Below are 57671 nucleotides of genomic sequence, written 5' to 3' on the forward strand. Positions count from 1 at the left end.
CTAAAAGGGTGACGGATTCTTCAACTACAAGAATCCGTCCTTCTCATTATCTTCTATACCTTTTCAGGTGACCGCTCAATTCTTTGGTCTGATGATAGACTTGCTGATAAAGAGGAAAAATTCCTTTGTAAATATCTACCTTTTCCTCATGGGGTTCAAACGTCCTTTCAACACTCAAGAACTGATCCGCACATTCTTTCAGGGTTTCAAACCAGCCTACTCCATATGCGGCAAGCATAGCAGCCCCTAAGCCAGGGCCCTGCTCACTTGATAGTTTGACGATGGTTGCGCCGAACACATCGGCCTGCATCTGCAGCCAATGATCACTTTTCGTTCCACCGCCTGTAGAAACAATGGTATCCATACTTTTTCCCTGTTCCCGGAAGATAGAAAGTGATTCTAAGAGTGAGAAAGTAATGCCCTCCATAACCGCATGGACGAAATCAACCCGTTGATGCGAGCTGTCCATCCCGATAAAACTCCCTCGTATGTCTGCATCCGCGTGAGGCGTTCTCTCCCCTGAAACATAGGGAGTGAACAAAAGTCCGTGTGACCCGGGAGGAACTTCTTCGACTCCTTCCATCAACGATTCGAATGATTCCGCTTCTGCGAAGACATCCTTGAGCCAGCTCAAACTGTGCCCGGCGGCAAGTGTAACGCCCATCGTATAATAAGCGTCCGGTGCCCCGTGGTTAAAATAATGGACCTTGCCACCGAATTCCTTATCATTGGTCGACTCATAAGACAAAACAACTCCAGAGGTCCCGATACTGCATAATGCCCGGCCTTCTTCCAGAATCCCAGAACCAATGGCTCCACAGGCATTATCCGCTCCGCCTGCAAACACTTTTGTTTCTGGAAGGATTCCTGTTTCTTCGAAAACTTGCGGACGGATCGTCCCGGTCCCGGCATAGGAAGGGATAAGTGGCGGGCACAAAGAGTTGTCGATACCAAGCTTGTCACAGATCTCCCCGCTCCATTCGTTCCTATTCAAATCCAGCAGCAACGTACCGGCAGCATCAGAATAATCCATGGCAATTTCCCCTGTCAGCCGGTAGCGTACATAGTCCTTAGGCAGGAGAAACACAGCCGCCTGATCAAAGACCTCTGGTTCATGGTCCTTCACCCACAACAATTTCGGTAAGGTAAACCCTTCAAGGGCAGGATTTTTTGTGATGGTGTGAAGACGTTCTTTGCCAATAGATTGTTCGATTTTCACACACTGTTCCGTTGTTCTCGTATCATTCCATAGAATGGCCGGCCGAAGGACGTTCTGATGTCCATCCAAAAGAACGAGCCCGTGCATCTGACCTGAAAAGCTCAGTCCTTCAATTTGGCTGGGCTCACAAGGACCTTGCGATACGATATCTTTTAAACCGGCCATCGTCTGTTTGACCCACCATTCAGGGTCTTGTTCGCTATATCCCGTCTTTTCCTGAATCAATGGGTATTCTTTGGATACCTCAAACGCAACGTTTCCTTTTTTGTCCACCAGCAGCAGCTTCACAGCACTTGTACCAAGGTCGACACCGATGACGTAACTCATCATTACTCACCCGCAAACATCGTCAAAAGGTATTGGTTGATGGTCGCTTTGATTTGTTCAAGACGCCCGGATTCATGCTTGATCGTTCCAAGGCCGAGCGCATGCTCCTCGAGCTTATGGAAGTCCATGTTTCCATCCACGACATCTTTTCCGATGCCTTCCTTGAAGCTTCGGTAACGGTCATCTACCAGCCCGTCCAATACCCGGTCTTCAATCAACTTCTGTGCAACTTTATAACCGACGGCAAAACTGTCCATTCCTGCGATATGCGCATGGAAAAGGTCTTCAGGAGCGAATGAACCACGGCGGACCTTGGCATCGAAATTCAGCCCCCCTGAACCAAGACCTCCGTTTTTGATGATTTCATACATCGCCAATGTATTCGCATAGAGGTCGGACGGGAATTCATCCGTATCCCAGCCAAGCAGCGGGTGACCCTGGTTCGCATCGACAGACCCGAGCACTCCGTTGATCCGCGCATACCTTAATTCATGCTCGAACGTATGCCCCGCCAACGTGGCATGGTTTGCTTCAATGTTGAATTTGAAGTGATCCTCCAAGCCATATTTCTGAATGAAGGCATAGCCGGATGCGACATCGTAATCATATTGATGAGTCGTCGGTTCTTTCGGCTTCGGTTCGATCAGGAACTGGGCGTCAAAGCCGATTTCTTTGGCATAATCGACCGCCATATGGAAGAAACGCCCCAGATTATCGAGCTCCAATTTCAAGTCTGTATTCAATAACGTTTCATATCCTTCTCTTCCACCCCAGAATACGTAGTTTTCTCCCCCAAGCTCTTTCCCGATTTCCAACCCTTTTTTTACTTTTGCAGCTGCATAGGCAAAAACGTCCGCATTATTGGCCGATGCTGCGCCATGAATGAAGCGGGGATGGGTGAAGTTGTTCGCCGTGTTCCATAAAAGCTTCGTTTTGCTGTCTTTCATATAGCTCTTGATCATTCCGGTAATTTCATCGAGATTCTGATTCGTTTCTCTTAAACTATCTCCTTCTGGAGCAATATCCACATCATGGAAACAAAAGTAAGGAACATTCAATTTTTCAAAGAACTCAAAGGCCGCTTCTACCCGTGCTTTAGCAAGATCCATTCCCTTAAAATGATCCCATGGACGGACAGCAGTTCCTGCACCGAACGGATCGGACAAATCTTCTGTAAACGTATGCCAGTAAGCCACGCCGAACCTAAGAAACTCTTCCATTGTTTGATCTCCGATTTTTTCATCAGGGTTATAGAATTTGAATGCGAAAGGATTGGTAGATTTGCTACCTTCATATTTAATTTTGTCGATATTATTGAAATAAGCCATGATTTGGCCTCCTCGTTATTTTTAGTGTTAGGAAAAAATTTTTACATAGGTAAAAATATGTGTATATAATAGTTCATGCGATAGACCAACAGGATGGAGGACTATGTATGAACTTGTTCAGCAGTCAATTATACAGGGGCATGGAATGGATCACCCGGTTTGCACTATTACATATTTTATGGGCAGTCACGACGGTGTCCGGGCTTGTGGTCTTCGGATTGTTTCCTTCTACGACCGCTTTGTTCAGCGTTATCCGTGACTGGTTAACAGGGAAAAGACAGGATCGTCTGCCTCAACACTACTGGTCCCATTTTAAGGCGGGCTTTTGGCAGAGCACCAAGCTGGGAATGTCTATCCTGCTTTTATTGCTACTGATGACACTTAATGTCATGTATATCCGCTCAGGATCCGGTCCATCCTTCACTTGGACATCGGTTCCGCTGTTTGCCTTTCTTCTGATCGCGGGTCTTTTCCTGTTATACCTTTTCCCTGTGTTCGTCCACTATGATCTGAAACTTAGTCAGACATGGAAGCAAACCTTTCTCATCATGCTGATCAGTCCGATGCAGAGCTTCTTTCTCATACTGAGTATCTTTTCCACCGTTATGATCTTCCGCATGCTGCCTGCGCTCGGCTTCATTTTCGGATCGAGTCTGACCGCCTTTTTGACGATGTGGGCCGCTCTACACGCTTTCCGTAAAATTGAGGTGAAGAAACAGTGACGGTCAGCCCTTGACCGCACTTGAAGAAATACCTTCCACGACTTTGTTGCTAAAGAAGATGAACGCGATCAGAATAGGCAGCAGACTAATGACGAGCGTAGCCCCGATCGCCCCCCAATCCGTCATATACTGGCCGATAAAGTTTTGAATTCCGACCGTCAGTGTCTTGTACTGATCGGAACTGATGAATGTATTGACGAAGACGAATTCATTCCAGTTGTAAATCATATTGATGATGACGATCGTCGAAAGGACTGGTGTCGTCATCGGAAGAATGATTCTGAAGAACATACGGTGAATCGAACAACCGTCAATGATGGCAGCCTCCTCTATTTCTCTAGGAAGTGTGTAATAAAACCCTAAAAGGATCATCATCGTAATCGGCAGGTTGTAAGCCGTATACGTTAAGACAATCGACCACGGGTTGTCGATCAGATTGACATTCAGGAACATGCTGAACAACGGAATAATCGCCGAATGAATCGGAATCATAAGACCGACCATAAATAATCCAAGAACGAACTTATTCAACTTCCAGTTCATCCGTGTAATGGCAAACGTCGCCATGCTGGCAAACAGGGAGGTCAGTACAATAGCGACGACAGTGATCCATACGCTGTTGAAAAAGTACCCTCCGATGCCACCTTCCCATACCTTCAAATAATTTTCCCAATGCCATTCCTGAGGCAGGGCAAATGGCGAGCCTGCAAAAATTTCCTGATTGCTTTTTAAAGAAAACAACACCAGCCAGATGATCGGTAAAATCTGAAAGACCGCCACCAGACCAAGACATACATATAACAGAACGTAGCCTATCTTATTCAACGAAAATCCTCCCTCCACAGAAGCCTGTTAGTATTGAAGTTCTTCATCGTCTGCCGTCAACTTACGGATGATCACGGTGACAATTAATGTGATGATCAACAGTAAGAACCCGATAGCGCTTCCGTAACCGAAATCGTTCGTACTGAACGCTAATTTATACATATAGGAAGCCATTACCTCACTGGCTCCATTCGGACCGCCGTTGGTCATGACGTAAATCAAATCAAAGTACTTCAGAGAGCCTACAATCGCGAGCACGACCGTTACTTTCACCACACCTTTGATTAAAGGGAGTTTGATTTTGTAGGCGATTTGAAAAGGGGATGCTCCGTCAATTTTGGCTGCTTCGATGAGAGACTCCGGGATATTTTTGAGAGCCGCATAATAAATCAAGATGTAGAAACCAGCATACTGCCATAGAATCGGGATGAAGATGGCATAAAGCACTATGTCCGGTTCCGCAAGCCATGCGGGTGGGTTCTCAATGCCTATGGCCAACAGCATTTTATTGAGTATCCCGTTCGTCGGATTGAACACTTTGATCCAAAGCTGTGCGATCGCTACGGAAGACAGAAGCATTGGAATCAAATAGATTTTTCTAAGGAGATCGGCTCCTTTAATTTTTGAAGCGAGAATCATAGAAATCGCTAAGTAGACGACTAGACTGAGCGTTGAAAAGATCGCCAGTAAAAAAGAATGAAGCGCACTGTCCCAGAAAGCGCCGTCCACGAGAGCGGCCTGGTAATTTTCCAAGCCGATGAACTGCATGGCACCGATTCCATTCCAATCCATAAGTCCGTAATACGCAGATAACAGGAGTGGGATGAAGATCAAAATCCCTACCAATATCAACGCGGGCAGCGTATAAAAAGCAATCATCCATTTATTTGACATAACTTTGTTCAATTCTCATCCCCCCTAAGGGAGGAAAAGGATAACCATCATCGATTATCCTTTTCCTTTATGGTTTTATTCTTCCTTGGATAATGCTTCTTCGTGAGCTGCTGCAAAATCTTCAGGTGTGACTTCCCCTCCGAAGAGTGCCTGAATTTGATTCAAGTGCACTTCAGCAGCATCCGGGCTCATTTGTACATCCGCAAATAATGTTAAATTGCTAGCGCTGTTCAGATCATCCAACACATCCACATACATTTGAGGAAGCTCCAAAGAACCTGCATCTACCTTTGTAGCCGGGATGACCCCCGCTTCGGTTACTGATTTCTCGCCCCATTGCTCGACGAAATAGGCAGCAAAATCCTTCGCTTCTTCCTTCACCTCGGAATTTTCAGAGACAAACAACCCGACGCCAGGACCACCGACGAAACTGTCCTGATCCCCCTGTCCATTAACGGTAGGGAATTTGAAATAGCCGACTGAATCCCTGAATTCCTGTGGCACATCTTCATTCGTCGTATAGTTCGGAAGGTCCCATGTGGCAATCAAATACATCGCTGCCTGACTGTTCATAAACATACTTTTTGCTTCCTGATCGGAAACTCCATTGAATCCACGGATGAACGCATCCATATCCGTCAGTTCCTGCACTTTATCCGCAGCTTCCACTAAAGAGGGGTCTGTAAAAGGTTTCTCTCCATTGATTGCTTCAGTCAATAAGTTCGGACCACCTATACGATCGGCCAGGTACATGTACCATAGTGAACCTGTCCAGCGATCTTTGTTACCAAGAGCAATCGGAGCTACATTGTTATCTTTAAGTGTTGTAACAACGTTCTTGAAGTCTTCGTAAGTTTGTGGAGCTTCTAAACCGTATTCATCGAAAATCGCCTGGTTATAAAAAACGGTCGCTACGTTCAACTCAAGCGGCAGTCCATAAGTTTCCCCATCCACGCTGTAAGCATCTGTTGTTCCCGATACGAAAGAATCCTGCAATCCGCCCTCGAGCACATCATTCAAAGATGCAAATTGTCCTGCTTCCACATATGGATCCAGGTATCCACCGCCCCACGTCATTCCAACGTCAGGCAATTCATCTGAAGTCGCGAGTACCTTTACTTTATCCTTGTATTGTTCATTACTAAGGACTTCCAGTTCTACCTTCACCCCTTCATTCTGGCTTTCATAATCATCAATGATATCGCTTACAATTTTGTTGTGCTTAGATGAACTTCCTTCCGGCCACAGGTGCATGAATTCTATCGTCTGATCCCCATCTGAATTGGCGCTTGTATCGTCAGAACCTCCGCTGCAACCGACAAGAAGAAAAGATAAGAATCCAACCAACAGTAATGTAAACGCTTTCTTAGACATGCCACTAACCTCCCGTTTTTTAGTACATTCGTACGCTTTCGAATGCTTACTAAAAGATTACCAAAGCTATCTTAGTTTGTCCAGTGGATAAACTAAGTTTAGGATGCTATACTGTTTTTAACTTCACCAAGGATTGGATGATAGCTATGGAAACAAAAACTTGGAACCAATATACAATTAAAACCGGGAACAAATCGGTGGTACTGGAGACGATTCTTTCCTCCTCCCCCATCTCCCGGGCTGAAATCGCCAGTCAGACCGGGCTGAATAAAGGTACCGTGTCTTCACAAGTGAGCGAACTTTTGAAAGAAGAGCTGATCTATGAACAGGGCCCAGGAAAATCCAGTGGCGGGCGCCGGCCCGTCATGCTTTTGTTCAACGAAAACGCCGGATACTCGATCGGCATTGATATCGGCGTCAATTATATCCTCGGGATTCGTACAGATTTGAAAGGAAATATCAGCGACGAACACTATGTAAACTTGACAAATCATGACTATAACCATGTGATGGAGCAGCTGCAAGAGATGATTCAGAAACTTCGTGGATCTGCACCCGCCAGTAAATATGGAATGGTAGGCATAGGGATCGGTGTTCCAGGCGCTGTCAGTAAAGAAGGAAAGATTCTACTCGCCCCAAACCTCGGTTGGAAAAACGTTGATTTGAAATCAGACCTTATCCAGAAATATGACTGCCCGATTCTGATTGAGAACGAAGCAAACGCCGGAGCATATGGCGTAAAAAAATTCAAAGAAGATGCTGACGGAGACGACCTCGTCTATATTAGTGTCGGTGTCGGAATCGGTGTTGGATTGATCTTAAATGGAACGCTATACCGCGGAAACAATGGGTTCTCCGGTGAAATGGGACACATGACGATTGAGGTGAACGGAGCCGAATGTCGCTGCGGAAACAAAGGATGCTGGGAACTGTACGCCTCTGAGCAGGCCCTTTATCGAAGTGCCGAGGAACTGCAGATCAGCAGGGACGAAGATATTTTGGAAACGATGATCCAGCGGGCAGAAAAGGAAGACCAAACGGCTATTGATACGTTCCAGACCATCGGAGAATATTTGGGGGTCGGGTTAATCAATATCATCAATTCTTTCAACCCGCAGCAGGTGATTATCGGAAACCGTATGGGAGCAGCAAAAAAATGGATCCAGCAGCCTTTACTGAAACGGGCCAAAACCAATGCCCTCTGGTTCCAGCGGGACGACCTGCGCATCCGCTTTTCTGATGTATCGGAGTCAACGGCCCTTGGTGTGGCGGCCTTTTCAGCGGAAAACTTTTTAAAAGTCGATATGGATCCCGCTGCCCCATCACCTACCAACTAATTCACTAAAGGAGATGATTTCATGTCCATGATTCAAAACCCTGTCCTGAAAGGTTTCAACCCTGACCCGTCCATTTGCCGTACAGGAGAAGACTATTACATTGCCGTCTCCACGTTCGAATGGTTTCCTGGTGTCGGCATCTACCATTCGAAGGATTTGAAAAACTGGCGCTTAATTTCAAGACCTCTTAACCGTCTCAGTCAACTGAACATGAAAGGCAATCCTGATTCTGGCGGTATTTGGGCGCCTGCCCTCTCGTATGCCGACGGCCACTTCTGGCTCATTTATACCGATGTGAAAGTTGTAGATGGCCAGTGGAAGGATGCCCATAACTATCTAGTCACCTGCGATAAGATCGATGGAGAATGGTCCGAGCCCATCCCTCTGAACAGCTCAGGGTTTGATCCATCCTTGTTTCATGACGAAGACGGCAAAAAATACTTAGTGAACATGGTGTGGGACCACAGAGTACGCAATCACAACTTTTACGGCATTGTCCTTCAGGAATACAACCATGAAGAGCGATCGCTCACCGGTCGTCCGGAAGTCATTTTCAAAGGGACGGATGTTAAACTGACAGAAGCTCCTCACCTCTATAAAGTCGGGGAATATTATTATCTTCTCACTGCCGAAGGAGGAACGAAATATGACCACCAGGCGACCCTTGCCCGCTCGAAGAACTTAAGGGGTCCCTATGAAGTCCATCCGGACAACCCGTTGATCACGACGTGGCCGTATCCGAGAAATCCTTTACAAAAAGCCGGCCATGCATCGATGGTCCATACCCACACCGGTGAATGGTATCTCGCCCACTTGACGGGACGTCCGCTACCGAAAGAAAGCGATGCTTTACTTGATCCACGCGGGTATTGTCCTCTTGGAAGAGAAACAGCCATTCAACGATTGGAGTGGAAGGATGACTGGCCATATGTCACCGGAGGAAACCAGCCATCTGTCGAGGTCCAGGCTCCCGCTATAGATGAAAATCCCTGGCCTGCCGAATTTGAAAATAAAGATGATTTTGATCAGGATGAACTGAACCCCCACTTCCAGTCTTTACGCATCCCACTGACGAATGACATCCTGTCGTTGACCGATCGGCCAGGACATTTGCGTCTGTATGGAAAAGAATCACTGACATCAAAATTCACGCAGGCATTTGTAGCCAGACGCTGGCAAAGCTTCACCTTTACGGCTGAAACGAAAGTGACGTTTGATCCAGAAACCTTTCAACAGGCTGCCGGTCTCGTAAACTATTACAATACGAGAAACTGGACTGCTCTACAAATTACTTGGAACGAAGAAAAAGGAAGAGTCCTCGACCTGACGATCTGTGACAACTTCGTTTTTGACCAGCCAATTGAACCTGTCGCCATTCCAGACGAAGTCAAGGACATTTACCTGCGTGTCAACGTCCAAACCCATACGTACACCTACGCTTACTCCTTCGACGGCAAAGAGTGGAGCGACATCACCATCCCCCTTCAATCTTATAAACTATCGGATGATTACATTGATGGCGGTGGATTTTTCACAGGAGCCTTTGTCGGGATGCAGTGTCAGGATACGTCCGGACGTGCACTACCCGCCGATTTCGACTATTTCGTTTATGAAGAACATGATTGATGATGAAAAGACCCGCCTTGGACGGGTCTTTTTTCTTTCGATTCAAACGAAACAATTTCCCCTTAAAAACGTAAACATAGCATGGGCTAAAGACTGGCCGATTTCATATAAGAGGAGCTTGCCGATGAACGAACTGATCATTGTCGTGATAGGATCTGCCGCTGCCTTACTAGCTATCATACTAATTAGAAAACGACCACCGATCGACCCATCCTTCATCATCAAATTTGCTGAAAAAAGAAAAGAAAAAGGGGATGTAGCGTTGATGATCCGTCGGAATGGCGAAACTTTCACTTCCATCAACCCCCATGTCTCTCTTCCGCTAGCCAGTACCATGAAAATTATTTTGGCCATTGCTTTTGCAAAACAGGTGAGCGATAACAAGGTGAAGGAACAGACACAGATTTCCAAAGAAGAACTAGCTAAATTCTATGTAGAAGGCACAGATGGTGGTGCTCATAAAGCTTGGATTCAGGCTTTTTCAAACAAAGAGTCGTACAGCCTGAAAGAAATCGCTATTGGCATGATCACTTACAGTTCGAATGCGAATACAGAACTTTTGATGAATCATTTAGGGTTGGATACGATCAACGACATCATTTCTTCCCTTGAATTAACGGATCACAGCCCTATTTTCCCGGTGGTTTCTGCTCTTTACATTCCCTCTTTCATAAAAATGAAGGAAGAAATTTCGAGTGGAAACGCACTTCTCCAAAGACTTGAATCAATGTCTACGGAAGAATATCACCAATACGCCCTCGACATTCATCATCAGCTGGCTGCGAATAAAAAAGAGAAGGATTGGGAGGACGTAAAATTAAACGTGGACCTCCAGAAGATATGGTCTGATCGTCTGCCTGCCGGATCGGCACGCGACTATATGAGGTTGATGCAGTTGATCAATCAAAGACAAACATTTGACCCCGAGATGCAGTGCTGCCTGGAAGAAATTCTCGGGTACGGTCTATACCTGAACGAAGCTAACAGGAATTGGATTGACCATGGGGGCATGAAAGGCGGGTCGACATTGTTTGTATTCACCCACGCTTCCTATACAACGGATCAGGAAGGGAACCAAACGGAAATCGTATTCTTATCCAACCAGGAAAATATTCTGACGACGCGGAAGCTTCAAAGAAACTTCAATGCCTTTTCCCTTCAAGTATTGAAAAATGAAGCATTTAGGAACATGCTCCGTTCGGGATGAATAGAAAATCTTTTAAGAAAAGGCTCTGTTAAAGTTTAGTGTTGATATTACTGCAAAAAGGAACTCCCAATTTTATGGAAGTTCCTCATCTTTATATTTGGCTTATTTAACTAAAGCTCCCTTTTCTTGAAGACTCTATTTCGAGATGTTCCAGGGATTCATTGCCTGGTTGAGCGTCAGGGGTGGCTGGGAAGCCACTCATTTCCTGTGGGGGAGTGGCGAGCTTCCTCGGGCTACCGCCGATCTCCTTTCTCCCACGGGAATCTTGCAGCTTCCCTCCCCATTCAATCATTCATTTTCACTTCAATCCGTTGATGCAAATATCAACACTGAACTTTAACAGAGCCTAAGAAAAAAGCGTCTGCCCTGCTCACTTCAGGACAGACGCTTTTTTCACATGAAAATCAATGTTAACCCTGGCGCCACGATGGACACGATGACGGCACTCAATACCATTGCAATGGTACTGACAGACCCTTCAAGCTGATCCCGTTCCATCGATGTCGCTGTCCCAATGGCATGTGAGGCACTCCCCATACCGACTCCTTTTCCGAGAGGATGGGTCAGACGGGCATAGCGCATCACGAAGGGGTGGATCAACACTCCGCCGATGCCTGCAATCATGACAAAAACAGCAGCCAGAGGCATTGCTCCTCCGCTTGATTCGGCAATCGACATCGCTACAGGTGTCGTCACTGATTTCGGAACGATCGAATGGATGATCAACTCACTAAACCCTGCCCACTTGCTTAAAAGAAGGCCGGAGGTCACTCCAATGAACGCCCCGATTAAGGTTCCTGTTACGATCGGAAGGAGCATTTTTTTCAAAAGTCCCCGGTACTGATACAGTGGATACGCTAAGGAAACGACTGCAGGACCAAGCAGGTGATCGATCCACCATCCCCCTGTCATATACGTTTCATAAGACAAGCCGAATAATAGCAGCAAAAGAATGATAGTCACGGTCGACAAGATGATTGGGGCAGTATAAATACGGCGATAGTTTCGATAAACAATCAGCGCCCCCTGGTAGATGAGAATGGTCAAAATGATAATGGCAGCAGCCTGAAGAAAACTACTCATGAGCAGCCTCCCTCCTTCTCGTCATCCACTGAGCAACAAAGCCTGAAATTCCCATGACCATAGCCGTACTCAGAAGACCAATTAAGATCAACAGCACCCCTCTGCCTTTGAAAACATATCCATAACTCATGACCCCGACTGTCGCCGGAATGAAAAAGAAAGGCAGGTGTTTGATCATAAACCCTACCCCCTGTTTGAACCAATGTTCGGGGACTAATTTAATAGATAGGAGTGCGAATAAGAGAATCAGGCCGATGACGCTGCCCGGAATAAACAGGTGAAACGTGTGCTGGATAAGTGTTCCAAGTTGATAAATGGCGTACAATCCTGCAATTTGCAGAATGATAATGATTGCTTTTGGCACGTGTGATCCTTCTTTCTAGGTTTGAGTTAGTTTTTTCCTCCGTTTATTATATAGGACTTTACAAGAGAGATAAAAACTCCCGCATTATAACTTCTCCACTTTACACAAAAGGCTTTGTGCCTCCGCCTCTAAATTTTATATTTCCTTTTCAATTTGCTTACAAGGGACAGTGGCCGGAAAATATATGTTAGGATTTTCTATATTGTACCTTTGTAACCATTCTTTATCTATAAAAGGAAGTGAAGCACCATGAGAAAACTTCTGCAGCTACTACTTGCTGCCTTTCTCCTTTTCGTTATCGGAGCCTGCTCAGCACAGACTTCACAAGAAGCAGAGGAAGCTCCTAAAAAAGAAAACGAACCCGAACAAAAAAAGGACCCGGGCCCTCCCTATCAAGCTTTAGAGCCATCTGATGAAGCCGTAGCTCTCGAAGAATCGTTATCGGAGGAAGAGCTCACCAACATGCCGGAGCACGAAGCCGCTCTAGGTGGAGATCCCAAACGTTCCGTACCAGCCGGAGAAACACTAGCTGAAGGCATGGAGGATCCATCAAGTGGTCCGCTTAAGAATCATAGACTTGTCGCTTACTACGGCACCCCGCGATCAGAAAATATGGGAATCCTCGGAACAATGGAACCGGAAGAACTTATGAAAAAACTAAAAAAACAGGCCCAGGCCTATTCAGAGGCTGACCCCGAACGACCGGCCATACCGACGATTGAATTGATTACAACGATGGCCCAACGTGATCCAGGTCCAGAGGGTACATACGTCCGTAAACTTTCCGATGAAAAAATCCAGCAATATGTAAAACTTGCAGAAAAGCATGATGCCCTCGTCCTGCTCGACATCCAGCTCGGCACAGATACCGTCATGAATCAGGTGGAAAGCCTTAAGAAATGGCTGAAACACCCGAATGTCCATCTCGCCATCGACACCGAATTCCAAGTCGAAGAAGGCGAAGTACCAGGGGAGGACCTCGGTCAGGTCGATGGTAAAGAAATTCAAAAAGCGGTCGACTATCTTTCAAACCTTACAGAAGAACAAAGCCTCCCGGATAAGTTCGTACTCGTCCATCAATTCACAGAGCATGTCTTAACGAACAAGGATGCCATTAAGCCTACAGATAACGTCGAAGTCGCTCTGAACTTCGATGGCTGGGGATCATCGATTGACAAAATGGCCCTCTACAAAAGATACGTGCGTGATAAGCCTGCACAGTACGGCGGGTTCAAAGTGTTCTATGATAAAGATAAACCGGTGATGACTCCGGAACAGGTCGTGAAACTCGACCCGAGTCCTGCGATTGTGAACTATCAATAAAATTCAAAGACTTAAGACCCTCTTACATTAATGGAGCCATTCTTAAAATTGCGCCTAACGGGGGTTATGTTTAACTTACGTTTCAAAGACACATGAGAGATGAAAATCAGAAGAAAGCTGCAGCATTTCACCCTGCAGCTTTCTTCTGCTCTATACTGATTTATTAATCAAAACGGCGTTTCTTAAATATAAAGATGGTGACTATTACACTGACTACTGCCCATATGGATAATACGAAGAAATGGCTCCCCACCGGCTGTCCATCCTTCAACTGTAAAAGCAGCTGGCCGAATTGCTGATCAGGTAAGTAGCTTAGGAGTTTAAGAAGCCACTCCGATTCAATCATGGTACGGAAAATATCCCCCATACCAAAAATAAACAATACAGGAATCCCCATCACCGACGTTTCCATAACTGTGCGAGAGATTAATCCTAGAATGGTTCCGAAACTGATAAATATAACGAGGCTAATGAAAATTGCTGCACCGGTGATCAGAATCTGGTCGGGCATGGGGAGGTCACCTATTAAAACGACAGCAACAATCATAATGATGCTGGAGACAGCCGAAAGTAAACTTTTTCCGATGAAAATTTCTGCCGTGTTCAATGGAGAAAGGAGTAACCCTCGTAAGGTGTTCTTTTCTTTTTCTTCTGCGATGACGGCCGCCTGGATAAATGAACCGACAATTACCATAGAGAGGAGAATCGGCATATAGACCGTTGCCGTCTGGATCTCTTCCTGGCTGAATATGAAAGCAAAAAACAGGGGCACTACAGCCGTAGATAGCATATACGCATTTTTCAGTAGATCTTGATAATCCTTCATGACCACCGCTTGAATTCGTTGAATGGAAATCATTAGAACAGCTCCTTTCCTGTAACACGAGCAAAAATATCACCTAAGGTCGGCTCATTGGAATGGACAGAAGCCAGCTGTTGACTGGCGATCAATTCACGAATTCGTTCTGCCCCTTCGTGATTGTGTCCGACGAGCTGTTCTCTTCCATCTTTCAGTAAGAGATTTATTGAAGAATCCGAATGGCTGACCCGCAACTCCCGCGGCGGGCCCTGCAATTGGATGTGCCCTTTATTTAAAAAAGCCACACGATCACAGATCCTCTCCGCTTCATACATGTCATGGGTCGTTAAAAAAATCGTTGTCCCTTCTTCATTTAAGGTTCTTAATATACGGTGAATCCGCTCAGTACTGACAGGGTCCAGGGCAGACGTTGGTTCATCAAGAAATAACAATTCCGGCTTATGCAGAATGGTCCGCGCCAGGGTTACCCGCTGCCTCATCCCCTTCGACAGTTTGCTAACCACCTTGGATTCTTCTCCTGTCAATCCCACTTCATGCAGCACCTCATCTATACGCCTAAAGGATACATCGTATAATTTACAAAATAATTTCAAATTAGCCTCTACCGTTAACCGTTCATATAAGCCGGTATTATCCGTTAACACACCAATCCGTTTCATTTGCTTTGGATCTCTTAGACCTTCTACTGACCTTCCAAACACTTGAATGCTTCCTGACTGAAAACTCTCTTGAGCTGTCAGCAGCTTAATTGTTGTTGTCTTACCAGACCCGCTTGGTCCTAAAAAGCCAAACGTTTCGCCAGTTTGAATGGAGAACGACAAGTCATCCAATGCCCGCTTCCCATCAAAGTCTTTATGGACATTCGAAACCTCAATAATCTCACTCATTACCATTTCCCCTTTCCTGCTTTCGCAAGTGACTACCATAAGTTTAAATGGATCTTATACATCACAGCACTAAATCAAGCATGAAAGGAGTGAATAACAAGGTGAATGGAGCTATAGCACTTTAAATGGAACACCACAACGGATGAAAGGAGAAGTTAAACGGTCCATATAATGACTTGGGCCGACAATTTCCAGGGAAATAATCACTTACATGCGCAATACATTCTTTAAATCCTGCAGTTTCCCTTTTGATAATGGAATATTGCTTTTATGATGATCATCGAGAATTAAACTGTAGCTGTTTCTCGTCCATGTCATCACCTCTCGAACCTTCTGCAGATTCACAATATAGGAACGATGGCAGCGGAAGAACCCAAACGGCTCAAGCCGTTCCGATAACTGCTGCAAAGTAATCGTACACGGAAAATCCCCGCCTTTTACATGCAGTTGAACTGTGCCATCAACACTTTCCACGTAATCAATCTCCATAGGGTCAAATAAAATGATTTTTTCTTTTACCTTTGCAGGAATTCTTTCCAAATGAACATGAGTACTAGTTCCCGTTTCCTGTCGTCCATTTTCAAACTCTTCTTCATCCTCTTTTTCGTCCGGATCCTGCACCTCCATTTTCTTTAATCCATCTTCATTCAAGCGATAGACTTCATTCGTTATAATGACCGCACTTTCCATATTGCTCGTAATAATTAAAGCCGCTCCACCCTCAGCTTTATGCTCATTAATTAATCTACGCAGGATTACCCTGCTTTCTAAATCAATGTTCTGATCAGGCTCTTCCAGGATCATTAGCTCCGGCTTGTGAATAAGCGCCTTGGCAAAGGATAGACGTTTCCTTTCCGAAAAATTGAGCTTTTTGATACGTTGAGATTTCTTACTCGATAAATTCACTTTATGTAACAGCTCATCAATGTCCTTTTTCCTATCATAAAGACGCTGATAAAACTTTAAATACTCATGTGGAGTTAAACGTTCATAAACCTCTTCCTCATGGAACACCAGCCCAATCCGGTGACCGTGCTGCTTCCAGCCAGAAGGAAGAGAATCACTTTCCTCAAAGTAAGCAATCCTCCCAGTTCCCGCTTCCTGCCCAGTCAAGATGTGAAATAACACCTTACCCACCACGTGATCGCATTGGATCGCTGCTACTTGGCTTTGATGAAGACGAAAATTAAAAGGGGGAAACCACACTTTATCTCCTTCGACTTTGCTGACCTCTTCGATTTGTACAATAAGTTTCTGAGACATAGAAGGATCACTCCACAGTAATAATGAATGTTTGTATAAGCACAGAGAAAATAATAGTTTTTATAATAGGAGAAGAGGGACGGCCTGCGATTCATAATACTTTTATTATAAACTATTTATCCTATTTATCTTGGTTAAAAGTAAGGGTATGAGAAATAGTTTCATCAAACAAATTTGAAATCAGATAAGGAGGTACAAGGTTGCGGGAATCTATTTATGGTACGGTTCATTCCTTATAATTTTAAAAGCACGATAGACCTGCTCCACCAACATCAAACGCATCAACTGGTGCGGAAACGTCATATTTGAAAATGAAAGACCAAATTCACTCCGCTTCAACACCTCATCACTTAACCCGAGTGAACCTCCAATCACAAAGGCGACTTTACTCTTTCCATAAGTCGCAAGTTCGTCCATCTTTTTCGCAAGTTTTTCGGAAGTAAGCTGCTTTCCTTCAATTTCAAGTGTGATGACATACGTGTCCTGTGAAATTTTCGAAAGAATACGGTCTCCTTCCTTCTGCTTCACTTCAACCATCTGGGCTTCACTTAGGTTTTCCGGTGCTTTTTCATCCGGCACTTCCACGATATCCACCTTTGCATAAGGGCCGAGACGCTTCACATACTCACCAATTCCCTGCTTCAAATATTTTTCCTTCAACTTACCTACACTAACAATCGTAATCTTCACGATGCATTTCCTCCGTAAACCTTCATAATATGACCCTAGTGTACCATGAACCGAGCTTCCATAATCAGGTGTACCAGGTCATACAATTATTGGGAAATATTCATAAACACACTCGACATGCATAGACATGGAATGTAAGCCATTAATTCCTACGGAGGAGATGACGACATGAGTGAATTCAACAAACCTAACGACTCTAAGGAAAATGAGGCGAGCAGCAAAAAGGACGACGGTTTTGTAAAAGGCGTATCCAAGGAAGCTAATGACTTCATTCATAATACAGTCGATACTTCAGGGAAAATCATCAAATCGATCACAGGAGAAGGCGGCCTGATCGGAAAAACCGTGGATTCGTCTGGTAACATTGTTAAAAAAGCGTCAGAAAAAGGGGCGGATGTGATAGGTAAAACCGCTGATACGTCATCCAAAGCCTTTAAATCAATCAAGGATAAAACATTCAATCGGAAGAAATAAATATTAAAAAGCACACGCTTGGCTCCCCACCAAGCGTGTGCTTTCGTTTTAGAGAAGAGGAGCTTCCGATTCGCATGAAGAAGACCTGGTCATCCAATATTTGGATGACCAGGTCTTACATAAAATGGAATTAACAGCATTACAGGATTTCTATGGTGTTTAATAGGATGACAAAGATGACGGAAATGACAGGGATAAGAACAGCTACTACAAATATATCCTTATAACTGTCTTTGTGTGTCATTCCTGTGATGGCAAACAGCGTAAGAACCGCTCCGTTGTGGGGAAGCGCATCGAGTCCTCCTGAGGATAGGGATGCGATTCGGTGGAAAGCCTCCGGGCTGATGCCGGTGTTCATGGAGATTTCATAATATTTGGATCCCAGTGCTTCAAGAGCGATTCCCATACCGCCGGATGCGGAACCAGTTGCACCCGCGAGCACGTTAACAGCGATCGCTTCTGAGATTAATGGATTTCCTTTGACCCCCATCAAAAGCTGCGTCAAATTGGCAAAACCCGGAACTTCACGCACGACTGTACCAAATCCGACGGCAGCACTCGTATTGATAATCGCAATGACCGATCCACCAGCTCCACTGTTCATGGATGGAATGAACTTTTTATACAACGTAACGTTTAGAAGCATGATAAGCACGATTCCTGAAATTAGTGCCGTAACAACGTCCCATTCTAATAAATTCAATGTAAGAAGTACCGTTAATAATGGCAAAAGGGACAGGAAGAAATTCGGTGTTTGGTCGGGTTGATCGTTTCCTTTCTTTTCTTTCGGTTCTGTGAACACTTCTCCTTGAGCGACGAGTTTTTTCTCACGCCATCTCAAATAAAAGTAACCTCCACCACCCATGATGATGGCGGCAATGATCCCCATGACAGGTGCTGCCATAGCATTCGTCTGGAAGTATTCCATTGGAATCAAGTTCTGAATCTGTGGAGAACCAGGCAGGGCCGTCATCGTAAATGTAAAAGCTCCTAAAGCGACCGTTGCAGGGATCAGTTTACGACTGATGTTAGCTTCACGGAACAGAGATAGGGCTAAGGGATATACAGCAAAAACAACGACGAAAAGACTAACTCCGCCATATGTCAAAACGGCGGCAGATACGAGTACCCCTAAAATCGCGCGTTGGGTACCGATTAATTTCGTAAGGGCAACCGCGACGGAGCGCGCCATCCCTGTGTCTTCCATCAATTTTCCAAAAATGGCTCCAAGCATAAAGACCGGGAACCAGTCTTTTGCGAAGGCGACGAAACCACCCATGTATGTATCTTTATAGGCTTCAAGTAAATCGAGACCGCCGGTGAGGGCGACGACACCAGCTGCGATGGGCGCCACCCAGATGATGGACCAGCCTAAATAGGCAAGGACCATCAATACGGCAAGTCCGAGAAAAATTCCGAGCATGGTTTTTCCTCCTTAGGGTTATTGAGCTTCGACGACCATGGCAATGCCTTGACCGCCGCCGATGCAGAGCGATGCGACGCCATAACGTCCACCTCTGCGCTTCAGTTCTTTAATCATGGTGTATAGAACTCGCGTGCCGCTGACACCAATCGGGTGACCAAGAGCAATCGCACCCCCATTGACATTCACTTTATCTCGATCGAGACCGAGTTCTTTTTCTACGGAAAGGTATTGAGAGGCGAAAGCTTCGTTCACTTCGACAAGGTCCATATCTTCTAAGGACATTTCCGCTTTTTCCAATGCCTGACGAATGGCAGGGGCCGGACCAATGCCCATGTATTTCGGTTCAACACCTGTAATAGACCATGCATGGATCTTAGCGATAGGCTGGACATTGTGTTGGCTCACGAAGCTTTCGCTTGCTAAAACTACAGCACCTGCACCGTCGTTGATCCCACTGGCATTTCCTCCGGTTACTGTGCCATCCTTTTTAAACGCGGGCTTCAATTTAGCCAGGGATTCAGGATTGGTATCTTCACGGATATGCTCATCTTGATCGACCACTTTCGTTCCTTTGCGAGTCTTTATTTCCACCGGTACAATTTCTTCTGCGAATTTCCCTGTCTTTCGAGCTTCCGCTGCGAGTTTATGACTGCGGGTCGCATATTCGTCCTGCTGTTCTCTCGTAATTTCATATTTCTCTGCAAGGTTTTCACCGGTCACTCCCATGCCGGCGCCGATATATTCATCCGTCAACGCAGCCCACAACGTATCATCGATTTTAGGAGTTCCGAGTTTTGTACCAAAACGGCTGCCACGCATTGCGTAAGGAGCTAGACTCATACTCTCAACACCTCCGGCTAAAGCCGTCTCTCCCTCTCCGAGCTGGATCGACTGAGCAGCCGATATGACGGACTGCATCCCGGACCCGCATAAACGGTTAACCGCAAGCGCAGGACTAGTATGCGGGACGCCTGTTTTCAAAGAAATATGGCGTGCCAAATACGGTGCGTTCTGCGAAGAGTGGATGACATTCCCAAGAATGGTCATGTCGATATGATCAGCGGAAATTCCGCTGCGCTCCAACGCTCCTTTAGCAGCCGTTACTCCTAGTGTAGTTGGATCGACGTCTTTCAGCGCTCCCCCAAATGTTCCGAATGGCGTACGGGCGCCTTCTACAATATACACTGGCTTCATGTGAACATCCCCTTTCTTTTATTGAGTGGTATAGCCACCATCGATGACAGCCGCCTGTCCTGTAATTCCTTTGGCTTTGCTACTGGCAAGGAACAATGTGTAGTCGGCAATTTCCTGAACGCTCAACAACCTTTTCTGTGGAACGAGCGGGTAGATGACTTCTTCCAGAACTTTTTCTAATGAAACGCCACGGTTTTCAGCGAGATCCTCAAGCTGATTACGTACGAGCGGTGTATCTACATACCCCGGGCAAACAGCGTTCACTGTGATCCCGTCTTCTGCTCCTTCAAGAGCTGTCACTTTCGTCAGCCCGATCACACCATGTTTAGCACTGTTGTAGGCGGACTTTCCGGCAAAACCAATCAAACCGTTGATGGAAGCCATGTTGATAATCCGGCCGAATCCTTGTTTTTTCATGATCGGAAATGCATGTTTCGTTGCCATAAACGGAGCGACCAGCATGATTTTCGTAATCAGTTCGAACTTCTCTGTCGGAAATTCCTCGATGGAAGCGACGTGCTGGAGCCCAGCATTGTTGATGAGCACATCAAGGCGTCCGAACGTATCCACCGTTTCGTCTATCGCACGCTGAAGATCCTCTTCCTTCGTCACATCACATACAAGGCCGATCGCCTGCAAGCCTTCAGCATTCAAGCGTTCGGCTGCTTCTTTCACTTTCTCTTCGTTAATATCACTGAGAGCTACCTTTGCACCATTGCGTGCGAATTCAGAACCGATCTCGTAACCGATTCCGCTCGCTGCTCCTGTTATGAATACCACTTGATTTTCCACCATCGGACTTCCTCCTTAATTGCTTGCTGGCATTTTTAATAGTTCGTCACTGATGATAAGCTCTGCTTCTGTCGCTTCCTTGATTTCATCAACCGTCCAGCCTTCTGCAATTTCAACCAGCTTCAGTCCTTCTTCCGTCACGTCCATGACCGCCCGGTCTGTGATGATCCTGTCAACAACCCCTTCACCTGTCAGTGGGAGTCTGCATTCTTTCAAAATTTTTGGATCGCCATGTTTGTTCACGTGATCCATGATGATGACAACTTTTTTCGATCCGTGCACGATATCCATAGCTCCACCCATACCCTTGATCATTTTACCTGGGATCATCCAATTCGCAAGGTCCCCGTTTTCTGCTACTTCCATTCCACCTAAAATCGCTAGATCAAGGTGCTCCCCGCGGATCATTGCGAATGATTCCGCACTGTCACAGTAGGCTGCTCCTACAGAAGCTGTCACGGTTTCTTTGCCTGCATTGATCAAATCAGGATCCACTTCATGTTCGTAAGGAGACCGACCGATTCCGAGGAGTCCGTTCTCGGATTGAAGAACAACCTCTTTTTCCGGTTGAATATAGTTTGCGACCATTGTCGGCATGCCGATGCCAAGGTTCACATAGAAACCGCTTTCAATTTCTTGTTCTGCTCGTTTGGCAATCATTTCACGGATTGCCGCTTTATCCTTTTGTACTGCCATTTTTGTCTACCTCCTATTTATGCTTCTGCTCTTACTGTGTATCGTTCAATGCGTTTTTCCTGCTGACCTTCGATTAGCCCTTGAACATAAATGCCTGGTGTGTGAATTGCGTCAGCTTCCAATTCTCCTGGTTCCACCAATTCTTCCACCTCAGCAATCGTTACCGCTCCAGCAGCAGCCATCATCGGGTTAAAGTTTCGCGCCGTTTTGTTATAAACGAGGTTTCCGTGACGGTCTCCTCTCCATGCCCGGACAAGGCTGAAATCTGCTGTCAAACCTTCTTGTAAAAGATAATCCTTTCCATTAAATGTACGGACCTCTTTTCCTTCTGCAATCGGCGTACCGACACCGGCCGGCGTGTAGAAGGCCGGAATCCCAGCTCCTCCTGCGCGGATTTTCTCAGCAAGTGTTCCTTGAGGTGTCAATTCGACTTCCAGCTCTCCGGAGAGCACTTGACGCTCAAACTCTTTGTTTTCTCCGACATATGAGCCTATCATTTTATCAATTTGTTTATTTTTCAAAAGCAGTCCAAGACCCCAATCATCTACCCCACAGTTGTTGGAAATGACCGTCAAATGCTTTACGTTGGATTCGACAAGTGCAAGAATCAAATTCTCAGGAATCCCGACCAGCCCAAATCCTCCTACCATAATTGTTGAATGATCCTTTATATCTTTCACAGCTTCATGAAATGATGAATAAATTTGTTTCATGAGTCATCACACTCCCTTCACTTTATTCCTTGCAAGTTTCATGCCAACTTCACACCCTTATAAGGACAAGGTTTTTGAATTTTTTGTGAAATCGCTTTTACGGAATTTCGGAATTCCGATATCCTCTTTTTTGAAAACCCTTACATAAAGCGAAAAAGAACCATTCCAGAATTTCGGAATGGTTTCCTGGATTCTGGAATGGTTTAAAGGTTGTACTTTTTCACTTTGTCATAAAGGCTTGATTTTCCAATTCCCAGTCGTTGGGCGGCCCTATTTTTATCACCTTCTGTTTCCTGCAATGCTTTTTTAATCGCTTGTTTTTCTGTTTGCTCTACAAGCTGCTTCAAGGTTTCCGCTTCTTCTGATAGGGGGGGGTTTTGCAGGTGAGCAGGAAGATCGCCATATTCAATGGATTCACCATCGGTCATATGAACGGCTGATTCGATGACGTTTTCAAGCTCTCTCACATTACCCGGCCAGTGATAATGGTAAAAAACGTCCTCTACAGCTTTTGAAAATTCCTCTACACGCTTTCCTGTCCGATCTGAAATTTTTTGTAATAGGTATTTGGACAGTACTTTAATGTCCCCTCTCCGCTGACGGAGCGGTGGAATGTCGACCTGTACGACGTTGATCCGATAAAAGAGGTCCTCACGAAACCGCTGTTCACGAATCATTTCTTCAAGCGACTGGTTGGTGGCCGCAATAATTCTCACATCGACTTCCTGAGGCTGAACGGCTCCCACTGCTTCTATTTCACCTTCCTGGAGGGCACGCAAAATTTTAACCTGAGCCCTTAGCGGCATATCTCCAATCTCATCAAGAAACAATGTCCCACCGTGTGCAAGCTGGAATTTACCCGCTTTCCCCCCTTTTTCGCACCCGTGAACGCACCTTCTTGATAGCCGAACAATTCTGCTTCGATTAGATCTTCCGGAATGGCAGCACAATTCACTTTTACGAATGGCTTTGTACTTCGTTCACTAAGGTGATGAATACTGTGGGCGAACAGCTCTTTCCCCGTACCACTTTCACCACGCAAAAGAACAGAAACTTCACTGTGAGCGGTCTTTCGTATTTTCTCCTTCAATTCCAGTACATCCGGAGAACTCGTAATGATATCATGCAGAGAATACTTAGCTCCGTTCTGGTGCTGCATTTGGTTCCGATAGGTTTCCAGCTCAAGGAGCAGATCTTTAATATGTGTGTTCATAATCTTCCATTCATCCGTGTCACGGAACAGAACCATCCCAAGCGCTCCGATCACTTCTCCGTTTTCCCAAAGCGGGATACGGTGAGCAATCATGTAATCTCCACGGATCTGTTGAAGATCAGCCATTTCTTCCTCGCCTGTATCCACGACGATGTGCATCCGGGTGTTTTCAATCACTTCCGTCACATGTCTCCCTTTCACCGTCGTTTGGTCGACATCAATAAACCGGCAGTAGCTCTCATTCATATAAGAAATGCAACCTTCTCGATCGACGACAACAATACAATGTTCTACATTCCCAAACAACGTCTCTAGCACTTGGTTCCGGTAATCCTCAAGCATGGAAAGCATCCCGCACACTCCTCTTTCTTACTATTTAAAATGTTAGCGTTTACAAGACTGTTTATTTAAAGTCTACCAAAACAATCCCGCCCAGACTAGATGGCAACCTAAAAAATACCACACCAGGTCATCCAGTTTCTGGATGACCTGGTGTGGTAAATAATGGATGTTAACCTACTCATCTTTTACATCAATGCCTGGATAGTTTTCCAGCATGTGGATACGTTCCATCATCGTTGGGTGTCCGTAGCGTAAATATTTTACGAGTGCCGGTGGATGCACATCACTTAAGCCATTAACCGTAAGCTCCTGAAAAGATCCCACAGCCGCTTCAGGGTCTTGTGTCATTTCGATGGCATATTGGTCCGCATCTTTTTCCGCATTCCTCGAGATCGCCAATTCCACAGGACTCGAGATAAAGGATAGGATCGTGAGTATGAGAAAAAACATAGGGAGACTGGTAATATCTGATACTTTAGAGAATCCTAACCTTCCCCCCCATCTTTTTGCCACATACTTTAACAGATGGTAAGTAAAGAAAAGACCAAAGAAAGTCGATAGAATCGCTCCTGCTAAATTCCAATACAAGTGGTTCATCACATAGTGCCCAATTTCGTGTGCCATGATAAACAGCACTTCATTTTCTTCCAGGCGGTTCAAAGTCGTGTCCCACAGAACAATTCTTAAATTAGAGCCGATTCCATTCACATAAGCGTTCATACTGTTGGTTTTTTCAGACATATTCACTTCATAAACCCGGTCAGCCGGCACTTCCGCTTCCTGTGCAAGGGAGAGGATTTGAGCTTCCAATTGTTTGTCTTGAAGTTCACTGAAGTCATTGTATAATGGATCGATCACAACAGGTTGCAAGTACATCATGAAAAATAGGAACGGAATCATAAATACCCAGGCCATCAGCCACCAACGTTTCTGAAACTTCTTCATTAAAAAATAAAGAACGGTGATAAGGATGGCCATGATGATGAATCCGATCCAAAAACCGATCAGTTCATCACGCATCCAGCTTGAAAAGCTTTGAGTGGAGATCCCATATTCCACCGACAACCACCGCCTTGCATAATCCAGCGGAAACAACACGATAGTGGTCAAAGTCTGCAATAGTAAAACAAACAGCGGGATTTGTATGATCCGAAAACGAGAGACCTGCCGTCCAAAATTTTTAAAAGCGACGGAAGCTCCAAAAATCATCACGCCAAGGTAAATGATCCACTCCAGCGGCTCCCCGAGGAAGGATAAGAAATTTTGATACCTTGAATATTCCTGGCTTAATTCCAGTTCTTTTTCCGTCATGAAAGTAGCAGGATCCGCTGCCGTTCCTTCATAAGCAGACGGGACGCCGACATCCGTCCATTGGAAAAAATAAAGGCCCAGCAATAGACCATAAAGAGCATACAAAACGAGCGTCCAAATGACGAACTTCTTTTTCACTACGCCACCTCCGCAAAATAGGACTCGTACCATTGTACGAGCATCCATCAACCATTAGAACTGTCTGATCTGTTCAAGACGAGATGTGATGTTTCACATGGAACACTCTTCAAGGAATCTATGAGAAATGGAGGACGCATGTCGATATTCATTAAGTCGTCCAACCGGATCCACTGATAGATTAACCTTTCCCCTTCAAGACCATGAAAAGGCCCTTCTCTAAATTTGGAACCTTCCGTGTACAACAAATAGTAGAACGCCACTTCATGGATATCATTTCCCTCGTACTTAAAGAAATTCTCCACGACCCAAACGGGGCTCCTCACCTCGACTTTGTAACCTAATTCCTCTTTCATCTCCCGTACAATAGAGTCGGTCGACGCTTCTCCAAGCGCAACACCTCCACCGGGAAGCGCCCAGTAAGAATCATCCACCTGCTTATGTACCAGAACATGATCATTTTCAATCATTATCCCGGCTGCCCGGAAGTTGAACCGCTGCCCATTCACACTAAATCGGACATCCCCCGCCATCCGAATCCCTCCTCTTATATGTGTATCTAATAAAACTACTACACTAAAAAACTAAACTCCTGCCCCCTCTGTTGAAGTTCCTCATTTATTGGATGAAAATGGGTGACCAGGTCATACATATTTTGGTAAATAAGCTCAAAAAAACCGGACCCTCTCAGGCCCGGTTTTCACTATCGATTCGCTTACCAAATCTGTTCTACATATTCAGGGTGGTCAATGAATGGATTCCGGTTCCCCTGATAATCACTATAAATCACTTCATTCCGGTTACGTTCAAAATCATCCACGGGATCCTGTTCATGCCATTCCTTCAACACGGACAACTTCCCTAATTCAGGGCCGCTCGTCCCTACATAATCAGCGATTTCGAGATCAAGTTCACCTTGATCTCCCTCATAACGTACCGCCATGTAAAAGATCATTCGTGCCACATCTCCTTTTACAGCATCACGTGGCTCCCACGAATCCCCATCATAATAAGTACCTGGAGCTTCATCCAACGCAGACCCACCATTATCAAAATCCAAATTGCCACGCGAGGAATTGACGGTTACATCAGTCGGACGAAGATGATGAATATCTGTTCCTGCCCCCCTAGACGTTCCAAAATCCCCATGTGACTTCGCCCAGACGTGCTCACGGTTCCAATCATCAACAGATCCACCGTTATCATACTTGCTGTAAGATTTTCCTGAATACAAAAGAAGTACATGGCTTGAGTTGGACGGATCTTCATCCGTATGACGCAGAGCATCCCAAACGTTGGAATAAGAAAGCTCCGTATGGTCGTCAATGATGTTGTGTAGCGTCTGCTTCAATGTATTGCCCGATAAACCTTCCGCTTCATCATAATAAGTACCATCATATGTACCGCCCTCTCCATTACCGTTCCCATCGTCACTTCCACCATCGTCCGTTTGTTTGGAGATCGATGTCACATACTCAATCCCCTGATGAGCGAAGTAGTCATCTCGCGTGCCATCTACACTTATTTTTGTTCCCATTAAACCGGGATTGTTCTGCAGACCATATTCACTGCGGTACTCAGAATCAAGCTTCACAAAAATCATGTCGTCTACTTGCGTTTCATTCACATCATCCGCGAGAGCTAGCGCATAATTACTTGAAAAGTTATCCTGTTCAACCTCATCAATATTCACAGGAACTCCAACAATATACCCTTCAACAGCTACATCTGTGCCATTGGAAGTCGACATGGCTTCATCTACCGTCAACAATCCAGCTGCATGAACCCCATTTGCAGAAAAAATAAAAACAAGACCCATAATTAAACCAAAGATGTTCTTCAAAAGAAGCACTCCCTTTCAAAAAATTAGACCTTCCCCTCTCACTTCCTTCCTATTGCAAAATCTCCTTCATAAAAAACCAAAATTAATACGATCCTCACAGACGATTAACACTGCATTTATATTATTTCCAAATTATGTATGACCAGGTACAACAGAAAATGTAAAATTAATCATGTGAAATATTGAGCAAAGGGGTTGTTTTCTTATAGATAGCGCATTATAATAGAACCATATTAAGAATGTGAATTATTTCACATGAATATCTAAGGAGGATTTATCCATGAAAATTGCAGTTATTGGAAGCACACACGCGGGTACGGCCGCCATTACAAATATGGCAAACCTTTATCCTGAAGCTGAAATTACGGTTTACGAACGAAATGATAACGTTTCTTTTCTCTCCTGCGGTTTAGCCTTGTATGTAGGTGGTGTCGTTGATGATCCACAAGGATTGTTTTATTCTTCACCTGAAGAGCTGCAAGCACTCGGTGTGATGATGAAAATGCAGCATGACGTGGAAACCATTGATACGACGAACCAGACCATCCGAGCTAAAAACCTTGTGACAGGTGAGGTTATTCATGATTCCTATGACAAACTAGTCATGACGACGGGCTCCTGGCCTGTAACTCCACCCATCGAAGGAATTGACCTTGAAAATATTCTACTTGCGAAAAACTATCACCAGGCCAATACAATTATGGAGCGTGCCAAAAATGCCGAGAAAGTGACAGTAGTTGGAGCGGGTTATATCGGTGTCGAACTCGTAGAAGCTTTTGAAAAAGCAGGGAAAGAAGTCACCCTCATCGATGGTGCCGATCGTATCTTAAATAAATATTTGGATGAAGCCTTCACCACCGTTGTCGAAAACGACTTTACTGATCGTGGCATTCATCTTGCTATGAACGAAACCGTCCGGCTCTTCGAAGGTACAAACGGAGCGGTAACTAAAGTAAAAACAAATAAGGCTACGTACGAAACAGACCTTGTCATCCTTTGCGTCGGCTTCCGTCCAAATACAGAGCTTTTACAAGGAAAAGTTGACATGCTGGAAAACGGGGCACTCATGGTCGATGAATATATGCAGACAAGTGATCCGAATATTTTTGCTGCGGGTGACTGCTGTGCAGTCCCATACAACCCTACCGGTGGTCACATGTATATTCCTCTTGCTACGAACGCCGTGCGCATGGGAACGCTGGCTGCTCGAAACTTGAATGGACCTGTTATGAAGCACGTGGGCACGCAAGGTACATCTGGGCTTCACATTTATGATCTCAACATGGCATCTACCGGACTTACGGAAACATCCGCCCAACTTTTAAATGTTCATGTGAAAAACATCACAATCAATGACACCCACCGCCCGGCTTTTATGCCAACTGCGGAAAACGTCCTGTTGAAAGTTACCATTGATCCTGTTTCCCGACGGATTATCGGAGCACAAGTCCTATCAAAGGCCGATGTCACCCAGTCCATCAATACGATGAGTGTTTGCATTCAAACAGGGATGACAATCGACGAACTTGCCTATACCGACTTCTTTTTCCAGCCACACTTCAATCAGCCGTGGAACTTTTTGAATAAAGCCGGTCTGGAAGCTCAATCTCATGAACCTGCACGAGTTGTGGAACATGCCTAAACAACATCCCCCATGGATGACCCATGGGGGATGTTTGATTTACGTTTATCCAAGGTTTTTCTATAACGTTTTTTGACCGGCCCCCATTTGCCCGGACCTCCGTTATGACAGGCACCTCCAGGGTTTATTGCCTATTTATCCCCCGGTAAACAGAAGAGAATCCTAGAACTGATAGCGGGAAACGACTCGATCAATGACTTTGTCAATATCCGCTTCATTCACTTCATAGTTGGTGACAAACCGGACCGTGTTCCGTCCAAATGGTACCACCAATATACCTTCACTTTTTAAAAACTGGACAAATGATTCAGCAGTTTCGCCAATTCCATCTACATGAACGATCACGATATTCGTTTCTACTTTCTCTAATTTCAACCCTTTTACATGCCGAAGCCCATTTGCCAACTGTCTAGCGTGGGCATGATCTTCTCCAAGACGATTAACCATCCTGGTCAACGCTACATAAGCAGGTGCGGCAATCATTCCGACCTGGCGCATACCTCCACCGAGACGCTTTCTCCATTTTCGGGCGCGACTGATAAAATCATAGGAGCCCGCAATAATGGATCCTACCGGTGCGCCTAAACCTTTTGATAAACACACTTGTACAGTATCCGTTTGGTCCGCATAACGCTTTAAAGAAACACCGGAAGCGACTGAAGCATTAAACAACCGCGCCCCGTCCAGGTGAACCGGTATACCAGCCTCTCTCGCCACTTCATAAACGGCCTGCATATTCTCAAGTGGAACGACCACTCCCCCCGCTTTGTTATGCGTATTTTCAAGACAAATCAAGCTTGTCTTTGGAAAATGGATGTCATCTGGTCGAATAGCCGCTTTCACATCTCCCGGATTCATCACGCCCCGCTTTCCCTGAATGGTGCGAGGCTGAACTCCGGCAAACGCTGACATGGAAGCTCCTTCATAAAGAAAAAGGTGAGCGTTTGCTTCCAAAAGCACTTCATCTCCAGGTTGGCAGTGCGTTAGAACAGCGATTTGATTCCCCTGCGTTCCACTACTCACAAATAACGCCGCTTCTTTCCCCAGCATTTCTGCAGCCTCTGCCTCCAGTTTCTTTACCGTCGGATCTTCTTCAAACACATCATCCCCGACTTCCGCTTCAAGCGCTGCCTGGCGCATAGCCATCGTTGGCTTCGTTACTGTATCACTTCGTAAATCAATCATATGTAGACCTCCTCTTTATATCTATTGTATGGAATGATTCCTGGTTTGGAAAAAGTTATGGATGATTTTCGCATAAAAAGGATTCATTCCAATATAAAGGTGTACTTTCAAGCCGATTTCCATAAATTTTTCTTGTCTTGAAACGCTTGCAAATGAGATACTCTTTTGCATGGTCAAATGTTAAAGAAAGAAAGGATCTTACCATGGAACAAATAACCAAAGTATTCATAGAAATAAATAGTTTCTTATGGGGACCGCTCATGCTGCTCTTCCTTCTTGGTACCGGGATATGGCTCACACTTCAACTTCGCTTCATCCAAGTGCGCTCTCTTGGTCAAGGATTCAAGCAGACTTTTGCCCCTCTTCTCAAAAAAGACAAAACAGAAGGCATCCATTCCTTCAAAGCTTTAGCCACTTCCATATCAGCTCAAGTAGGAACGGGAAATCTGGCAGGTGTCGCCACCGCCATTGCAGCTGGTGGACCTGGTGCGATTTTCTGGATGTGGATCAGCTCGTTTTTCGGAATGGCCACCATTTTTGCTGAAGCTGTCCTTGCTCAACTTTACAAAGTGAAAAAAGGGAATCAAGTTCACGGAGGGCCTGCCTATTACATCCGTGACGGACTCGGCAGTAAATGGCTGGCAGGCTTCTTCGCCATAGCTATCATCATCGCTCTCGGATTCGTCGGGAACATGGTGCAGTCCAACGCAATTGCGACGGCCATGAATGAAGCGGTGGGCACAAGTTCCACAGGGTTAAACCTCGGTCTTGGCATAGCCATCGCCTTTTTCATCGGCCTCATTTTATTTGGAGGAATTACCAGGATCTCGACCTTTGCAGGAAATGTCGTCCCTGTAATGGCCCTTCTCTATATCATCGGAAGCCTCATCATCATGGTGAACTTCTGGGATCAGGTGCTTCCTACCCTGGAGTTGATTGTACAATCCGCGATCAGTCCAGAAGCTGCGGGCGGTGGTGTACTGGGAGCGACAATTAAAGAAGCCATCCGTTATGGAATTGCACGGGGTCTATTCTCAAACGAGGCTGGCATGGGTTCGACTCCGCATGCTCACGCGATTGCTGACGTTAAACGTCCTTCTGATCAAGGGCTCGTCGCTATGGTCGGTGTCTTCATCGATACGGTCATCATTTGTACACTGACGGCGATGGTTATATTAATTACAGATGCCCACCAAACAGGTTTAGAAGGAAGCGCAATTACTCAGGAAGGATTTGCCCGAGGACTCGGTGAATTCGGCATACCTTTCATTGCCATTTGTCTATTGTTTTTCGCGTTCACTACGATTCTTGGCTGGGCCTACTTTGGTGAAGTGAACGTGAAGTTCTTGTTCGGAGAAAAAGGGGTTCCTTTCTACCGTGCCATCGTATTACTGTTCATCGTAGCCGGATCCCTCGTACAAGTGGATTTCGTGTGGCAGATGGCGGATACATTCAATGCGCTCATGGTCATTCCAAACTTGATCGCCATTCTTGCCTTAACGAAAATAATAAAAAACACATGGAAACAAGATCAACTCTCATAAAAAGACCGGCACTGAGCCGGTCTTTTTTTTGGCTTTTCTAAAAGGAAGATTCCCTCGGAATTGGATCCGCTCCTGATGGTCTCATCAAAATCCTGAAGTGAAGAAGAATAACTTCATGTAAATATCTAGTAAAAAAGCAGGAGAAGATTCATTTTACCGCGTATTCATAGAGGAGGTTAAGAAAGGAGAAACCACCATGTCTTTATTTTCTATTATCCTGATCCTCCATATTATCGCAGGATTTACAGCACTCAGTGTGTTTTGGATACCAATCGTTACGAAAAAAGGAGGGAAAATCCACCGGAAAGTCGGATGGGTTTATGTCACCGCGATGTATACGGTAGCCCTTTCCGCTCTTTATATGGGGATTTTCCGTATCGTATCTGATTCCACCACTCCAGAAGGACGTGCATTTTCCTTCTTCCTGCTTTTTATCGCAACGTTAAGCGCCGCTACAGCGTGGACAGGGATTCGCGTTTTACGATTCAAACGGCGGACAACTGTGCATCGCAACGTGTATGACCTTGGAATATCAACATTGCTCATCCTGATGTCTATCATGACAATGACGGTAGGGTGGATTTATGCCTTCCCATTGCTGAAGTTCTTCCCCCTGCTCGGAATATTTCTTGGAAGCAGCCAGTTGTATTACTGGCTTACCCCGCCAAAAAATAAAATGCACTGGTACTTTGAGCATTTCGAAAGTCTGATTGGATGTTCAATTGCAACCATCACAGCCTTTACCGTTTTCGGTGCTCCCCGTCTGTTGAACATATCGAGTATAAGTATTTGGTTATGGCTGCTCCCTACGTTCGTTCTAACTCCGTTGATTTATCTGTTCAATTATCATTACAGAAAAAAGTTCAACATTCAGAAGGTAAAAAAGCAAAGCGCCTAAACTCTCGGGAGTCGTTATCATCAGACAATTTTTGATGGTAAAAAAACAAGCAAATGCAGGTGGATTGATTGAGAAAGCTTCCCTTTTTCTTTATGCACATGTGGAAAAGAGAGACTAACGATAATAGTTACCCACAATTGTCCACAGACTTATGCACAAACCTTGTTAATTTTCTGATATTCACAGCTTTCCCAAATATATAAACAGGTTATCAACAGAAATTATCCACATATACACATCTGTTGAATCTATATGGTATAGGAAAATATGTTCGCTACCATATATGACACTTATCCAGAATAATATTCACACCCTGTGGACAATTTCCACTAAAATTTTGTAGCATTTTAGCGAAAGATGACAATAAAAAGAGAGTATCTATCCATAAGATACTCTCTTCTTTATTATTCTTGAGATCCCAGAGTCAATGTAGTCGTCGATTGCTCTCCATCCCTATAGAATGTGACTTTCATCTCTTCTCCCGGGTCTTTTTCATTGTATAAGTACTTACGCAAATCAATGATATCCGCCACGGGCTCTCCATCAAGAGCAGTAATGACATCGAGCGGCTCCAAGCCTGCTTTTGCAGCTGGTGACATCTGACGGATGCTCCGGATATAGAGTCCTCCATCAACATCCTCTGGCAGATTCAAAGTTTTGCTCCACTCTGAAGTCGGAACTTCATTCAGTCCATATGCTTCAATTCCGATATAAGGGCGGTTCACCTGACCATACTGTTCAAGTTCATCGATGATCGGTTTGGCAGAATCGATCGGTATAGCAAAACCGATTCCTTCGACAGAGGATTGAGCAATCTTCATGGAGTTAATGCCGATCAACTGACCCTCAATGTTTATTAAAGCCCCTCCACTGTTTCCTGGGTTAATGGCCGCATCCGTTTGAATGACTTCAGCCTGCCAGTCTTCCATTCCGTCTCCATTGAAATCCTGAGGAATCGCTCGTTCTTTCCCACTGATAATGCCTTGAGTGACAGACCCTGCAAAGCTTAAACCAAGGGGGTTTCCGATAGCAATGGCCGGCTCACCGACTTTCAGGTTCTCGGAAGTGCCGAGTTCTGCCACCTGTTCTACTTGATCCGCCGGCATTTTCAATACGGCCAAATCAGTAAATAGGTCTCCACCAATCAGTTGTGCTTTGACCCTTGTTTCATCGGCCAGGACAACTTCAATTTCACTAGCTCCTTCAATGACGTGATTGTTCGTCACTACATAAGCGGTCCCATTTTCCTTTTTATAGATGACCCCGGATCCGACTCCTGCCTGCTGGGAGGAGTCCCCTTCCTGCTGCCAGAAATCCTGGCGGGTTTGCAGGTTGACGACCCCTACGACTGAAGGTGTCACTTTTTCAACCACTTCAGTAATTTGAGTATTGACGTCGAGTTGGACATTTTTCGTCGTGCCTCCTGTCAATCCCTGGTCATCTTCAACAAGCCCGCTCTCGTCTTCAGGAATGGTCATATCATATGGAAGCAACTCCGTCTGCACTAGCGCAGGGAGAGCAAGCAAGACAAGGACAGCTCCTAACACTCCACCGACAATCGTCGGCATGACCCATCGCCTGCGCTGCTGCTTTCGCTGACGTTGAGGAGAATGATCATCATAATAACCCACGCCTTTTTCACCTTACCTTTCTTACGTGCTCCGTAGATTTCTAAGGTTCTGTTACCTTATTCTTTACTATTTCAAACCTTTTAAACCTCAAAGATCGGGGTTGCTTCCTGTGGATCCGTATCATGAAGTTCCAGTCGGCTTCCCACTTCAAAGCCCCGCTCTTCTAAAACATTTTTAACAGACATATGGGCCAGATCTTTCATATTATTATCCAGGCTCAAATGGGCCAGATAGATTCTTTTCGTTTGGTCTGTGATGATATCTGTTAACGCCAGCGCACAATCCTCATTAGAAACGTGACCAGAATCCCCAAGAATCCTACGTTTCACGTTCCAAGGGTACCTCCCCATCCGGAGCATACTAACATCATGATTTGATTCAAAAATATAAGCATCGGCACCCTCCACGGTTTTCTTGATGCGTTCAGATACATAGCCAAGATCCGTGACGAGAGCAATCTTTTTCCCATCTTTATGAAACGTATAAAACATCGGTTCTGCAGCATCATGAGATACAGCAAACGATTCGACATCAAGACCACCGAATGTTTTTGTTTCTTCCATAGTAAAGTGGAACTTCTGATCGATAGAAAGTTTACCGATTTGTCCTTCCATCGCCTTCCACGTTTTTTCGTTCGCATAAATCGGGAGGTTGTAACGACGTGCCATAATTCCGAGCCCTTTAATGTGGTCACTATGTTCATGAGTCACAAGGATACGCGATAAGGAATGAGGATCGATATTGACTTGATCCATCAGACCTTCCATCTTCTTGCCACTCAACCCTGCATCCACTAGTATTCTTTCATCCCCTGATTCAATATAGAAGGCGTTCCCCGTACTTCCTGAGGCCAGTACACTAAATCTCATGCTCATTCCATACACTCCATTTAATCATTTTCTCTATTTTCATTCGCTGCCGTTTGATCATCTTCTACATTTCTTAGCCCATGCTCGTTTTTCACATCAGAAATAAAGGATTCTTCATCGATATATTCAATAATTGTGCCGTCGAAGGTGTATAGAAAATGGTTCCTCTCCCCATTTACAGTCACTTTCCAAGTGGAGGCGAACACTTGAGCTTCATTATCTTCGCCAGCAGGAAGACTATAGCTGGTATGATAGCCAATATCCATCGACGTAATTTCATCCCCTGCCTCAATTTCATTGTTATTCAATAAAATTCTGATCGCACTTAACGGCTCTATTTGAACTTCCGTTTCATTGGAGGTTCCTGAAAATTCCCCATCTTCAAAAGCAAGCAATGTAGCTACATAGCCTGTAATCTTTCCATCGACAATATTCAATAATAAATATCCATTATTGTTAAAGTAAATCGTCTTGTTATTTTTTGCTTGGAAAAAAAGAGCTGCTTCTTCCTCTTCATTCCACCCCCAGTAAGAGTAGCGGGGGGCAAAAGGAACAAGGTCTGATACGACACTTTGCATCGTATCCTCGGTGACTTCTACCGGATCATCCAACGTGACTTGTAAAACCTGGCCATTCTGCTTGATTTCAATCTCTTTATCGCTGTCATCCATTTCCTCAATTTGTTCCATGACATCATCAGGGAACGAATGGGTACTTCTTGATTCAATCTCAGCAGCTTCCGGTATTTCCTCAGGAATGGCATCATTCGCAACGGAAATTTCGTTGGCTTCCAGTTCAGCTTCAATACTTTCAGCTACGGTTGATATCTGACCGACTTCATCCTCCGCTTGCTTGTTCAGAAACTGATACAGCAGGAATAAATCCAGTATTAAAAAACTCACTATGAATAATGTTTTAATTTGACCCCACTGCATACTTTGCCTCCTTGCTATGATACCTCTTCATTCTGGGACCTCTCGTCAGGATATACAGTCGTCCAACCGCTGTTTGTAAGCATATACCACTCAGGAATCAAGTCGTACACCAGGTCGTTCCTTTGTTCTTTCAGTGTGTACATGATCTCAATATCTTTGATTTTATCCGTATCCAATTCTCCATTTCGCTTAAGATCCAACAGCACATCTTCACCGGAAGGCAGGTTGGTAGCATTTTCATTGATGCTGCTGTACTGGACGAGCGGACGATCATATTCTTGAATCTGCCCTTGCTGATAGCTTAATTGAATGGTTGCGAGTCGATAAGTTTCGACGTTTTCCATTACCGGCCGATCATTGAAATAGAGGCGGTAACGGACTTCATCGCGACCACTCCAAATAGCATTCAATCGGTAATCATTCGTCCATCCTAAATGACTGTTCACATCTTCCATGCTTTGCACGAACAATTCATATTCCGTCAAATTTCTCTGATTTGCTGAGTTAGGAATCGTCAAATCATATTCCATCCGCTTATCGTACTGTGTCAAACGACGCTGGAATGTTTTCGTGATATTGTCCCCGTTATCGGTCTGAGATTTGAACACTCTTGTGTTCGAAGGGAAAATATCATTCTGGATCGGTTTCACATTAACCGCTCCTGTTTCAAGCACGTACTCGGAGATGTTCACGGTTTCCCTCGGTACATAAATATGGGAAGCATTCGACTCATCATCAGATCCGGTCTGCAGAATATCCTCAGCACGGGACATTTCTGTAAGTTCTCCTTTATTATCGAGCTCCTGCATGGCACGCTCGCCTGCAGCGGCACTGATATCTGCCTGCAGGACATTCTCACTTCCAGAAGGATCGCTATTAACGAACCAAAGTTCATAGGAGGAGCTGGCAGAAGCACTCTCCTCCTGGGAATGACTCAGCAAAAACACCCGGTTGAAATTGCCTTGAAGCCCCTCCAGTTGCCCTCCTTGGTTCACTTGAAACAGGTCACTGATGACTTGGATAGGCAGAGTGGAAGGAAAAATAATTTCCACGATGACCGAATGATTATCCAGATTAATGGTGCGAGGGCTGGGGTCCAGATTTGACAAGTTCCACTGCTTCATTTGCTGTTGATAAAAAGCTGTCCGATCGATATTATCTTTGAATGAATAAAAGGTCCCCTGTTCGTGGAAAATGACCTCATCCGGTGGAATCAGGCTCTGGACCGTCCGCTCAGCACCGATTTCTTTCAGTTTGGTATCTTCTATCAGGACATCCTCCTTTAAGGTTTCATTCACTGGTTGATATGTCCAAAGAGCGATCGTCAAAACTAAACTAAAAGCGATGAGTATGACCAAGATAACGGACTTCATGGTTTCTTTCTTCATGACTGTCCCCTCCGCTTCTGACTCATGAGCGGTAATGTAAAGTAGACAGTCGTACCTTGTCCTTCACGACTTTCCGCCCATATTTTTCCGTGGTGAGCTTCAATCATTTCCCGGGCAATAGCAAGGCCCAGACCGGTCCCGCCCATTTCTCTGGCGCGTGATTTATCGACACGATAGAAACGATCGAAGATTTTATCCACTGTATCGGGAGGCATACCGATTCCTTCATCGGTAACACTAACTTTCAATTGTTTCTTGGTGGAGTGAGCATTGAACTTTATGCTCCCACCTTCTGGTGAGTATTTAATAGCATTGGAAATGATATTATCCAACACCTGCGTGATTTTGTCCTTGTCCATCCATACATACATATCTTTGTTCGACAAATTACGGACAAAATTCACCTTTTCATCTTTATTCATGGCAAACCGATCAATAACATGGCCAAAGAAGCTGACGAATTCTACACGTTCTTTCATGAGTGTCGTTTCTTTGTGATCCATCTTCGTCAGCTGGAGAAGATCATTGACCAACCGGATCATGCGGTCCGTTTCATTTTGTGTCACATCAAGGAACCGTGGGGCAATTTCCGCATCCTGCCACGCTCCGTCATTCAATGCTTCAATATAACTCCGCATCGTTGTCAACGGTGTCCTCAACTCATGAGATACATTTGAAACAAATTCTCTCCGCTCTTTCTCGACACGTTGTTGTTCCGTCACATCACTGATAACGGTAATGAAGCCATTCATGTCATGGTTCTCATCTTCTACCAGAGAAAAGTTTGCTTTTAAGAGAAGATGATTCTCTTCACCACTTAAATCGATGATCATAGACCCAGCTTCTTCCACTTCTGATATGTCTTCGATTTGATCATTCAAATCCAACACATCGACAAGGGATTGGCCCTGGACTTCTTCAAATGTATGTCCGATTAATTTGGATGCAGGGGCATTCATTAATGTAATGGCACCGAGACGATCGGTAGCTATCACACCATCAGACATGTTGGAGAGGACAGAACTCAACTTTCGCCGTTCCCCTTCGGTTGTGGCCGTAGCAAGCTTCAATTTATCGTTCAAATCATTGAACGTATGACCAAGCTGTCCAATTTCGTCGTTTCCTTTCACATCCACTTTCTGTGAAAAGTCACCAGTCGCCATGACTTGAGCCTGTCTCTTCATTTCTGTCAGTGGTTTTGTAATGGTTCGGGCCACCAAAATGCCGAGCAAAGCCGTAACTGTGATGGCTAAGACCGTCCCCTTGGCGAAAATGCTGATAATTTCTCCCAGCTGTTCATAAATATCGTTCATATAAACTTCATAATAAAGAGCCCCGACAATTTCATTCCCGGACTCATCAGTGATTGGATTCGTCCCGCGAAAAAGACGGTTGTTCGTTCCTTCTTCCCTCCGCGGTTCCGGCTCTGTCGCCTCTCCAAACAAGAACACCTTCGTAATGGCGGTGTCCGTCACTTTTTTCCCAACGGGAGACTGATCGCTCGTCGTCGTTGCAGCCAGCACTTTCTGGTTGCTGTCTACGACCCACAGCTTCCCGATATTCGTATTATCATCACTGAAGTCATTGAGGAGGCTTTGGAGATCTGCATCCAAAGGCAGCGCCTCTTCCCCACGCTCTGTGTTGAAGGCGTTCTGCAAGCTGTAGGTCAAGGAATTCAGCTGCCCTTCGATTGAACTCGTAAAGTTGGTTTCCAACTGCTCTTCCAACCGATCCACAAAATAGACACCAATAACTTGAATGCCTAATAACAATAACAAAATGTACACAAGAATCAGTTTCAGCCTGACCGACTGAAAAAAGCCCACTTCTTTCATAAAAGCCTTACTCCTGCTCTGGGTTTCTTAGGTAGTAGCCCACTCCACGACGGGTAACGATCCACATCGGGTTACTAGGGTTCTCTTCAATTTTTTCACGCAGGCGGCGGACGGTCACATCAACAGTACGGACATCGCCGTAGTAGTCATAACCCCATACAGTTTCAAGCAAGTGCTCCCGTGTCATCACTTGTCCGATGTGACGGGCAAGGTAGTGAAGAAGCTCAAATTCACGATGTGTAAGCTCGATATGATTCCCATCGCGGGTAACCGTGTAGGCATCCGGGTGGATGGCAAGGCGTCCGATTTCTATGTCCTTCGTTTGCTGGGCACTGTCTTCCGGTTCCTGTTGTTGACGACGCAGATTCGCTTTCACACGTGCGATCAACTCCCGGTTGCTGAATGGTTTGGTTACATAGTCATCCGCACCCATTTCCAGACCGAGAACTTTATCAATTTCTGCATCTTTAGCTGTAAGCATGATAATAGGCATATTATGACGCTTCCTCACCTCGCGGCAGACTTCATTTCCGTCTTTATTCGGCAGCATAATATCCAGAAGAATCAATTCCGGTTCTTCTGCGTCCGCCTTTTCAATGGCCTCATCTCCATCGTACGCACATACGACTTCATAGCCCTCTTTTTCTAAGTTGAATTTCAATATATCCGCAATTGGTTTTTCATCATCGACCACTAAAATTTTCTGTGCCATATTCCGTCACATCCCTTTCTCGTCATCATTTCTTTCTCTCATTTTAACTTATTTAGAGGTAAATGTCTTATTCCACCATAAACCTCACTAGAAATCAGCCGTTTCACCTATGCTACTATCATGCGTATTCCTTAAGGGTTTACTATATATTCTTTATACCTCTTCGTTTCCAAGCTTCCTTTAATGACTCTGTTCATGTTTACTTGCCGAGTTTATGAGGGTATGCCAAATACCAGGTTCTTTCCATGAAAAAAAATTAAAAAACCGCTATGAATGAATCATAGCGGCCGTCGTCACATCACTGGGATACATGGGAAAGAGGATTTTCAAGATTTCCATTCTTATGGACTTCGAAATGTAAATGAACCCCTGTCGAGTGCCCTGTGGTTCCCATCACTCCTATTTTTTCTCCTTGTTGGACAACTTGTCCTTTCTCAACATTGATCGATGACAAGTGTGCATAAATAGTTTCATATCCATTCCCGTGGTCAATGACCACTTTATTCCCGAAACTGTTCCGATAACCGGCTTCTACTACTTTCCCATGGTCCGCCGCTTTAATCGTTTTATCGGAAACACCGGCGATATCAATTCCTTTATGATAACGCCCCCAGCGCTCTCCTTGTTTACTGGTGATTTCACCGCCGACAGCCGGCCAAGTAAATTCACCATCTCCTTTTGAAGGAATTTTCTTTGTGCCTTCAAGCACAACTTTCTTGACAGGTTCTTTGATCACTTCATCTTTAACCGTTTCTTCTTTCGTTTTTTCACCATTTCGGTAGATGCGCTGTATTAAGAGGTTTCTCTTTCCGTCTTTACCGTTCTGCTCCACTTCGGATTCACCTTTATAAAGATCATCCGTTTTCTTGATTTCCACTTTATGAGGAATCTTTTCTTCTACACGTTCATTTTCAGTCACGATAACATCAGCTATCGGGGCTCTTGGTTCTCTTAGAGGATTATGGGAAGGAATGTTATTGGACAAAGCGTCTGTTTGCGGGCGGCCTTCCTCTATTTTGGCCACCGTTTCTTTCACCGTATGGATATGGGAAAGATCCGCTTTTGCTTTTTGCATAGCGAAAGGTACGGATAGACCAACATCCATCACTTTCGATTCCCCAGCTTCCGGAAGTTCCGGGGTCCCCTCTTCGATTTCTTCAAGTTCTTCTTCATCAACATATTCTTCTTGGAGGTTTTCAATCACCTGGTTCCCTTCCTCCTCGCTTGGGAGGTAAGCTACAGGCTCTCCATTGATATGAAGACGGACGACATCCGCCGCAAATGTTAGATCCTGCTGAATCGAATCCAAGACCTCGGAAGTTTCGTCTTTCACAGATAACACCTTCTGTTCTTTGAAGGAAACCTCTTCCTTATAGGAAAGATCCAATTCCTCATGATCCTTTTCCATATTTTCCATACGTTCACGCATTTTTCCTTTCACTTCTGACTTATTTTCTACCATACCTAAGTGTTCATCATCTATATAAACATGATATACCGTAGGAAGTGAACTTTCAGCATAAGCAGTACCTACTCCTACACTAACAACGGAAAACGCTGTAAGAGCTATTTTCTTCCACATTTCTCATAATCCTCCTGATATCACTTGAACTTTCTCTAGGCTAATCTATCATAGGAAGGATTCATAAAAAACAGATATTCAAATATGTAAAAAACATATAATATTCTTACCAAAATTACGAAACAGTAGTCAATTTTTCTTATTAAATTGTTCATTATAATATACTAATGATTTAAAGGTCACTTCGATTTGGGTCTTTTCGTCTCAGGTTAAGAGAGAGGGAGGACAACGCCTTCATAAATAAGAGGCTCTGTTAAAGTTTAGTGTTGATATTACTGCAAAGAGGAACTTCTAATTTTATGGAAGTTTCTCTTTTTTATAGTTGGCTTATTCAACTAAAGCGCCCTTTTCTTGAAGACTCAGCTTCGAGATGTTTGTGTGGGAGTTAGGGGCTGCGGGGGATGACTCGCTTTCCGCGGGAGCGCGGTGAGCCTCCTCAGGCTTACGCCTTGCGGGTTCTCACCCAGCACTTTTTTCCTCGTAGATATCCGGTTTCTGCGCCTAGCGGCTAGTGAGACTTCCCTCGCTTCTGTACGAGGCGCCTGCACACTTAAGATAGGAGTCTCGCCATCCCCCTCCGCCCCTTGGCTAAATCAGGGTCTCGAAACCCCTTCATGAATCATCCGCTATTCTAGTTGGTGAGAGGATAAGGATCATACGCCCAAACCGAGGTGCTCGAACCCGGAAAGCTTGATACATAGCGTTTTATGCCTACAACAACCGGGGTAATGGAAGACCATCCAACGTTGGTAAAGGGGTTCGTTTCTCGCATGATCGAATGGGATGGTTGGGAAGCTGCGAGACTCCCGTGGGAGAAAGGAGATCGGCGAGATCCCGCAGGGCGATAAGCCCGAGGAAGCTCGGCACTCCCCCACAAGAAAGCGAGTAGCTTCCCAGACACCCCTGGCACTCAACACAATAACGAACCCCGAACCCTCTCGAAACGGAGTCAACAATCCTGCCATTTCCGTTGATGCAAATATCAACACTGAACTTTAACAGAGCCAAATAATAAAAAAGCTTATGGGAAGTTCCCATAAGCTTTCAAGGAGTGGCTCGGGACGGAATCGAACCGCCGACACACGGATTTTCAGTCCGTTGCTCTACCGACTGAGCTACCGAGCCGTGATAGGTATTATTCTTTATTATTCATTCGACGTATTAACCTATAAAGATTAACAGGTTACGTGTGTATTCGACTACCTCGAATGATATAATGAAAATGGCGGTCCGGACGGGACTCGAACCCGCGACCTCCTGCGTGACAGGCAGGCATTCTAACCAACTGAACTACCGGACCAATATCGGTGTTGTTCACCGCAACGATAACTATCGTATCATACAGGCTATACGGAAGCAATAGAATTTTTAATAGAAATAGAGATTTTTGTTTAATTTCGTTCTCATTCCAAAAATGGAAAGGAGGTTGACATGTTGAAAAGGTTTTTCCGTTACACTATTTTTGTCCTTATCGTATTATCCGTTTCCTTCGTTATTTTTTTAAAGCTGAATCCACCACTCACTCATGGTTCGATCGGCACGACAGAAAATAAGCAGACCGTTATTGTCGCTCTCGGCAATAAAAGCCTGCTTGGAAGCATTCAAATCACTGATGTATCCATCAATAATAATCAGCAGCCGACGAATATAAAAATGCAGATCAGCGACTCCGAAAAAGGGTTTATGATTTCCGATACATATGCACTCGTCGAAGATGCATATGCAATCAATGATGATTATGAAAAGATCCCGCTTGCCCCGGAGACATCACCGTTCGCATCTAAAGCGATGGCTGCTTCTCCCGACCCTTCTCCCTCCAAAATTTATGGATTAAGCATTACCGAAGACTCTTCTATTGAAAGCATTAAATTGACGTATCGTTTTTTGGGACTCATTTTCTTCAAGACCATCCAAGTGTAAGCGATGTACCGGCTGTGGTACGTCGCTTATTGTTTTTCTTCCATGGCATCCAATAAAGCTTCCGGGTCGCTGGTATTAATAAAAAGACTCCGATTCTCCTTAGGTACAAATCCTGCTTTAATCGAATGGTCGATAAGCTGAATGAGCGGTGTGTAATACTCGGCAATATTGTATAAAGCGAGGGGTTTTGTATGGAGTCCGATTTGAGACCAGCTTACAGTTTCAAACAGTTCTTCAAAAGTCCCAAATCCTCCAGGAAGGGCAATGAAACCATCAGCTAGCTCACTCATTCTCGCTTTTCGTTCATGCATAGTAGATACTTCAATCATTTCTGTTACGTGTGGGTGAACGATTTCTTTCTCAAAAAGATGGCTGGGCATAATACCCGTCACTTTTCCACCATTTCCTAAAACATGATCAGCCATCACACCCATCAAGCCGCTTTTAGCCCCTCCATATACTAGTTCAATGTCTTTTTCGGCTAGTTTTTTTCCTAAAGCTTTCGTTTTTTCGACGAAAACTGGGTCATTCCCTGCACTTGATCCTGCAAAAACGCAAATTCGTTTCACGTGGAACACTCCCTTTATTCAGTGATTTAAGTTTATCATGCGGCGTTGGGTGCTGGTTAATCCTTTGTTCATTAAAAAGCCCGGCTGTCTCAGCCGGGCTACTCAATTATTCACTATATACGCTGCGAACAACGTTTGTTTGCGAACGGTCGGGACCGACAGAGAAGATCGACAGCGGAATCCCTGTCAGCTGGGAAACACGCTCAATGTAATGGCGCGCATTTTCAGGAAGGTCATTCAGCGTTTCAGCACCTGTGATATCTTCCGTCCATCCTGGCATTTCTTCATATACGGGTTCACAATCAGCAAGAACTTTTAGGCTTGCCGGGAACTCTTCCATAATTTCGCCTTTATACTTATAAGCCGTACAAATCTTCAATGTTTCAATGCCTGTCAATACATCAATTGAATTCAAAGATAGATCGGTAATGCCACTTACACGGCGGGCGTGACGCACGACGACACTATCAAACCAGCCCACTCGACGTGGACGTCCTGTCGTGGTCCCGTACTCCCGTCCTACTTCACGAATTTGATCTCCGACTTCATTTTCAAGCTCCGTAGGGAAAGGTCCGTCCCCCACACGGGTTGTGTACGCTTTGGAAACACCCACGACATGCTTGATTTTAGAAGGTCCGACACCAGATCCGATCGTAACTCCACCCGCAATTGGGTTTGAAGAAGTAACGAAAGGATAGGTCCCCTGGTCAATATCAAGCATTACACCTTGTGCCCCTTCAAAAAGGACACGGCGCCCTTCATCCAGTCCATCATTCAGGACAACCGATGTATCGCATACATAAGAAGCGATTTGTTGACCATAATCGTAGTATTCATCAAGAATATCTTCTACTTCAAACGGTTCTGTTTCGTATACTTTTTCAAACAGACGGTTTTTCTCGGCAAGGTTCTGCTCCAGTTTCTCCCGGAAGCTTTCCTTATCCATCAAGTCTGCAATACGAATTCCTGTACGAGCGGCTTTATCCATATAAGCCGGCCCGATCCCTTTTTTCGTTGTTCCGATTTTATTTGCACCTTTGTCTTCCTCTTGCAGTGCGTCCAACTTCAAGTGGTATGGAAGAATGACATGAGCACGGTTGCTGATGCGCAGATTATCCGTAGATACCCCTTTATCGTGCAGGTATTTTAATTCCTCAAGGAGCGCTTTCGGGTCAATCACCATTCCATTTCCAAGCACGCATGTTTTATCATCAAAAAAGATCCCAGAAGGAATCAAATGAAGTTTATATGTGACACCGTCAAACTTTATTGTATGGCCTGCATTATTCCCACCCTGATAACGAGCGACAACTTCGGCATTTTGTGATAGAAAGTCCGTGATCTTTCCTTTTCCTTCGTCCCCCCACTGGGTTCCGACTACAACTACAGAAGACATAAGGCACCTCCGCCAAAAATTTTAATAATTATGATCCACCGTCAGTTTACCAATTCACACCGCTGAAGTCAACGCCAAAACCGAACATTAAATTAAAATTACATAATCATTGTTCGACAATAACATTTTCACCCTTCTTTTTTCTTGACTCTGTTAAAGTTTAGTGTTGATATTGCTGCAAAAATGAGAAAATTCCAATTTTATGGAAGTTACTCATTTTCATATTTGGCTTATTCAACTAAAGCTCCCTTTTCTTGAAGACTCAGTTTCGAGATGCTTGTGTGGGAGTTAGGGGCTGCGGGGAATGACTCGCTTTCCGCGGGAGCGCGGTGAGCCTCCTCAGGCTTACGCCTTACGGGGTCTCACCAAGCACTCTCTTCCCGCAGGAGTCTCGCCATCCCCCTCCGCTCCTTGGCTATATCAGGGTCTCGAAACCCGTTCATGAATCATCCGCTATTCTAGTTGGTGAGAGGATAAGGATCATACGCCCAAACCGAGGTGCTTGAACCCGAAAAGCTTGATACATAGCGTTTTATGCCTACAACAACCGGAATTGTGAAGACCATCCAATGTTGGTAAAAGGGTTCGTTTACCCCGCTCTTGGAATGGGGTGGTTGGGAAGCTGGGAGACTCCCGTGGGAGATTGGAGATCGACGAGATCCCGCAGGGCGTAGCCCGAGGAAGCTCGGCACTCCCCCACAGGAAAGCGAGTAGCTTCCCAGCCACCCCTGGCACTCAACACGATAACGAACCACGAACCCCCTCGAAATCAAGTCTTCAACACTTCTTCCCTTTAGCGAAAGGCTCCGTTTCGAAATAATAATCCAACAAGATTCAATGGTTGGATCGTGAAAGTAGATCATCAAAAGGTTTCGACACTAGGGGATAAATTCCTTTTCGCCATCCTATCATTCATTGTCACTTCCATCCGTTAATGCAAATATCAACACTGAACTTTAACAGAGCGTTTTTCTTATAGATAAGACTCTATTAAAGTTTGGTGTCAAAATATGATCATAAAACTCAATCTTCATGAAAGTTATAGATTAAAGGTAATCCGTCTAAAAGAGAGAGGCTCCCCACTGTAAAACCAATCCGATGATTGAACAGATTCAACCAAAAAGAAACATAGATAAATTTAACAATATACTTATAAAAACTTATTTTCAATTGATTTTAATTAATTAATTACTTATAATTGCTTATAAGAAGAAAGTACGGAAGGAGGATTCGATGTATCAGGAAGAACGACTAATTGGAGTCCTGCAATACTTAAAAGAACATCGACGCATTTCCATTGATCAAATGTGTGAAATGTTCCAAATATCCCGAGATACGGCGAGGCGTGACTTAGTAAAACTGGAGGAAAGGAAAGCGATTGTACGGACGCGTGGAGGAGCAATTCTTCCACGTACGCATGCAACCATCCAGGACTATTCCCACCGTCTTAAAACCGTTTCCTATGAAAAACAAGAGATCGGAAGAAAAGCCGCTTCATTCATCCATCCGGGCGACCGAATCATATTGGATACATCGACCACCGTTCAGGCGTGTGCGAGTCAAATCCGCCCCATGGACATAACCGTCATTACCAATTCCATTCATCAGGCGGATACATTATCCAATGTGGAGAGCGTATCTATTCAGTTGCTGGGCGGCTACCTCCAAAAGGAGCATCAATTTCTTTATGGTGCTTCCGTTATTGATCGGTTAAAAAGCTATCATGTCGATCGGGCTTTTATCGGGGTCGTGGGCATTTCAGAATCCGGGATTTCTATCGCCCATGAGGAAGATGGGATGGTCAAGCGGAAGATGATTAAACAGGCAGATCAAGTGATTGTGCTTGCCGACCACACCAAATTCGGAATCACGGAATTTTTTACTTTTGCAGAGTTAGAAGACGTAGATATCATTGTGACAGACCAACTGCCAGATGAAGAATTTCTACAGATGCTCAATGATCATCAAGTCGAACTCGTCGTCACCGCTGAGGAAAACAGGGATCCCTGGACATAAAGCTTTTCACCTGTTGTTCCTAAATGAAAGTGGACATCGCCCTTGCCGACGGCCATTTTCTCCCCTTCATGATCATCCATACCCAGCGTGACTAGTCAGTAGGCGTTATGGGTGTGATGATATAGATGGCTGTATCTCAGCCAAAAAAGACGCCCGGACTCTAAGTCGCGGGCGTCTTCCTTTATTACGCCGGTGGAACATCGGCATCTGAGTACCGGTGATCCAAGTCGACGAACTTGTTGTATTCTTTCACAAAAGCGAGGGACACGGTTCCTACTGGTCCGTTACGCTGCTTAGCAAGAATGATTTCAATAATGTTCTGGTTTTCTGATTCCTGATCATAATAATCATCACGATATAGGAATCCTACAATATCCGCATCCTGCTCAATCGAACCGGATTCACGCAGGTCAGACATCATGGGGCGCTTATCCTGCCTTGATTCCACTCCACGTGAGAGCTGGGAAAGGGCAATGAGTGGAACGTTAAGCTCTCGTGCCAGTCCTTTCAAGGAACGGGAGATTTCCGATACTTCCTGCTGACGGTTTTCTTTAGAATTGGCACTTCCTTGAATCAACTGCAGGTAGTCGATCAGAATCATTCCAAGACCGTGTTCTTGTTTTAGACGACGACACTTCGAACGAATTTCGCTGACACGAATCCCCGGCGTATCATCAATATAGATGCCGGCATTGGAAAGACTCCCCATTGCCATGGTCAGCTTATTCCAATCTTCTGTTTCCATTTGTCCTGTCCGGAGCCGTTGAGCATCAATGTTTCCTTCCGCACAAATCATACGGGAAACAAGCTGGTCCGCTCCCATCTCCAAGCTGAAGATTGCGACATTCTCATCCGTATGGACGGCAACGTTCTGAGCAATATTCAAGGCAAAAGCGGTCTTACCCATGGACGGACGGGCAGCGATGATAATCAAATCATTCCGCTGGAAACCAGAAGTGATATGGTCGAGGTCACGGTATCCGGTCGGTATGCCTGTGGTACTTCCGTCGTTATGGTGCAGCTGCTCAATGTTGTCGTAGACATCAATGAGCACATCTTTAATACTTTTGAAAGCACTGGAATTCTTCCGTTGAGAGACTTCCAGAATATCTTTTTCCGCGGCATTCAATACATCCTCAAGATCCTCTTCTTCCGAGTATCCCGTCGTTACGATATTCGTTGCTGTTCGAATCAAGCTTCTCAAGGTCGATTTTTCACTTACGATACTCGTGTAATACTGGATATTCGCAGCTGTAGGTACAGAATTGGCAATGTCCGTTAAATAAGAGACGCCGCCGACCTCTTCCAGCACTTGATTGTTTGAAAGGGCTGCTGTAACAGTCACAAGATCGATCGGCTCTCCTTTATCTGAAAGGGTAAGCATCACTTCAAAAATCCGTTGGTGGCTTGCCCGGTAAAAATCTTCAGGAAGAAGATACTCAGCAGCTGTCGACATTGCTTCAGGTTCTAAAAAGACCGCACCGAGTACCGCTTGTTCTGCTTCTATATTGTGGGGCGGTGTACGATCATTCCACATTTCACTCACTGTTGTTCCTCCTCTGAATCCATAACACTAATGGCCCGTCCATTTTGCAGATCCCTTGTCGTATGGTTATTTTATACATCCTTGCTTTGCTTATGAAAAAAGGGTGCATAACCGTCATACAAAACAGAAGCGCCCAACTGCTCCATCAGGATGGATTGGGCGCTTGACCGTACCGGCCTTACTTTTCCGCAACGTGGACTTTAATTGTGCCTGTCACTTCCGGGTGAAGCTTTACAGGTACGTCCGTATAGCCCAACGTCCGGATGGGATCATCAAGCTCAATTTTACGTTTATCAATCTTTATATTATGAGATTTCTTCAACTGTTCGGCAATCTGTTTACTTGTGATCGAACCGAATAGACGGCCGTTATCTCCGGATTTCGCTTGAAGCTTCACTTCCAGGTTGGCAAGCTGCTCTTTCAGCTTCTTCGCCTCTTCAACTTCTTCCTGTGCTTCTTGTTCAACCTTCGCATCTTTGGCTTTTTGTGCTTGCACATTACCTTTCGTTGCTTCTACCGCCAAATTGTTTTTCAGGAGGTAGTTTCGCGCATAGCCATCGTTCACATCTTTGATTTCGCCTTTCTTGCCTTTCCCTTTTACATCCGCTTTGAAAATTACTCTCATTCTGTGTCTCCCCCTTCAAAATATTCGTCTATTATATCTTGCAACAATGCTTTCGCATCTTCAATCGTTGTATCTTCCAGCTGAGTGGCAGCGTTTGTCAAATGCCCTCCACCATTCATTTTCTCCATGATGACCTGGACGTTGATATCTCCGAGCGAACGGGCACTGATCCCCACACGTCCGTCGCTCCGTTCAGAAATGACAAAAGAAGATACGATGCCGCTCATCGTCAGCAGCGTATCAGCTGCCTGTGCAATGATGACCGGTCCGTAAGTTTCCCCGCGGTCTCCCGTAGAAATGGCGATTCCATCACGGTAAATGGAGGCCCGTTCAATCAATTTACTTCTCCGAACGTAAACATCCAGGTCTTCTTTCATGAATTTCTGGACTTGAACGGTATCCGCTCCCTTGGACCTTAAATAAGAGGCAGCGTCAAAGGTTCGCGAGCCCGTCCGCAAGGTGAAGCTTTTCGTATCAACAATGATTCCTGCCAGCAAAGCTGTCGATTCAAGCATGGACAGTTTCAGTTTTTTCGGTTGGTATTCAAGCAGCTCTGTCACCAATTCCGCTGTCGAAGAAGCGTATGGTTCCATATAAACGAGCGTCGGATCTGAGATGAATTCTTCTGCACGCCTGTGGTGATCGATCACGACGACATGCTCTGTCTTGGATAATAACTTTTCCTCGATGACCATGGATGGCTTATGAGTATCGACAACGACCAACAGCGTTTCATTCGTCACCATTTCAAGGGCATCTTCGGGTGGAATGAAATAATGCCAAAGGTCTTCGTCTTTTTCAATTTCCTCGACCATTCGCTGTACACCTGTATCAATGTCATCCGGATCAAGGACGATGGCTGCTTTTTTATCATTCGCCTGGGCTATCTTCAGAATCCCGATCGAAGCCCCGACGGAGTCCATATCCGGCGATTTATGTCCCATAATCAGAACTTTTTCACTAGCCTGCACCAACTCTTTCATCGCATGGGAGATGACGCGGGCACGAACCCGGGTCCTTTTTTCCATCGGATTCGTCTTTCCACCGTAGAAACGCACTTTCCCTGTATCGTCTTTGATGGCTACCTGATCTCCGCCACGTCCTAGAGCCAGATCCAGACTGGATTGAGCCAGTTCACCAAGTTCAGGGAGACTTACCGGGCCCACACCGATGCCGAAGCTTAACGTCAGCGGGACGTTCTGATCGGTAATCAATTCACGCACATCATCAAGAATTTCAAATTTCGCTTTTTCCAGCGTATAAAGGATTTCCTGATTCATGACCGCCATGAACCGTTCCTGAGACGTGCGTTTCAAATAAATACCGTAATCGCCCGCCCATTTGTTCAGAATCGAAGTAACCTGGGAGTTGATATGACTCTTGGCCGTATCATCCATACCCTGGGTAATTTCTTCATAGTTATCAAGGAAGATTATCGAAAGAACCGTCTGCTCATTCTCATAACGGTTGTGAATCTCTGTCTGTTTCGTACGATCGAATAAATAGAGCAGACGCTCTTCTCTTTTAATGATCGTCTGAAATTTATAACCGTCAATCGTAATCCAGACTTCATCCCCCTCATCCTTCACACAAGGAATAAGCTGATCGGAAAGACGTTTCAAGGATTCACCGACGATTGTATCCTCATCTGTAAACTTGTTCATATAAGGATTAGCCCATTCGACCATATAATTTTCACTATATAGAACAATACCAATAGGCATTTCCAATAATGCTTCTTCGCCGACCTTCTTCACCCTGTAGGATAAGGTCGATATATATTCTTCCGTCTCATTGATCATGTTCTGTTCAGTACGGACACTGTAAAAGATGGACGCAGCTAAAAACAGCGTCATCATAAGTCCCAGCATCCATTGATAGTACCAGATGAAGCCAAGCAGAATGAGAGAGATCAAATATATGATCCACAAGTGTCCGCTCATCGTTGGTTTTTTAAAAAAATTCGGCATTACATTCAGCTCCTACCATCTTCTTGAGAGCGATCATTCTTTCTTTTCTTCCACACGTTCCCTCATCGGGAATCCTATATCAATTATACCGATAATCCGCACAAGATACATGACGATTTGTGGAAGAAGGAAAGAAAATACAACCACAAGAATCGGTACGGCTTTCGACCACTTTTTCTTCCAAGCGTAGAAAAAGACGAAAGAGAGTCCCTGAAGAACGAGCAGTGCTCCAGTCAATATGAATACATTGACGGCAGCTAAGTAAATTAAACCATTACCATCCATGGTGACAAAATTCAGGATCATCGCGACAAAGTAATACCATAATATGGAAGTAGGCATCTTGAAGTTCTTAAATTCCTCAAATTTGACGGACTTGCCTTCCATACGATTAATCAGTTTGTAAGTGGTCCATTGGCTGATAAAGGCCATGAACACTCCGGCAATTGCTAAAATGCTCGGAACGATATCAGGTAGGAATTCCACAAGCTCACGGATTCTATCCAGTTCCTGCTGTAGATCCTCACCGGCCATTAATCCCGAAAACAGACCTTCCGCTGTTGATAAAGCCTGGTCCATACTGTTTCGCAACTCTTCCATCCAGCTCACGCCCAGGAAAAGCTGCGAGAGCAGGAAGATGACAAGAAGTCCAAGACTGAAACCCACCGATCCTACGGCAAGGGTTTCATAGGAAGAACGCTTGGCATGCATAGCCCCTCCAAGGGACAAGCCTCCGAACCCTGCGAGCAGAGTAATCGGTAAAGAAAAAACGGTTGCAAACAGCAAAGTGAAGATCAAAGCTCCGATAAACATCAGAACGCCGGGTTTCCAGCCGTACCGATAACTATAAAAAACGAAAGGGACTGGTAAGATCAACAATAAAATGGATCCAACAGGTCCCGGCATAAAAATAATTACCAATAACAATAGCAGATATACGCCGGTCATTAAAGCCCCTTCGGTCAACCTCTTCGTGTTATTCATGATTGATTACGCACCTCTATTTCTATCGCGCTATCTTAACCTCCCTATTTTAACATATCTTCCCGCCTTTCATCTTGTCTCAAATGCTTCCATTCCTACTTCGTGGTGATTTTTTCTGATGTTTGTTATGATGAATAAAATTCGATAGAGGAGGGCCCCACATGCGCACCGATTACCACGTCCATATGGCTGAAACCGGAAACCTTGATGTCGACTATCTACGAACCTACATAAAAAAAGCAAAAGAAGAAGGAATTGAAGAGTTGGGCATTTCAGAACACGCCTATTTCTTTCAGGAAACCCGGGAAATTCTTAAAAACCCATGGGTGGAGAACCGCCGCACTCTTAATTTTGCCACGTACCAAAAAATGTTTGATGAAGCCGAAACAGCTGGCCTTCCTATTAAAATGGGGATAGAAATGGATTATATGCCGGGTAAGGAGAAAGAAATGGAAACATTCATCCACTCCCATCCTTTCGATTATGTCATCGGCTCTGTTCACTGGATTGACGAATGGGGGATCGACCTTGCCATTGATCGAGAGGAATACGAAAAACGGGATCTGAAAGAAGTGTACCGTCAATATTTCGACCGCGTCGTCACTCTTGCAGAATCTGGTCTGTTTGACTTTGTAGGACACATTGATGTGATCAAAGTATTTGGATACCGTCCAGATGACGAAGTGTTTTTGAAAGAACAGTACAAACGTGCAGCCGAAGCCCTTGCCAAAACGGACACATGTATTGAAATCAGTACAGCCGGATTGAGGAAGCCAGTAGGAGAGCTGTACCCTGACCCAACGCTTCTTCAGATGTGTAAAGATGAAGGGGTTGGAATCGTTCTCTGCTCCGATGCCCATAAACCTGACCATATCGGATACCGATATGACGAAGCCATTGATCTTGCGAAATCAGCCGGTTACACGGAAGTCCACACATTCACCAACCGAAAAAGGCAGGTGCATCCCATTGGATGACTTCCCATTCAAGTTGAGAATCGGGCAGTAGCCTGAAGATGGAGCTGATATAAACCAACGGACAGCCGTAAGAGGTGTGCTGTATAAGGACGGGAAAATCCTCATGGTCCAGTCCAGACTCGGGGATTATAAGCTCCCCGGAGGAGGGCTAAATGATGGTGAAAGTGATGAAGAAGCTCTCATTCGTGAAATCCAAGAAGAGACAGGCTTTCAAAATTGTAAGGTCGTGCGCTTGTTTGGAGAAGTGGTTGAAAGTCACGAGGATGTCTTTCAACCAGGAGCTTTCTTCACCATGACTTCCCGCATTTATTTCTGCCGCTGGCATGGAGAAACCGGGGTACAAAAGCTTGATGCGTACGAAGAACAACAATTCTTCACCCCCGTCTGGGTTGAAATTGAAAAAGCAATCGCTCAGAACGAAAAAACACTGAAGCATTCCACCAATAACCCTTGGGTCATACGTGAAATTCATGTGTTACAGCAGCTGCTTTCCACTTCACAAGGGGTGTAACAATCAAACATTTTCTTAAACGGAACAAAAAAGGAGCTTCCAGGCTGATGGAAGCTCCTTTTTCAACAGATCGGTAGTGACATCAGTTGTTTTTTAGTAAAGCCATGCCAAGAATCATGGAACATGCGATAAGGACCAATGGCACATTTGTGATTAAAGGATTGCCACTCCAGCCTATTCCTGGTCCATCTCCTCCCGAAACAGCCGCTGAAACATGGGCAGCAGACATTTTCACAGCAATAATCAACTCTCCTAGAGCATAGGTTATAACCCCGGTTAACAAGGATAAACCGATCAACAGAAGACCAGCGCTACGATTTTTCAATGGAACCCCTCCCGTATAGATCTATGTACAGCGCTCTAAGAACGATAACATACCGTTGGTTATGATGGTATGACTCCTTTGATCCCACTTCTCTCGCACACCCCTATTAAAGCAAATGGGATCAGAAAAACTAAGCTTTTAACAGAGTGAATCAAAAAAAGGCAAACCTCTGAAGGTTTGCCTTTCTTGATTCAAATGGTCAGACACTGCACCTGCTTGATGTCTGGAATTTGGGCAAGCTTTTCGTTACAGTCCCCTTCGACTGGTTTATCTACACTGAGGACCATGACAGCTTCTCCACCTTCATTTGTACGTCCTACCTGCATCGTCGCAATGTTAATTTGATGTTCAGCAAGGAGACTTCCTACACGTCCGATGGCACCTGGCTGGTCGGTATGATGAATAACGACCAGATGGCCTTCTGGAATGACGTCGATGGAATATTGATCGAACTGGACAATTCGTGTACCTAATCCGTTTAATAACGTACCGGCGATACTTCTCTTTTCCTTTTCTGTTTCGATCTCGACCGTAATCAGGTTCGTAAACCCTTTTGTACGAGTCGACTTTTGCTCATTGATGGTCATTCCTTTATCGGCTGCTGTTTTCAACGCATTGACATCGTTGACACGCTCTCCGATATGAGGGGTAAGTATCCCTTTTACTGCAATTCTGGTAAGTGGCATCGTATCGACTTCAAGAAGGTCCCCACTATAATAAACATTCACACGCTCAAGCGTACCTTCCACTACTTTGGACAGGAAAGAGCCCAACCTTTCAGAAAGTTTGAAGTACGGGGAGAGTTTCTCCATCATTTCAGACGACACAGATGGAAGGTTGACCGGATTCCTAACCGTACCACCACGAAGCGATTCAAGCACATCAAAGCTGACATCTGTCGCCACATTTTCCTGAGCCTCAATTGTGCTCGCACCAAGGTGAGGAGTTGCAATCACTTCAGGAAGAGATAACAGTGGGTGTTCCGTGGCTGGCTCTTCCTCAAAAACATCGAGTGCTGCACCAGCGATTTTTCCTGACTGGACCGCTTCATACAAAGCATTCTCTTCTACAATTCCGCCACGTGCGCAATTTAATATTCGTGCACCGGTCTTCATCATGGCAATGGCTTCCTCATTGATTAAATGTTTCGTTTTAGCAATTAAAGGGGTGTGAACCGTAAGGAAATCCGCCTGTTTGAGCACTTCTTCTAAAGTCCCGTGTGTAACCCCGGCTTTTTCAGCTTTTTCTTCATTCAAAAACGGATCGAAGGCGATAACTTTCATACGGTGGCCTTTGGCGCGCTGGGCAACTTCACGTCCGATCCTGCCAAAACCAACGATACCAAGTACTTTATCCTTTAATTCTACCCCGACGAACTTTTTACGCTCCCAGCGCTTTTGTTGAAGCTGATGATACGCTTGAGGAATATTCCTTGCCAGAGACATGAGCATTGCCATCGTATGTTCAGCTGTGGAAATTGTATTCCCATCCGGGGCATTGACGACAATGACGCCGTTTTCCGTTGCGGCATCAAGATCGATGTTATCGACCCCCACCCCTGCACGGCCGATGATTTTCAAATGAGGGGCATGTTCGATCACCTCTCGTGTTACTTGTGTCTGACTTCTTACGATAAGGGCTTCTGCTGACCCAATCTCCTCCAAAAGTTGTTCATAGGAAAGGTTCGGATTCATAATTATCTCTATGTCTTCAGCTTCTATTAATGGCCTTATTCCATCTTCGCTCAATGGATCACTAATCAATACGCGGTGCATCTTTATTCCTCCCTTGTTCGCTTCAAGTAAGCAGCTTGTGCAGCGGCGACCCCTGCCCCTGCTTCAAAGTCTTGACCTAATCGTTTCAAAACAATTTCTAAAATCCCTATATATTGGAGAACATTAGCCGGGCGAGAGTATCCCATATGCCCGATTCTAAAAACTTCACCTTTCATATGCTTTTGTCCCCCAGCAAGAATAAGACCGAATTCTTCGTTTGCGATTTTCCTCAATTGTTCAGCTTCAAAAGTTTCAGGGCGGATCGATGTTACAGTGGACGACGCATTTTCATCGGATACAAGCAAAGGCAGGTTTAAGGCACGGCAGGCTTCCCGTGTCATTTCCTTCATCGTGAGGTGTCGTTCAAATACGTGCTCTAATCCTTCCTCTTCCAATAAATCGAGGACCTGTTGAAGTCCGAACAGAAGGGAAAGAGCAGGTGTGAATGGGGTCTGCCCCCCTTCGAGCTGCTGCCTGTATTTCCGTAAGTCCAAGTAAAACCGCGGGCGTGGATTGTTCTCGATCACAGTCCACGCATTTGCCCCTACAGCTAAAAATGCAAGACCCGCTGGAAGCATCATGGCTTTTTGAGATCCTGATGTTAAGATATCGATTCCAGAACGATCCATATCTACTTTAGCTCCCCCAATAGACGAAACTCCATCGACAATAACCAGGGCCGAACTGATGGCTTTAACACGCTCCGCTGCTTCTTCTACTGGATGCATTACACCCGTGGAAGTTTCACAATGTGTAAGGAATACAGCAGACGTATCCGGTTGGTTTTGCAGCATTTCTTCCAATTGTGACACATTGAATGCTTCCCCCCACGGGACATCGATTCGCTGAACTTCCAGTTCATAAGTCTCACAAATTTGGGCAAAACGATCTCCAAAAGCACCCGCTACTACAACAATGACTTTGTCGCCGGGTTTCGTCGTATTGACGACGGATGCTTCTAAAGAAGATGTTCCGCTCCCTGTAATGACAAGAACCTCTCCAGATGTCCCGAACACCGGTTTCAGCCTTGGTGCGATATCATGGATCAAATCTTTGGCCTTCCCACCGCGGTGACCGATCATCGGCTGATTCATGCTTCGTTCGACACTTGGCGGTATCGGCGTTGGACCCGGGGTGTGCAGCAAATCCCATTCACGTTTCATTCTTCTGACAACCTCCTCTATATTCCGTGATTCACTCTTCTCCTAACATCCTTTTATGCTTTAGAAAAGCAATGATATTCTCTAATCCTATCAAAGAAAGAACCATTGTCAATTAGTTTAGAATATTCTGTTCACCGACATTTTTTTCTTATTTTTATCGAATAAAGGGCTTTGATTTTTTTCTTTTTTATCTGTATAATTCAAAAATGTAATTATTTTTAGAAAATTTCAAATAGGGGGAA

Annotated in this window: 49 protein-coding genes, 2 tRNA genes and 1 pseudogene; 13 read left to right on the forward strand and 39 right to left on the reverse strand. The window is 45.0% G+C overall.

The features are described from left to right. Positions 1-46: 46 nt before the first annotated feature. Together xylB and xylA are read right to left on the reverse strand one after the other, a co-directional pair. A complete protein-coding gene (xylB, locus tag ACXADE_RS19325; protein WP_474982050.1) occupies positions 47-1546 on the reverse strand; it encodes a xylulokinase in 1500 nt (499 codons plus the stop codon). A gap of 2 nt (positions 1547-1548) precedes the next feature. Further along, on the reverse strand, positions 1549-2874 hold the full coding sequence (gene xylA, locus ACXADE_RS19330) for a xylose isomerase (protein WP_474982051.1): 1326 nt from the start codon (positions 2872-2874) through the stop codon (positions 1549-1551). A 107-nt stretch (positions 2875-2981) separates the two neighbouring features. Here xylA and ACXADE_RS19335 point away from each other — a divergent pair, with 107 nt between their 5' ends. After that, complete coding sequence (locus tag ACXADE_RS19335) at positions 2982-3596, forward strand: YesL family protein (RefSeq protein WP_474982052.1); 615 nt, start codon at positions 2982-2984, stop codon at positions 3594-3596. A 3-nt stretch (positions 3597-3599) separates the two neighbouring features. On the opposite strand, the gene ACXADE_RS19340 is transcribed toward ACXADE_RS19335, so the two are convergent. From ACXADE_RS19340 to ACXADE_RS19350, 3 genes are all read right to left on the reverse strand, one after another. Continuing rightward, the gene (locus ACXADE_RS19340) at positions 3600-4421 is read right to left on the reverse strand and encodes a carbohydrate ABC transporter permease (RefSeq protein WP_474982053.1); all 822 of its coding nucleotides are present in this window, start codon (positions 4419-4421) and stop codon (positions 3600-3602) included. Between the two features lie 27 nt (positions 4422-4448). Beyond that, on the reverse strand, positions 4449-5327 hold the full coding sequence (locus ACXADE_RS19345) for a carbohydrate ABC transporter permease (RefSeq protein WP_474982054.1): 879 nt from the start codon (positions 5325-5327) through the stop codon (positions 4449-4451). 63 nt (positions 5328-5390) lie between these two features. Beyond that, positions 5391-6689, reverse strand: coding sequence for an extracellular solute-binding protein (locus ACXADE_RS19350; RefSeq protein WP_474982055.1), 1299 nt, complete (start codon positions 6687-6689; stop codon positions 5391-5393). 146 nt (positions 6690-6835) lie between these two features. On the opposite strand from ACXADE_RS19350, the gene ACXADE_RS19355 reads away from it, so the two are divergent. The 3 genes from ACXADE_RS19355 to ACXADE_RS19365 all read left to right on the forward strand — a co-directional run bounded on the left by ACXADE_RS19355 (position 6836) and on the right by ACXADE_RS19365 (position 10859). After that, on the forward strand, positions 6836-8026 hold the full coding sequence (locus tag ACXADE_RS19355) for an ROK family protein (protein WP_474982056.1): 1191 nt from the start codon (positions 6836-6838) through the stop codon (positions 8024-8026). A gap of 21 nt (positions 8027-8047) precedes the next feature. Next, positions 8048-9652 (forward strand): glycoside hydrolase family 43 protein, encoded by a 1605-nt coding sequence (locus ACXADE_RS19360; RefSeq protein WP_474982057.1) that lies wholly within the window; start codon positions 8048-8050, stop codon positions 9650-9652. 124 nt (positions 9653-9776) lie between these two features. Next, the gene (locus ACXADE_RS19365) at positions 9777-10859 is read left to right on the forward strand and encodes a serine hydrolase (protein WP_474982058.1); all 1083 of its coding nucleotides are present in this window, start codon (positions 9777-9779) and stop codon (positions 10857-10859) included. Between the two features lie 393 nt (positions 10860-11252). Here the strand turns inward: ACXADE_RS19365 and ACXADE_RS19370 are convergent, their stop codons facing one another. Further along, positions 11253-11942, reverse strand: coding sequence for an LrgB family protein (locus tag ACXADE_RS19370; RefSeq protein WP_474982059.1), 690 nt, complete (start codon positions 11940-11942; stop codon positions 11253-11255). Further along, positions 11935-12306: a CidA/LrgA family protein gene (locus tag ACXADE_RS19375; protein ID WP_474982060.1), complete on the reverse strand. Its 372-nt coding sequence runs from the start codon at positions 12304-12306 to the stop codon at positions 11935-11937. Before ACXADE_RS19375 ends, ACXADE_RS19370 begins: the two co-directional genes overlap by 8 nt. A gap of 249 nt (positions 12307-12555) precedes the next feature. On the opposite strand from ACXADE_RS19375, the gene ACXADE_RS19380 reads away from it, so the two are divergent. Next, positions 12556-13629 carry a hypothetical protein gene (locus ACXADE_RS19380; RefSeq protein ID WP_474982061.1) on the forward strand — a complete coding sequence of 358 codons (1074 nt, stop codon included), beginning with the start codon at positions 12556-12558 and terminating at the stop codon, positions 13627-13629. A gap of 163 nt (positions 13630-13792) precedes the next feature. On the opposite strand, the gene ACXADE_RS19385 is transcribed toward ACXADE_RS19380, so the two are convergent. From ACXADE_RS19385 to rlmH, 4 genes are all read right to left on the reverse strand, one after another. Beyond that, complete coding sequence (locus ACXADE_RS19385; RefSeq protein WP_474982062.1) at positions 13793-14488, reverse strand: ABC transporter permease; 696 nt, start codon at positions 14486-14488, stop codon at positions 13793-13795. Then, a complete protein-coding gene (locus ACXADE_RS19390; protein ID WP_474982063.1) occupies positions 14488-15336 on the reverse strand; it encodes an ABC transporter ATP-binding protein in 849 nt (282 codons plus the stop codon). The genes ACXADE_RS19385 and ACXADE_RS19390 overlap by 1 nt, the downstream gene beginning before the upstream one ends. Positions 15337-15543: 207 nt before the next feature. Beyond that, complete coding sequence (locus ACXADE_RS19395; protein WP_474982064.1) at positions 15544-16599, reverse strand: LytTR family transcriptional regulator DNA-binding domain-containing protein; 1056 nt, start codon at positions 16597-16599, stop codon at positions 15544-15546. A gap of 210 nt (positions 16600-16809) precedes the next feature. Beyond that, on the reverse strand, positions 16810-17289 hold the full coding sequence (rlmH, locus tag ACXADE_RS19400; protein ID WP_474982065.1) for a 23S rRNA (pseudouridine(1915)-N(3))-methyltransferase RlmH: 480 nt from the start codon (positions 17287-17289) through the stop codon (positions 16810-16812). A 168-nt stretch (positions 17290-17457) separates the two neighbouring features. Here rlmH and ACXADE_RS19405 point away from each other — a divergent pair, with 168 nt between their 5' ends. Beyond that, a complete protein-coding gene (locus tag ACXADE_RS19405; protein WP_474982066.1) occupies positions 17458-17763 on the forward strand; it encodes a hypothetical protein in 306 nt (101 codons plus the stop codon). Positions 17764-17902: 139 nt separating this feature from the next. Here the strand turns inward: ACXADE_RS19405 and ACXADE_RS19410 are convergent, their stop codons facing one another. The 9 genes and pseudogenes from ACXADE_RS19410 to ACXADE_RS19450 all read right to left on the reverse strand — a co-directional run bounded on the left by ACXADE_RS19410 (position 17903) and on the right by ACXADE_RS19450 (position 27440). After that, on the reverse strand, positions 17903-19186 hold the full coding sequence (locus tag ACXADE_RS19410; RefSeq protein WP_474982067.1) for a GntP family permease: 1284 nt from the start codon (positions 19184-19186) through the stop codon (positions 17903-17905). 18 nt (positions 19187-19204) lie between these two features. Continuing rightward, the gene (locus ACXADE_RS19415; RefSeq protein WP_474982068.1) at positions 19205-20383 is read right to left on the reverse strand and encodes a thiolase family protein; all 1179 of its coding nucleotides are present in this window, start codon (positions 20381-20383) and stop codon (positions 19205-19207) included. Between the two features lie 18 nt (positions 20384-20401). Next, complete coding sequence (locus tag ACXADE_RS19420; protein ID WP_474982069.1) at positions 20402-21178, reverse strand: 3-hydroxybutyrate dehydrogenase; 777 nt, start codon at positions 21176-21178, stop codon at positions 20402-20404. Between the two features lie 12 nt (positions 21179-21190). Then, complete coding sequence (locus ACXADE_RS19425; protein WP_474982070.1) at positions 21191-21871, reverse strand: 3-oxoacid CoA-transferase subunit B; 681 nt, start codon at positions 21869-21871, stop codon at positions 21191-21193. 17 nt (positions 21872-21888) lie between these two features. After that, entirely contained in the window at positions 21889-22584 is a 696-nt protein-coding gene (locus ACXADE_RS19430) for a CoA transferase subunit A (protein WP_474982071.1), read from the reverse strand. 203 nt (positions 22585-22787) lie between these two features. After that, a pseudogene (locus tag ACXADE_RS19435) lies at positions 22788-24148 on the reverse strand (sigma-54 interaction domain-containing protein). Between the two features lie 165 nt (positions 24149-24313). Then, entirely contained in the window at positions 24314-25588 is a 1275-nt protein-coding gene (locus ACXADE_RS19440; RefSeq protein WP_474982072.1) for a M48 family metallopeptidase, read from the reverse strand. Between the two features lie 47 nt (positions 25589-25635). Then, positions 25636-26121, reverse strand: a complete 486-nt coding sequence (locus ACXADE_RS19445) for an NUDIX hydrolase (RefSeq protein WP_474982073.1) — start codon at positions 26119-26121, stop codon at positions 25636-25638. Positions 26122-26303: 182 nt separating this feature from the next. Further along, on the reverse strand, positions 26304-27440 hold the full coding sequence (locus ACXADE_RS19450; protein WP_474982074.1) for an endonuclease: 1137 nt from the start codon (positions 27438-27440) through the stop codon (positions 26304-26306). Positions 27441-27711: 271 nt separating this feature from the next. On the opposite strand from ACXADE_RS19450, the gene ACXADE_RS19455 reads away from it, so the two are divergent. Then, positions 27712-29073, forward strand: coding sequence for an FAD-dependent oxidoreductase (locus ACXADE_RS19455; protein ID WP_474982075.1), 1362 nt, complete (start codon positions 27712-27714; stop codon positions 29071-29073). 162 nt (positions 29074-29235) lie between these two features. Here ACXADE_RS19455 and ltaE read toward each other — a convergent pair whose 3' ends face one another. After that, positions 29236-30258 carry a low-specificity L-threonine aldolase gene (gene ltaE, locus ACXADE_RS19460; protein ID WP_474982076.1) on the reverse strand — a complete coding sequence of 341 codons (1023 nt, stop codon included), beginning with the start codon at positions 30256-30258 and terminating at the stop codon, positions 29236-29238. A gap of 203 nt (positions 30259-30461) precedes the next feature. Here ltaE and ACXADE_RS19465 point away from each other — a divergent pair, with 203 nt between their 5' ends. Both ACXADE_RS19465 and ACXADE_RS19470 read left to right on the forward strand, forming a co-directional pair. After that, positions 30462-31802 (forward strand): alanine/glycine:cation symporter family protein, encoded by a 1341-nt coding sequence (locus ACXADE_RS19465; RefSeq protein WP_474982077.1) that lies wholly within the window; start codon positions 30462-30464, stop codon positions 31800-31802. A gap of 196 nt (positions 31803-31998) precedes the next feature. Beyond that, positions 31999-32700, forward strand: a complete 702-nt coding sequence (locus ACXADE_RS19470; protein WP_474982078.1) for a DUF2306 domain-containing protein — start codon at positions 31999-32001, stop codon at positions 32698-32700. 404 nt (positions 32701-33104) lie between these two features. Here the strand turns inward: ACXADE_RS19470 and ACXADE_RS19475 are convergent, their stop codons facing one another. The 9 genes from ACXADE_RS19475 to ACXADE_RS19515 all read right to left on the reverse strand — a co-directional run bounded on the left by ACXADE_RS19475 (position 33105) and on the right by ACXADE_RS19515 (position 42952). Beyond that, positions 33105-34331 carry a S1C family serine protease gene (locus tag ACXADE_RS19475; protein WP_474982079.1) on the reverse strand — a complete coding sequence of 409 codons (1227 nt, stop codon included), beginning with the start codon at positions 34329-34331 and terminating at the stop codon, positions 33105-33107. Between the two features lie 80 nt (positions 34332-34411). Continuing rightward, complete coding sequence (locus ACXADE_RS19480; protein ID WP_474982080.1) at positions 34412-35206, reverse strand: MBL fold metallo-hydrolase; 795 nt, start codon at positions 35204-35206, stop codon at positions 34412-34414. Between the two features lie 14 nt (positions 35207-35220). Further along, on the reverse strand, positions 35221-36135 hold the full coding sequence (locus tag ACXADE_RS19485) for a two-component system regulatory protein YycI (protein WP_474982081.1): 915 nt from the start codon (positions 36133-36135) through the stop codon (positions 35221-35223). A gap of 14 nt (positions 36136-36149) precedes the next feature. Continuing rightward, positions 36150-37523 (reverse strand): YycH family regulatory protein, encoded by a 1374-nt coding sequence (locus ACXADE_RS19490; RefSeq protein ID WP_474982082.1) that lies wholly within the window; start codon positions 37521-37523, stop codon positions 36150-36152. After that, entirely contained in the window at positions 37520-39358 is a 1839-nt protein-coding gene (gene walK, locus ACXADE_RS19495; RefSeq protein ID WP_474982083.1) for a cell wall metabolism sensor histidine kinase WalK, read from the reverse strand. Before walK ends, ACXADE_RS19490 begins: the two co-directional genes overlap by 4 nt. Before the next feature lie 7 nt (positions 39359-39365). After that, positions 39366-40070 (reverse strand): response regulator YycF, encoded by a 705-nt coding sequence (gene yycF / locus ACXADE_RS19500; RefSeq protein WP_474982084.1) that lies wholly within the window; start codon positions 40068-40070, stop codon positions 39366-39368. Positions 40071-40368: 298 nt separating this feature from the next. Next, entirely contained in the window at positions 40369-41652 is a 1284-nt protein-coding gene (locus ACXADE_RS19505; protein WP_474982085.1) for a M23 family metallopeptidase, read from the reverse strand. A gap of 1052 nt (positions 41653-42704) precedes the next feature. Next, positions 42705-42777: transfer RNA gene (locus ACXADE_RS19510), tRNA-Phe, on the reverse strand. 98 nt (positions 42778-42875) lie between these two features. Next, a tRNA-Asp gene (locus ACXADE_RS19515) sits at positions 42876-42952 on the reverse strand. Positions 42953-43083: 131 nt separating this feature from the next. On the opposite strand from ACXADE_RS19515, the gene ACXADE_RS19520 reads away from it, so the two are divergent. Beyond that, positions 43084-43572 (forward strand): hypothetical protein, encoded by a 489-nt coding sequence (locus ACXADE_RS19520; RefSeq protein WP_474982086.1) that lies wholly within the window; start codon positions 43084-43086, stop codon positions 43570-43572. Between the two features lie 26 nt (positions 43573-43598). Here ACXADE_RS19520 and ACXADE_RS19525 read toward each other — a convergent pair whose 3' ends face one another. After that, on the reverse strand, positions 43599-44141 hold the full coding sequence (locus ACXADE_RS19525; RefSeq protein WP_474982087.1) for an LOG family protein: 543 nt from the start codon (positions 44139-44141) through the stop codon (positions 43599-43601). A 106-nt stretch (positions 44142-44247) separates the two neighbouring features. Beyond that, positions 44248-45537 carry an adenylosuccinate synthase gene (locus ACXADE_RS19530; protein WP_474982088.1) on the reverse strand — a complete coding sequence of 430 codons (1290 nt, stop codon included), beginning with the start codon at positions 45535-45537 and terminating at the stop codon, positions 44248-44250. Between the two features lie 1233 nt (positions 45538-46770). Between ACXADE_RS19530 and ACXADE_RS19535 the strand changes: the two genes are divergently transcribed. Then, on the forward strand, positions 46771-47553 hold the full coding sequence (locus ACXADE_RS19535) for a DeoR/GlpR family DNA-binding transcription regulator (RefSeq protein WP_474982089.1): 783 nt from the start codon (positions 46771-46773) through the stop codon (positions 47551-47553). Between the two features lie 184 nt (positions 47554-47737). On the opposite strand, the gene dnaB is transcribed toward ACXADE_RS19535, so the two are convergent. The 4 genes from dnaB to ACXADE_RS19555 form a co-directional block, all read right to left on the reverse strand. Beyond that, a complete protein-coding gene (gene dnaB, locus ACXADE_RS19540; RefSeq protein ID WP_474982090.1) occupies positions 47738-49099 on the reverse strand; it encodes a replicative DNA helicase in 1362 nt (453 codons plus the stop codon). A gap of 178 nt (positions 49100-49277) precedes the next feature. Further along, positions 49278-49724, reverse strand: a complete 447-nt coding sequence (rplI, locus tag ACXADE_RS19545) for a 50S ribosomal protein L9 (protein ID WP_474982091.1) — start codon at positions 49722-49724, stop codon at positions 49278-49280. Continuing rightward, complete coding sequence (locus ACXADE_RS19550) at positions 49721-51694, reverse strand: DHH family phosphoesterase (RefSeq protein WP_474982092.1); 1974 nt, start codon at positions 51692-51694, stop codon at positions 49721-49723. The genes rplI and ACXADE_RS19550 overlap by 4 nt, the downstream gene beginning before the upstream one ends. A 33-nt stretch (positions 51695-51727) precedes the next feature. Beyond that, entirely contained in the window at positions 51728-52678 is a 951-nt protein-coding gene (locus tag ACXADE_RS19555) for a YybS family protein (RefSeq protein ID WP_474982093.1), read from the reverse strand. A 161-nt stretch (positions 52679-52839) separates the two neighbouring features. Here ACXADE_RS19555 and ACXADE_RS19560 point away from each other — a divergent pair, with 161 nt between their 5' ends. Then, on the forward strand, positions 52840-53655 hold the full coding sequence (locus ACXADE_RS19560; protein ID WP_474982094.1) for a histidinol-phosphatase HisJ family protein: 816 nt from the start codon (positions 52840-52842) through the stop codon (positions 53653-53655). 49 nt (positions 53656-53704) lie between these two features. After that, positions 53705-54166, forward strand: a complete 462-nt coding sequence (locus ACXADE_RS19565) for an NUDIX hydrolase (RefSeq protein ID WP_474982274.1) — start codon at positions 53705-53707, stop codon at positions 54164-54166. A gap of 82 nt (positions 54167-54248) precedes the next feature. On the opposite strand, the gene ACXADE_RS19570 is transcribed toward ACXADE_RS19565, so the two are convergent. The 3 genes from ACXADE_RS19570 to ACXADE_RS19580 all read right to left on the reverse strand — a co-directional run bounded on the left by ACXADE_RS19570 (position 54249) and on the right by ACXADE_RS19580 (position 57429). Next, the gene (locus tag ACXADE_RS19570; protein ID WP_474982095.1) at positions 54249-54491 is read right to left on the reverse strand and encodes a hypothetical protein; all 243 of its coding nucleotides are present in this window, start codon (positions 54489-54491) and stop codon (positions 54249-54251) included. Between the two features lie 191 nt (positions 54492-54682). Continuing rightward, a complete protein-coding gene (gene serA / locus ACXADE_RS19575; protein WP_474982096.1) occupies positions 54683-56266 on the reverse strand; it encodes a phosphoglycerate dehydrogenase in 1584 nt (527 codons plus the stop codon). Positions 56267-56268: 2 nt separating this feature from the next. After that, positions 56269-57429: a pyridoxal-phosphate-dependent aminotransferase family protein gene (locus tag ACXADE_RS19580; RefSeq protein WP_474982097.1), complete on the reverse strand. Its 1161-nt coding sequence runs from the start codon at positions 57427-57429 to the stop codon at positions 56269-56271. Positions 57430-57671: the final 242 nt, after the last annotated feature.

Source organism: Halobacillus sp. ABR2_026, assembly GCF_056158545.1.

Coding starts and splice junctions, on each gene's coding strand:
- xylB (WP_474982050.1), bottom strand. CDS start 1,546: ATGAGTTACGTCATCGGTGTCGACCTTGGTACAAGTGCTGTGAAGCTG.
- xylA (WP_474982051.1), bottom strand. CDS start 2,874: ATGGCTTATTTCAATAATATCGACAAAATTAAATATGAAGGTAGCAAA.
- ACXADE_RS19335 (WP_474982052.1), top strand. CDS start 2,982: ATGAACTTGTTCAGCAGTCAATTATACAGGGGCATGGAATGGATCACC.
- ACXADE_RS19350 (WP_474982055.1), bottom strand. CDS start 6,689: ATGTCTAAGAAAGCGTTTACATTACTGTTGGTTGGATTCTTATCTTTT.
- ACXADE_RS19355 (WP_474982056.1), top strand. CDS start 6,836: ATGGAAACAAAAACTTGGAACCAATATACAATTAAAACCGGGAACAAA.
- ACXADE_RS19360 (WP_474982057.1), top strand. CDS start 8,048: ATGTCCATGATTCAAAACCCTGTCCTGAAAGGTTTCAACCCTGACCCG.
- ACXADE_RS19365 (WP_474982058.1), top strand. CDS start 9,777: ATGAACGAACTGATCATTGTCGTGATAGGATCTGCCGCTGCCTTACTA.
- ACXADE_RS19370 (WP_474982059.1), bottom strand. CDS start 11,942: ATGAGTAGTTTTCTTCAGGCTGCTGCCATTATCATTTTGACCATTCTC.
- ACXADE_RS19380 (WP_474982061.1), top strand. CDS start 12,556: ATGAGAAAACTTCTGCAGCTACTACTTGCTGCCTTTCTCCTTTTCGTT.
- ACXADE_RS19385 (WP_474982062.1), bottom strand. CDS start 14,488: ATGATTTCCATTCAACGAATTCAAGCGGTGGTCATGAAGGATTATCAA.
- ACXADE_RS19390 (WP_474982063.1), bottom strand. CDS start 15,336: ATGAGTGAGATTATTGAGGTTTCGAATGTCCATAAAGACTTTGATGGG.
- ACXADE_RS19395 (WP_474982064.1), bottom strand. CDS start 16,599: ATGTCTCAGAAACTTATTGTACAAATCGAAGAGGTCAGCAAAGTCGAA.
- ACXADE_RS19405 (WP_474982066.1), top strand. CDS start 17,458: ATGAGTGAATTCAACAAACCTAACGACTCTAAGGAAAATGAGGCGAGC.
- ACXADE_RS19410 (WP_474982067.1), bottom strand. CDS start 19,186: ATGCTCGGAATTTTTCTCGGACTTGCCGTATTGATGGTCCTTGCCTAT.
- ACXADE_RS19415 (WP_474982068.1), bottom strand. CDS start 20,383: ATGAAGCCAGTGTATATTGTAGAAGGCGCCCGTACGCCATTCGGAACA.
- ACXADE_RS19420 (WP_474982069.1), bottom strand. CDS start 21,178: ATGGTGGAAAATCAAGTGGTATTCATAACAGGAGCAGCGAGCGGAATC.
- ACXADE_RS19425 (WP_474982070.1), bottom strand. CDS start 21,871: ATGGCAGTACAAAAGGATAAAGCGGCAATCCGTGAAATGATTGCCAAA.
- ACXADE_RS19430 (WP_474982071.1), bottom strand. CDS start 22,584: ATGAAACAAATTTATTCATCATTTCATGAAGCTGTGAAAGATATAAAG.
- ACXADE_RS19445 (WP_474982073.1), bottom strand. CDS start 26,121: ATGGCGGGGGATGTCCGATTTAGTGTGAATGGGCAGCGGTTCAACTTC.
- ACXADE_RS19455 (WP_474982075.1), top strand. CDS start 27,712: ATGAAAATTGCAGTTATTGGAAGCACACACGCGGGTACGGCCGCCATT.
- ltaE (WP_474982076.1), bottom strand. CDS start 30,258: ATGATTGATTTACGAAGTGATACAGTAACGAAGCCAACGATGGCTATG.
- ACXADE_RS19465 (WP_474982077.1), top strand. CDS start 30,462: ATGGAACAAATAACCAAAGTATTCATAGAAATAAATAGTTTCTTATGG.
- ACXADE_RS19470 (WP_474982078.1), top strand. CDS start 31,999: ATGTCTTTATTTTCTATTATCCTGATCCTCCATATTATCGCAGGATTT.
- ACXADE_RS19480 (WP_474982080.1), bottom strand. CDS start 35,206: ATGAGCATGAGATTTAGTGTACTGGCCTCAGGAAGTACGGGGAACGCC.
- ACXADE_RS19485 (WP_474982081.1), bottom strand. CDS start 36,135: ATGCAGTGGGGTCAAATTAAAACATTATTCATAGTGAGTTTTTTAATA.
- ACXADE_RS19490 (WP_474982082.1), bottom strand. CDS start 37,523: ATGAAGAAAGAAACCATGAAGTCCGTTATCTTGGTCATACTCATCGCT.
- walK (WP_474982083.1), bottom strand. CDS start 39,358: ATGAAAGAAGTGGGCTTTTTTCAGTCGGTCAGGCTGAAACTGATTCTT.
- yycF (WP_474982084.1), bottom strand. CDS start 40,070: ATGGCACAGAAAATTTTAGTGGTCGATGATGAAAAACCAATTGCGGAT.
- ACXADE_RS19505 (WP_474982085.1), bottom strand. CDS start 41,652: ATGTGGAAGAAAATAGCTCTTACAGCGTTTTCCGTTGTTAGTGTAGGA.
- ACXADE_RS19520 (WP_474982086.1), top strand. CDS start 43,084: ATGTTGAAAAGGTTTTTCCGTTACACTATTTTTGTCCTTATCGTATTA.
- ACXADE_RS19530 (WP_474982088.1), bottom strand. CDS start 45,537: ATGTCTTCTGTAGTTGTAGTCGGAACCCAGTGGGGGGACGAAGGAAAA.
- ACXADE_RS19535 (WP_474982089.1), top strand. CDS start 46,771: ATGTATCAGGAAGAACGACTAATTGGAGTCCTGCAATACTTAAAAGAA.
- rplI (WP_474982091.1), bottom strand. CDS start 49,724: ATGAGAGTAATTTTCAAAGCGGATGTAAAAGGGAAAGGCAAGAAAGGC.
- ACXADE_RS19550 (WP_474982092.1), bottom strand. CDS start 51,694: ATGCCGAATTTTTTTAAAAAACCAACGATGAGCGGACACTTGTGGATC.
- ACXADE_RS19555 (WP_474982093.1), bottom strand. CDS start 52,678: ATGAATAACACGAAGAGGTTGACCGAAGGGGCTTTAATGACCGGCGTA.
- ACXADE_RS19560 (WP_474982094.1), top strand. CDS start 52,840: ATGCGCACCGATTACCACGTCCATATGGCTGAAACCGGAAACCTTGAT.
- serA (WP_474982096.1), bottom strand. CDS start 56,266: ATGCACCGCGTATTGATTAGTGATCCATTGAGCGAAGATGGAATAAGG.
- ACXADE_RS19580 (WP_474982097.1), bottom strand. CDS start 57,429: ATGAAACGTGAATGGGATTTGCTGCACACCCCGGGTCCAACGCCGATA.